This is a genomic window from Bradyrhizobium sp. USDA 4504, from assembly GCF_054063995.1.
In genome coordinates this window covers 6,143,749-6,201,292 of the sequence record NZ_JBSSGV010000001.1, presented here as the reverse complement: position 1 = coordinate 6,201,292, position 57,544 = coordinate 6,143,749, and the positions used below count along the sequence as shown (strand labels likewise).

The 57,544-nt window shown below is 65.1% G+C and carries 49 protein-coding genes, 2 pseudogenes and 1 riboswitch (2 of these 52 running past the window's edge); of the genes and pseudogenes, 32 read left to right on the top strand and 19 right to left on the bottom strand.

Annotated features, from left to right (window positions below; genetic code table 11):
- From ACVMB1_RS29265 to ACVMB1_RS29240, 6 genes are all read left to right on the top strand, one after another.
- Positions 1 to 710: the end of an ABC transporter ATP-binding protein/permease gene (locus ACVMB1_RS29265; RefSeq protein ID WP_076827363.1), read on the top strand. 1,147 nt of this gene lie to the left of the window's left edge; 710 of the gene's 1,857 nt are visible here — the last part of the coding sequence; its start codon lies beyond the left edge, outside the window; the stop codon is at positions 708 to 710.
- Positions 711 to 862: 152 nt separating this feature from the next.
- Complete coding sequence (locus ACVMB1_RS29260; RefSeq protein WP_244558788.1) at positions 863 to 1,255, top strand: hypothetical protein; 393 nt, start codon at positions 863 to 865, stop codon at positions 1,253 to 1,255.
- Positions 1,256 to 1,408: 153 nt separating this feature from the next.
- Positions 1,409 to 2,899 carry an amidohydrolase family protein gene (locus ACVMB1_RS29255; protein ID WP_076827367.1) on the top strand — a complete coding sequence of 497 codons (1,491 nt, stop codon included), beginning with the start codon at positions 1,409 to 1,411 and terminating at the stop codon, positions 2,897 to 2,899.
- A 1-nt stretch (position 2,900) separates the two neighbouring features.
- Positions 2,901 to 3,830, top strand: a complete 930-nt coding sequence (locus tag ACVMB1_RS29250; RefSeq protein ID WP_141340056.1) for a CobW family GTP-binding protein — start codon at positions 2,901 to 2,903, stop codon at positions 3,828 to 3,830.
- A gap of 227 nt (positions 3,831 to 4,057) precedes the next feature.
- A riboswitch (cobalamin riboswitch) is annotated at positions 4,058 to 4,253 on the top strand.
- 108 nt (positions 4,254 to 4,361) lie between these two features.
- On the top strand, positions 4,362 to 6,635 hold the full coding sequence (locus tag ACVMB1_RS29245) for a TonB-dependent receptor (protein WP_076827370.1): 2,274 nt from the start codon (positions 4,362 to 4,364) through the stop codon (positions 6,633 to 6,635).
- 2 nt (positions 6,636 to 6,637) lie between these two features.
- Positions 6,638 to 8,137: a cytochrome b family protein gene (locus ACVMB1_RS29240; protein WP_076827372.1), complete on the top strand. Its 1,500-nt coding sequence runs from the start codon at positions 6,638 to 6,640 to the stop codon at positions 8,135 to 8,137.
- Positions 8,138 to 8,144: 7 nt separating this feature from the next.
- On the opposite strand, the gene ACVMB1_RS29235 is transcribed toward ACVMB1_RS29240, so the two are convergent.
- Positions 8,145 to 8,618, bottom strand: coding sequence for a tetratricopeptide repeat protein (locus ACVMB1_RS29235; protein WP_076827489.1), 474 nt, complete (start codon positions 8,616 to 8,618; stop codon positions 8,145 to 8,147).
- Between the two features lie 76 nt (positions 8,619 to 8,694).
- Complete coding sequence (gspD, locus tag ACVMB1_RS29230) at positions 8,695 to 11,082, bottom strand: type II secretion system secretin GspD (RefSeq protein WP_194295345.1); 2,388 nt, start codon at positions 11,080 to 11,082, stop codon at positions 8,695 to 8,697.
- A gap of 336 nt (positions 11,083 to 11,418) precedes the next feature.
- On the opposite strand from gspD, the gene ACVMB1_RS29225 reads away from it, so the two are divergent.
- From ACVMB1_RS29225 to ACVMB1_RS29175, 11 genes and pseudogenes are all read left to right on the top strand, one after another.
- Positions 11,419 to 13,095 (top strand): GspE/PulE family protein, encoded by a 1,677-nt coding sequence (locus ACVMB1_RS29225; RefSeq protein ID WP_076827374.1) that lies wholly within the window; start codon positions 11,419 to 11,421, stop codon positions 13,093 to 13,095.
- 4 nt (positions 13,096 to 13,099) lie between these two features.
- The gene (locus ACVMB1_RS29220) at positions 13,100 to 14,311 is read left to right on the top strand and encodes a type II secretion system F family protein (protein WP_076827376.1); all 1,212 of its coding nucleotides are present in this window, start codon (positions 13,100 to 13,102) and stop codon (positions 14,309 to 14,311) included.
- 17 nt (positions 14,312 to 14,328) lie between these two features.
- Positions 14,329 to 14,847 carry a type II secretion system major pseudopilin GspG gene (gspG, locus tag ACVMB1_RS29215; RefSeq protein ID WP_141340059.1) on the top strand — a complete coding sequence of 173 codons (519 nt, stop codon included), beginning with the start codon at positions 14,329 to 14,331 and terminating at the stop codon, positions 14,845 to 14,847.
- A gap of 15 nt (positions 14,848 to 14,862) precedes the next feature.
- Positions 14,863 to 15,327 carry a type II secretion system protein gene (locus ACVMB1_RS29210; RefSeq protein WP_076827491.1) on the top strand — a complete coding sequence of 155 codons (465 nt, stop codon included), beginning with the start codon at positions 14,863 to 14,865 and terminating at the stop codon, positions 15,325 to 15,327.
- Positions 15,293 to 15,712, top strand: coding sequence for a prepilin-type N-terminal cleavage/methylation domain-containing protein (locus ACVMB1_RS29205; RefSeq protein WP_244558790.1), 420 nt, complete (start codon positions 15,293 to 15,295; stop codon positions 15,710 to 15,712). Before ACVMB1_RS29210 ends, ACVMB1_RS29205 begins: the two co-directional genes overlap by 35 nt.
- Positions 15,709 to 16,416 carry a PulJ/GspJ family protein gene (locus tag ACVMB1_RS29200; RefSeq protein ID WP_076827380.1) on the top strand — a complete coding sequence of 236 codons (708 nt, stop codon included), beginning with the start codon at positions 15,709 to 15,711 and terminating at the stop codon, positions 16,414 to 16,416. Before ACVMB1_RS29205 ends, ACVMB1_RS29200 begins: the two co-directional genes overlap by 4 nt.
- A 325-nt stretch (positions 16,417 to 16,741) precedes the next feature.
- Positions 16,742 to 16,936: pseudogene (locus tag ACVMB1_RS29195) on the top strand (hypothetical protein); the annotation flags it as partial.
- Positions 16,937 to 16,975: 39 nt separating this feature from the next.
- A complete protein-coding gene (locus tag ACVMB1_RS29190) occupies positions 16,976 to 17,332 on the top strand; it encodes a hypothetical protein (RefSeq protein ID WP_456849401.1) in 357 nt (118 codons plus the stop codon).
- Positions 17,332 to 18,405, top strand: a complete 1,074-nt coding sequence (locus ACVMB1_RS29185) for a PilN domain-containing protein (protein WP_076827384.1) — start codon at positions 17,332 to 17,334, stop codon at positions 18,403 to 18,405. Before ACVMB1_RS29190 ends, ACVMB1_RS29185 begins: the two co-directional genes overlap by 1 nt.
- Positions 18,402 to 18,965: a type II secretion system protein GspM gene (gene gspM / locus ACVMB1_RS29180; RefSeq protein WP_076827386.1), complete on the top strand. Its 564-nt coding sequence runs from the start codon at positions 18,402 to 18,404 to the stop codon at positions 18,963 to 18,965. The genes ACVMB1_RS29185 and gspM overlap by 4 nt, the downstream gene beginning before the upstream one ends.
- Positions 18,965 to 19,609, top strand: a complete 645-nt coding sequence (locus ACVMB1_RS29175; RefSeq protein ID WP_456834694.1) for a hypothetical protein — start codon at positions 18,965 to 18,967, stop codon at positions 19,607 to 19,609. The genes gspM and ACVMB1_RS29175 overlap by 1 nt, the downstream gene beginning before the upstream one ends.
- Positions 19,610 to 19,628: 19 nt before the next feature.
- On the opposite strand, the gene ACVMB1_RS29170 is transcribed toward ACVMB1_RS29175, so the two are convergent.
- Positions 19,629 to 20,066: a prepilin peptidase gene (locus ACVMB1_RS29170; RefSeq protein ID WP_063790104.1), complete on the bottom strand. Its 438-nt coding sequence runs from the start codon at positions 20,064 to 20,066 to the stop codon at positions 19,629 to 19,631.
- Positions 20,067 to 20,364: 298 nt separating this feature from the next.
- Between ACVMB1_RS29170 and ACVMB1_RS29165 the strand changes: the two genes are divergently transcribed.
- From ACVMB1_RS29165 to ACVMB1_RS29150, 4 genes are all read left to right on the top strand, one after another.
- On the top strand, positions 20,365 to 21,150 hold the full coding sequence (locus ACVMB1_RS29165) for an EfeM/EfeO family lipoprotein (RefSeq protein ID WP_057017731.1): 786 nt from the start codon (positions 20,365 to 20,367) through the stop codon (positions 21,148 to 21,150).
- Positions 21,147 to 22,523: a cytochrome c peroxidase gene (locus ACVMB1_RS29160; RefSeq protein WP_076827391.1), complete on the top strand. Its 1,377-nt coding sequence runs from the start codon at positions 21,147 to 21,149 to the stop codon at positions 22,521 to 22,523. Before ACVMB1_RS29165 ends, ACVMB1_RS29160 begins: the two co-directional genes overlap by 4 nt.
- Before the next feature lie 244 nt (positions 22,524 to 22,767).
- On the top strand, positions 22,768 to 24,819 hold the full coding sequence (locus tag ACVMB1_RS29155; RefSeq protein WP_076827494.1) for an alkaline phosphatase family protein: 2,052 nt from the start codon (positions 22,768 to 22,770) through the stop codon (positions 24,817 to 24,819).
- Between the two features lie 118 nt (positions 24,820 to 24,937).
- Positions 24,938 to 25,624 (top strand): hypothetical protein, encoded by a 687-nt coding sequence (locus tag ACVMB1_RS29150; RefSeq protein WP_244558793.1) that lies wholly within the window; start codon positions 24,938 to 24,940, stop codon positions 25,622 to 25,624.
- A gap of 12 nt (positions 25,625 to 25,636) precedes the next feature.
- Here the strand turns inward: ACVMB1_RS29150 and ACVMB1_RS29145 are convergent, their stop codons facing one another.
- Positions 25,637 to 27,049 carry a cytochrome c peroxidase gene (locus tag ACVMB1_RS29145; RefSeq protein WP_244558794.1) on the bottom strand — a complete coding sequence of 471 codons (1,413 nt, stop codon included), beginning with the start codon at positions 27,047 to 27,049 and terminating at the stop codon, positions 25,637 to 25,639.
- A 325-nt stretch (positions 27,050 to 27,374) separates the two neighbouring features.
- Here ACVMB1_RS29145 and ACVMB1_RS29140 point away from each other — a divergent pair, with 325 nt between their 5' ends.
- Positions 27,375 to 29,144 carry an alkaline phosphatase family protein gene (locus ACVMB1_RS29140; protein WP_076827393.1) on the top strand — a complete coding sequence of 590 codons (1,770 nt, stop codon included), beginning with the start codon at positions 27,375 to 27,377 and terminating at the stop codon, positions 29,142 to 29,144.
- A 107-nt stretch (positions 29,145 to 29,251) separates the two neighbouring features.
- On the opposite strand, the gene ACVMB1_RS29135 is transcribed toward ACVMB1_RS29140, so the two are convergent.
- A complete protein-coding gene (locus ACVMB1_RS29135) occupies positions 29,252 to 33,760 on the bottom strand; it encodes a DUF5801 repeats-in-toxin domain-containing protein (protein ID WP_456849399.1) in 4,509 nt (1,502 codons plus the stop codon).
- 446 nt (positions 33,761 to 34,206) lie between these two features.
- Between ACVMB1_RS29135 and ACVMB1_RS29130 the strand changes: the two genes are divergently transcribed.
- The gene (locus ACVMB1_RS29130; RefSeq protein ID WP_194295347.1) at positions 34,207 to 34,845 is read left to right on the top strand and encodes a FecR family protein; all 639 of its coding nucleotides are present in this window, start codon (positions 34,207 to 34,209) and stop codon (positions 34,843 to 34,845) included.
- Positions 34,846 to 34,882: 37 nt separating this feature from the next.
- Complete coding sequence (locus tag ACVMB1_RS29125; protein WP_076827396.1) at positions 34,883 to 35,746, top strand: tetratricopeptide repeat protein; 864 nt, start codon at positions 34,883 to 34,885, stop codon at positions 35,744 to 35,746.
- Between the two features lie 72 nt (positions 35,747 to 35,818).
- Here ACVMB1_RS29125 and ACVMB1_RS29120 read toward each other — a convergent pair whose 3' ends face one another.
- The 4 genes from ACVMB1_RS29120 to ACVMB1_RS29105 are packed head-to-tail and all read right to left on the bottom strand — an operon-like array spanning position 35,819 to position 39,424.
- Entirely contained in the window at positions 35,819 to 36,685 is an 867-nt protein-coding gene (locus tag ACVMB1_RS29120; protein WP_076827398.1) for an efflux RND transporter periplasmic adaptor subunit, read from the bottom strand.
- Entirely contained in the window at positions 36,682 to 36,888 is a 207-nt protein-coding gene (locus ACVMB1_RS29115; protein ID WP_076827400.1) for a DUF1656 domain-containing protein, read from the bottom strand. Before ACVMB1_RS29115 ends, ACVMB1_RS29120 begins: the two co-directional genes overlap by 4 nt.
- Positions 36,885 to 38,936 carry an FUSC family protein gene (locus tag ACVMB1_RS29110; protein WP_076827402.1) on the bottom strand — a complete coding sequence of 684 codons (2,052 nt, stop codon included), beginning with the start codon at positions 38,934 to 38,936 and terminating at the stop codon, positions 36,885 to 36,887. Before ACVMB1_RS29110 ends, ACVMB1_RS29115 begins: the two co-directional genes overlap by 4 nt.
- A 2-nt stretch (positions 38,937 to 38,938) precedes the next feature.
- Complete coding sequence (locus tag ACVMB1_RS29105; protein ID WP_057017738.1) at positions 38,939 to 39,424, bottom strand: MarR family winged helix-turn-helix transcriptional regulator; 486 nt, start codon at positions 39,422 to 39,424, stop codon at positions 38,939 to 38,941.
- 212 nt (positions 39,425 to 39,636) lie between these two features.
- Between ACVMB1_RS29105 and ACVMB1_RS29100 the strand changes: the two genes are divergently transcribed.
- From ACVMB1_RS29100 to ACVMB1_RS29085, 4 genes are read left to right on the top strand one after another with little or no spacing between them, the layout of a single operon-like run.
- On the top strand, positions 39,637 to 39,831 hold the full coding sequence (locus ACVMB1_RS29100; protein ID WP_076827404.1) for a hypothetical protein: 195 nt from the start codon (positions 39,637 to 39,639) through the stop codon (positions 39,829 to 39,831).
- A gap of 16 nt (positions 39,832 to 39,847) precedes the next feature.
- Positions 39,848 to 40,075, top strand: coding sequence for a DUF6894 family protein (locus tag ACVMB1_RS29095; RefSeq protein WP_057017740.1), 228 nt, complete (start codon positions 39,848 to 39,850; stop codon positions 40,073 to 40,075).
- Positions 40,072 to 40,308, top strand: coding sequence for a hypothetical protein (locus ACVMB1_RS29090; RefSeq protein ID WP_141340061.1), 237 nt, complete (start codon positions 40,072 to 40,074; stop codon positions 40,306 to 40,308). Before ACVMB1_RS29095 ends, ACVMB1_RS29090 begins: the two co-directional genes overlap by 4 nt.
- Before the next feature lie 29 nt (positions 40,309 to 40,337).
- A complete protein-coding gene (locus ACVMB1_RS29085) occupies positions 40,338 to 40,550 on the top strand; it encodes a hypothetical protein (RefSeq protein WP_028333636.1) in 213 nt (70 codons plus the stop codon).
- 58 nt (positions 40,551 to 40,608) lie between these two features.
- Here ACVMB1_RS29085 and ACVMB1_RS29080 read toward each other — a convergent pair whose 3' ends face one another.
- Positions 40,609 to 41,166, bottom strand: a complete 558-nt coding sequence (locus ACVMB1_RS29080) for an HNH endonuclease (protein WP_016845270.1) — start codon at positions 41,164 to 41,166, stop codon at positions 40,609 to 40,611.
- A 191-nt stretch (positions 41,167 to 41,357) separates the two neighbouring features.
- Here ACVMB1_RS29080 and ACVMB1_RS29075 point away from each other — a divergent pair, with 191 nt between their 5' ends.
- Positions 41,358 to 43,112 carry a chloride channel protein gene (locus tag ACVMB1_RS29075; protein ID WP_076827406.1) on the top strand — a complete coding sequence of 585 codons (1,755 nt, stop codon included), beginning with the start codon at positions 41,358 to 41,360 and terminating at the stop codon, positions 43,110 to 43,112.
- A gap of 157 nt (positions 43,113 to 43,269) precedes the next feature.
- Here ACVMB1_RS29075 and ACVMB1_RS29070 read toward each other — a convergent pair whose 3' ends face one another.
- The 6 genes and pseudogenes from ACVMB1_RS29070 to ACVMB1_RS29045 form a co-directional block, all read right to left on the bottom strand.
- A complete protein-coding gene (locus tag ACVMB1_RS29070; protein ID WP_076827407.1) occupies positions 43,270 to 44,241 on the bottom strand; it encodes a peptidyl-alpha-hydroxyglycine alpha-amidating lyase family protein in 972 nt (323 codons plus the stop codon).
- 109 nt (positions 44,242 to 44,350) lie between these two features.
- Entirely contained in the window at positions 44,351 to 46,138 is a 1,788-nt protein-coding gene (locus tag ACVMB1_RS29065) for a flavin-containing monooxygenase (protein ID WP_076827408.1), read from the bottom strand.
- 111 nt (positions 46,139 to 46,249) lie between these two features.
- Complete coding sequence (locus ACVMB1_RS29060) at positions 46,250 to 47,335, bottom strand: DUF2855 family protein (RefSeq protein ID WP_076827409.1); 1,086 nt, start codon at positions 47,333 to 47,335, stop codon at positions 46,250 to 46,252.
- 104 nt (positions 47,336 to 47,439) lie between these two features.
- Positions 47,440 to 48,958: pseudogene (locus ACVMB1_RS29055) on the bottom strand (acyl-CoA synthetase).
- A 15-nt stretch (positions 48,959 to 48,973) separates the two neighbouring features.
- Positions 48,974 to 50,164, bottom strand: a complete 1,191-nt coding sequence (locus tag ACVMB1_RS29050) for an ABC transporter substrate-binding protein (protein WP_076827411.1) — start codon at positions 50,162 to 50,164, stop codon at positions 48,974 to 48,976.
- 29 nt (positions 50,165 to 50,193) lie between these two features.
- The gene (locus ACVMB1_RS29045) at positions 50,194 to 51,165 is read right to left on the bottom strand and encodes an NAD(P)H-dependent flavin oxidoreductase (protein WP_076827499.1); all 972 of its coding nucleotides are present in this window, start codon (positions 51,163 to 51,165) and stop codon (positions 50,194 to 50,196) included.
- A 179-nt stretch (positions 51,166 to 51,344) separates the two neighbouring features.
- Here ACVMB1_RS29045 and ACVMB1_RS29040 point away from each other — a divergent pair, with 179 nt between their 5' ends.
- Entirely contained in the window at positions 51,345 to 52,232 is an 888-nt protein-coding gene (locus ACVMB1_RS29040; RefSeq protein WP_141340062.1) for a LysR family transcriptional regulator, read from the top strand.
- Positions 52,233 to 52,343: 111 nt separating this feature from the next.
- Here ACVMB1_RS29040 and ACVMB1_RS29035 read toward each other — a convergent pair whose 3' ends face one another.
- A complete protein-coding gene (locus ACVMB1_RS29035) occupies positions 52,344 to 53,906 on the bottom strand; it encodes a glycoside hydrolase family 17 protein (protein ID WP_076827415.1) in 1,563 nt (520 codons plus the stop codon).
- A gap of 166 nt (positions 53,907 to 54,072) precedes the next feature.
- Positions 54,073 to 54,726 carry a DNA-3-methyladenine glycosylase family protein gene (locus ACVMB1_RS29030; protein ID WP_076827500.1) on the bottom strand — a complete coding sequence of 218 codons (654 nt, stop codon included), beginning with the start codon at positions 54,724 to 54,726 and terminating at the stop codon, positions 54,073 to 54,075.
- A 133-nt stretch (positions 54,727 to 54,859) separates the two neighbouring features.
- Between ACVMB1_RS29030 and gluQRS the strand changes: the two genes are divergently transcribed.
- Positions 54,860 to 55,729 (top strand): tRNA glutamyl-Q(34) synthetase GluQRS, encoded by an 870-nt coding sequence (gene gluQRS, locus ACVMB1_RS29025; RefSeq protein WP_076827417.1) that lies wholly within the window; start codon positions 54,860 to 54,862, stop codon positions 55,727 to 55,729.
- A gap of 115 nt (positions 55,730 to 55,844) precedes the next feature.
- Positions 55,845 to 57,176 (top strand): ATP-binding protein, encoded by a 1,332-nt coding sequence (locus tag ACVMB1_RS29020; RefSeq protein ID WP_076827504.1) that lies wholly within the window; start codon positions 55,845 to 55,847, stop codon positions 57,174 to 57,176.
- Here ACVMB1_RS29020 and ACVMB1_RS29015 read toward each other — a convergent pair.
- Positions 57,103 to 57,544 carry the 3' portion of a YihY/virulence factor BrkB family protein gene (locus ACVMB1_RS29015; protein ID WP_371852129.1) on the bottom strand. 419 nt of this gene lie beyond the right edge of the window, so the window shows 442 of its 861 coding nt (coding positions 420-861); the start codon falls outside the window, past its right edge; it ends in the stop codon at positions 57,103 to 57,105. The two genes, ACVMB1_RS29020 and ACVMB1_RS29015, sit on opposite strands and share 74 nt — an antisense overlap.

Genomic DNA, 57,544 nt, shown 5'->3' with positions numbered 1-57,544 from the left:
GCTTCGCCTATCCGACCCGGCCCAACGCGCTTGCGGTCGATGAAGTGTCGCTCTCGGTCCGGTCAGGTGAGAAGGTCGCGATCGTCGGCCCGTCCGGCGCCGGCAAGAGCACGCTGTTCCATCTGCTGCTGCGCTTCTACGATCCGAAATCGGGCACCATCTCGCTCGACGGCGTGCCGATCCGGCAGGCCGATCCGGCCGAGGTGCGCGCGCGCATCGCGCTGGTGCCGCAGGATTCCGTGGTGTTCGCCGCAAGCGCCCGCGAGAACATCCGGTTCGGCCGGCCCGATGCCAGCGACGCCGAGGTCGAGCGTGCCGCCGATCTCGCCCATGCCACCGAGTTCCTGCGCCGCCTGCCCGAAGGCTTCGACGCCCAGCTCGGCGAGCGCGGCGTGACGCTGTCCGGCGGCCAGCGCCAGCGCATCGCGATCGCGCGCGCGATCCTGCGCGATGCGCCGCTGCTGCTGCTCGACGAGGCGACCTCGGCGCTCGACGCCGAGAGCGAGACGCTGGTGCAGACCGCGCTGGAGGAGTTGATGCGCCACCGCACCACGCTGGTGATCGCGCATCGGCTGGCGACCGTCTTGTCCTGCGACCGCATCCTGGTGATGGACCAGGGCAGGATCGTCGAGCAGGGCACCCACGCCGAACTGGTCGCCGCGGGCGGCCTCTACGCCCGGCTGGCGCGGCTGCAGTTCGAGGGGATCTGAGCGAATTGGGCCTCGGCGCGCTCCGCCTATGCGATTCCTATGCGATCGGGCGCGCGCTCCCCTCGAAAACCTATTCCCGCGCAAGGATAGTCGCGCCGCGTCCGACCTCCCTCGACAGCCGAAGGACGTCAGGCGCGCGGGGTGTTCGACTGATGCGCGAGAATGCGACCGAACCGGAGAGCAAGCTGCTCCGTGCCTGGCAGCTTGCCGTGCTGCGCTTCGCCGTGACGCTCGACGACGACGATCGGATGCACGCGCTCGGTGTGGCCGGCGAGGTCGACCGGGTGGGCGGCGCGGCCGATGACGCCTTCCACTTCTTCCGCAGGACGACCGCGGAGCTGTGCGCGGCGATCTCCGGTCAGGGCACGGATCAGGATGCTGTCATCCGGCGCTTTCTGGCGCAGATCGACAATGTCAGGCTCAAGCGTGCGGTCGAAGCGGCGATAGCCAGGGACCGCACGCCGCCGAAACTCGTGGCGAGCCGCGTGAAGCCCGGCCCCGATCTCTGGCGCGGGCTGCCGTCGCGGCGTGCAACCGGAACGTAGGAAGGGCCTCACTCTGCAATCGCCATCACGGCGCGGCGGATATTCCGTCACAGCATGTCGCCACAACCCTGGCCGGCTTGCTGCGATCAGTGCGATGCGCTTCTCTGTGCTCGACTGGAAACCGGTCGGTTTTGGAATGCGGGGAGTGGCGAGATGGGTGGCTTGGTGATCAGCGGCGGCCGGGTGGTGGATCCGGCCAGCGGGATGGACGCGATCGGCGATGTGGCCGTGGTCGACGGCAAGATCGCCGCGGTCGGCACCGGCCTCGGCGGTTCCGAACGGCAGATCGACGCGACCGGGTTCGTGGTGGCGCCGGGCTTCATCGACCTGCACGCGCATGGCCAGACCATTCCGGCCGACCGCATGCAGGCGTTCGACGGGGTAACGACCTCGCTCGACCTCGAGGCCGGCGTGCTGCCGGTCGCATCCTGGTACAAGCGCCAGGCCGAGAAGGGCAGGGTGCTGAACTACGGCGCCGCCGCCAACTGGGCCTTCGCGCGCATCGGTGCGATGACCGGCTCGAATTCGGAGAGCTCGCTGGAATCGTTTGGTGCCGCGATGCGCGATCGCCGCTGGATCGAAAACGTCGCGACCGAAGGCGAAGTCGGCGGCATCCTGGAGCGCCTCGCCAACGGACTGAATGAGGGCGGCATCGGCATCGGCATTCTCAACGCCTATGCGCCGGGCGCCGGCGTGCAGGAATTGACCGCGGTGTGCCAGCTCGCGGCGGATCATGCGGTGCCGACCTTCACCCACGTCGCCTACATGTCGCGGATCGATCCCGAGAGCGCGGCGGAAGCCTATATCCGCCTGATCGGCTATGCCGGCGCCACCGGCGCGCATATGCACATCTGCCACTTCAACTCGTCGAGCAAGACGGATATCGAGCGCTGTGTCGCGCTGATCGCGAAAGCGCAGGCGCAGGGCCTGCCGATCACGGTGGAGGCCTATCCCTACGGCACCGGCTCGACCGTGCTGGCGGCGACCTTCTTCAGCGATCCGAAATTCGAGGAGCGCAACGGCCTCGGCTACGATTCGGTGCAGCGCGTGACCGACGGTCACCGCTTCGGCAGCCGCGAGGAGCTGCTGGCGGCACAGGCCGAAGAGCCCTCGACCTTGGTGCTGTGGCATGTGCTCGACATCGAGAACAACGCGCATCATCGCGATCTGCTCGATATGGCGGTGCTGTATCCGGGCGGCGCGATCGCCTCCGACGCGATGCCGTGGACGCTGTCGGACGGCCGCCCCTACAGCGGCGACGCCTGGCCGCTGCCCGACGATGCCACCTCGCATCCGCGCTCGGCCGGCTGCTTCACCCGCTTCATCCGTGAATGGGTGCGCGAGCGCAAGAAAGTGTCGCTGCTCGAGGGCATCCGCAAATGCGCGCTGATCCCGGCCGAGATCCTGTCGGCGAGCACGCCGGCGATGCGGGCCAAGGGCCGGCTGCAGGTCGGCGCCGACGCCGATGTTGTGGTGTTCGACTACGAGACGCTGAGCGATCGCGCGACCTTCTCGGCGATGAATCGTCCGGCGGAGGGCGTGCGGCATCTCGTGGTCAGCGGCCAGCCGCTGATCAGCGATGGTGTGCTCGATGTCGCGGCGCGTCCCGGCCGGCCGGTGCGCCGGCCTATCACGGGGGGCTGAGGTGCCGGTCCCGATCCTGCTGGTCGCGGGCTTCCTCGGGGCGGGCAAGACCACGGTCGTCAACCATCTGCTGGCGCATGCGCAAGGGCGGCGCATCGCCGCCGTGGTCAACGATTTCGGTGCGATCAATATCGACGCCGAGCTGATCGCCGGCGCCAGCGACGGCGTGGTCAGCCTGAGCAATGGCTGCATCTGCTGCACGCTGGAGGGCGACCTGCTGCGCACGCTCGCCACGTTGCTGCGGCGTGATCCGCGTCCCGAATTCATCGTGATCGAGACCAGCGGGATCGCCGATCCCGCCGACATCGTGCGCAACCTGATGGATCCCGTGATCTGGAAGGAGGCGCCGCTGGAGACCGTGCTGTGCGTGGTCGACGCGACGCAGCCTGCGGCGATGCTGAACGATGCGCTGCTGCGCTCGCAGCTCCGGGCGGCGGATGTGGTGGCGCTGAGCAAGGTCGATCTGACTGACGCCGCTGCGTGCGCCGCGATCCGCGACGCCGTGCGCGCGGTGCGTCCGGCGGCCGTGGTGGTCGATGCCTTGCATGGCGAGGTGCCGGCCGCGCTGCTGTTCCCAGCGGACCTCGATCATGTGTCGGCGCCGCGCGAGACCGCGCCGCGACGGCCGTCGTCCGATCGCTTCGACACGCTGAGCTGGACCTCGGAGCGGCCCGTCGTGCTGCCGCGCTTGCAGCAGGCGATCGGCAGACTGGCGCCGAAGCTGGCGCGGGCGAAGGGATTGTTCGAGACGGTGGAGCAGCCCGGGCGGCTGACCGTGCTTCAACTCGCCGGCGGCCGCGCGACCTTGGCTGCGGGCGGCGTCCCGTCGCCCGGCGTGCCGCGCACGCGCATCGTGTTCATCGCCGAGATGGGTGCGCTGTCGCGCGCGGAGATTGATGAGGTGATGCAGGGATGCGTCGAGGCTCAGTGACGCGAACCTACGTTTCCCGTCATCCTGAGGAGCCGCGAAGCGGCGTCTCGAAGGATGAATCGGCCGCCAGCCGGGCCGTGCATCCTTCGAGACGCGCGTGCCGCGCTCCTCAGGATGACGGGTTGCTTTTCGGCGTCAGCCCTCGACGTCGCTGTGTCATCGCCGCAGCATCACCCGCAAAGCAGGTCTGCGACAATCGCATCGAATTGACAGCTCTGCAGCCAGCACCTATCGTTTTTGCCGACGGTTCCCTTCGGGGATCAAAAGGGAATGCGGTGCGAGGGTAACCCCAATGCCGCAGCTGTCCCCGCAACTGTAAACGGCGAGCCTTTCGTCAATTTGCCACTGGGCCATCAGGCCCGGGAAGGCGTCGACAGGCGATGACCCGTGAGCCAGGAGACCTGCCGTCAGTCGTGGTCACACGCGAGCACATCGGGCGGGGGCGTCCTGGTGGGATCGGAGCACTGCCTTTTTTGGCAATGCGCCAGTCCACGTTCGCGGTGACGTGCCACGTTACCGCGAGTCCTTTTCATGTCTCCGTCCTCTCCCGTTGCGCGCAAATGGCGCCTCGGTCTTCTCTGCTCCCTGTCATCATTGTTGTTGCCGGCCGAAGGCTCGGCACAAACGCCGCCACCAACCAGGCTCGATCCGATTGAGGTCGCGCCTTCCGCTGCGCCAAAGCCGAAGCCTGCGGCGCGCAGCCGTGACATGACCGCTGCGGCGCGGCCACGGCCGAGGCCTGCAACAGCCGGCAACGCCCCGCGCGTCGCGGCGTCGGGCGTACCGGGATCGGCATCGCCGACGCTCAATGCCACCACGCAGGGCGGCACCGGCAGTCGTCTCAACCTGACGCCGCTGCAGACGCCGGCCAGCGTCGAGATCATCACGGCGCAGACCATCGCTGAACGCGGCCAGCATAATGTGCTCGATGCCGTCACCCAGGACGCGGCCGGGTTCGTCGCAACGCCGGCGCCAGGCAATGGCGGCCTGTCGTTCAGCACCCGCGGCTTTGCCGGCAGCAACTCGGTGATGACGCTGTATGACGGCACGCGCTTCTATATCGGCTCCGGCACGCTGACGTTCCCCTATGACACCTGGTCGACGCAGCGCATCGAAGTGCTGCGCGGCCCGGCCTCGGTGCTGTACGGCGAAGGCGCGATCGGCGGCGTCATCAACGTGATTCCGAAGAAGCCGCAGAGCACGCCCTATAACGAGGCCGAGGTTTCGCTCGACAGCAACATGACGCGGCGGCTCTCGGTGGACAGCACCGGTCCGATCAATCCCAATGTGTCGTACCGCATCAACGCCACCGGCAACATGTCGGACAGCTGGGTCGATCGCGACAAGACCTCGAACGCGGTGGTCTCCGCTGCCGTGCGGGTGCAGGCGTCGGACAATCTCGCCTTCACGCTCTCGGAAGATTACGGCGATCGCAGCCCGTCGCGCTATTTCGGCACGCCGCTGATCAACGGCGCGATCCAGGACGCGCTGCGCTTCAAGAACTACAATGCAGCGGACAGCGCGATCCGCTATCAGGACAGCTGGACCCGGTTCAAGACCGAGTGGGACGTCGCCGACGGCATCAAGGTCAACAACACGCTGTATTACCTGACCAGCGAGCGGCACTGGCGCGACATCGAGAACTACACCTGGAATCCGAAGACCCAGCTGATCGATCGCACGAGCTATATCGAGATATTCCACGACCAGAAGCAGCTCGGCAACCGGATGGATACGACCTTCAGCGGCCACGTGTTCGGCCTTGCGAACCAGGTCGTCGCCGGGTTCGACGTCAACCGGATCGACTTCACCCATACCAACAACTCGCCCTATGGCGGCGCGTCGTCGGTCAATCCTTATGTGTTCGATCCCGGATCGTTCTTCGCCACGACGACGGCGACCACGCCGGGCTTCAACGCGATCGTCAATCAATACGCGCTGTTCGCCGAGGATCGGCTCTCGCTGACCGATCAGTTGTCGCTGGTGACCGGGGTCAGGTATGATCGCCCCGAAGTGGACCGCACCGACTACAAGACGCCGGCAAACAGTTTTGAGACGACGCTATCGGGCACTAGCTGGCGCGCGGGCCTCGTTTACGAGCCGATCAAGAACCTCGCGTTCTATGGCCAGTACGCGGTCGGCGTCGATCCGGTCAGCAATCTGATCTCACTGTCGACCACGCAGAAGACATTCCAGCTTGCGACCGGCAAGCAGACCGAGATCGGGGTCAAGCAATCGTTCTGGGGCGGCCGCGGCGAGTGGACGCTGGCTGCCTACGAGATCGTCAAGACCGGGCTCACGATTCCCGATCCCGGCAATCCCACCGGCGGCCTGGCATTGCAGATCGGCCAGCAATCATCCCGCGGGGTCGAAGGATCGATCGGGCTCGCACTGAGCGACGGCTGGCGCGTCGACGCCAATCTTGCGCTGTTGCGCGCCAGATACGACAACAACAGCCAGGTGGTCGGCGGCAAGATCGTCAGCTTCAACGGCAATGTCCCGGTCAACGTGCCGCAGCAGGTCTCGAACGTCTGGCTGACCTGGGACTTCGCGCCCAACTGGTCGGCCTATGGCGGCGTGCAGATCGTCGGTGCGATGTACTCCGATCTTGCCAACACCCAGCTGCGTCCGGGCTACAACGTGGTCAATGGCGGCGTCAGGTGGAAGCCGGACGACCGCACCACGGTCGCGTTCCGCCTCTACAATCTGTTCGACAAGGCTTACGCGGTGACCTCGAACGGTACCGGGCAGTGGCTGCTCGGCATGCCGCGCACCGCCGAATTGTCCGTCAACGTGAAGTTCTGACCATGCGCAACGCTCTGATCCGGCGCGGGCGGCGGTGGCTCTATATCGTCCATCGCTGGATCGGCATTGCGACGTGTCTCCTGTTCGCGATGTGGTTCATCTCCGGCCTCGTCATGATGTACGTGGCCTTTCCGCGCCTTACCGACAGCGAGCGCCTCGCCGCGCTTCCTGTCATTCCCTGGAGCAAGGTGCGGGTCACGCCTGATCGCGCGATGGCGATCGCAGGTGTCGAGCGTTATCCGCGTGACCTGCGGCTTTCGATGATGGACGACACGCCCGTCTATCGGGTGACCGGCTGGAAGGGAGGGACGATCACCATTTCGGCGACCGACGGCAGCGTGATTGACCGGATCACGCCGGACCAGGCGCTGGCCATTGCCGCTCATCATCCGCATGCCTTGCAGCCTCGCTTGATCGAAACGATTACGCGCGACCAATGGTCAGTCACGTCGCGCTTCGATCCGTTGCGGCCGCTCTATCTGATCGGCCTCGGTGACGCCGATGGCACCGAGCTCTATGTTTCCTCGCGCACCGGCGAGATCGCGCTCGACACCACACGTTGCGAGCGGATCTGGAATTGGCTCGGCTCGATCCCGCACTGGATCTATCCGACCGTGTTGCGCAAGGACGGTTCGCTGTGGCGCGACGTGGTGTTGTGGATCTCCGGCATCTGCCTCGTCGTCGCGGTCACCGGCTTCTGGATCGGCGTCCTCCGCCTGCGGCTGATGCGCCGCTACGCTGATGGCGCCATCTCGCCCTATCGCGGCTGGATGGCCTGGCATCACATCGCCGGCCTGATCGGCGGCATCTGCGTCTTGACCTGGATGTTTAGCGGCTGGCTGTCGCTCAATCCCGGCGGCGCGTTCTCCGGCCGCGGCGTCACCCGCGAGATCGCGATCGGCTATAGCGGCCATGACACGGCCGACATCGTCGCTGGCTTCCAGTCGTCGCCATCGATGCCTGCGGTGGAGGCCCGCTTCGTCTGGATCGGCGGACACCGGTTAATGTTGCTCGACGACGGCAACGGCGGCCGCAGCATCGCCGATCCTGTGACCGGTGCGCGGATGACCCTCTCGCGCGACGAGGTCATCGCTGCCGCCCGACACGCAATGCCCGGCGCTGCGATGACATCAGCGCGGCAGCTCGATGAACCCGACGCCTATTGGTACACGCTGCACCAGGCGCGCGAGCTTCCGGTATTGCGGATCGGGTTCGACGATCCCGCCCGCACCTGGCTGCACATCTCCCCCGTCACCGGCGAGATCCTCGAGCGCAGCGACGACAGCCGCCGGTCCTACCGCTGGCTGTTCAACGCGCTGCACAGCCTCGATGTCCCGCTGCTGCTGCGCATCTGGCCGGCGCACGACGTCGTGGTGTGGCTGCTATCGGCGGCTGGTGCGATTATCTCGATCAGCGGGATCGTGATCGGCTGGCGCCGGTTGCGGCGGCGGAAGGTACGAGGCAGGCGCGTGTCGGCGAGCCTCGTGCGCACACCTCCGTAAGGCGCGATTACTTGACGGTCAGGTGCACGTCCGGCGCCGGCCGATCGGGGGCCCATTCCAGTGCGAACCGCTGTCCGGCAATGATCTCATAGGTCGAAAGCTTGGATGCGACCGCATCGCGGAACCGGAGATAGACATCGCGCTGCCGCCCGTTCGAGCGGGCCGCAGCCAGATTGAGCCATTTGTAGGCCAGCACGAAATCCGTCGGAACGCCGTGACCCTTGTCGTACATCAGGCCGAGTTGGGCCTGCGCGAACGGGTCGCCCTGCACGGCGCCGCGATAGTAGCAGTCGGCGGCGGCTGCGTAGGCCTGCGGCACGCCGAAGCCGTGCTCGTACAAGAAGCCGAGCATGCCGAGGGCGCGCGGATTGCCGCGCTCGGCGGCCGGCGCGAGCTCCCGGGCCGCCCGGACATAGTCGCCGCGATGGAAGGCAGTCGATCCGCGCGCGACGCTGTCGGCGCTCGCGACAGAGGCGGTCATCGCCCAAAGTGCGATCGCAAGCGAAGCCGAGAGGCCCGTCCGTTGTGCGAGAACGCGGCGCATCCTGCTGCCCGGCTCAGTGATAGCTGGTGGTGATCGGCGCATTGGTCGATGTCGTGGCGATGCTGCCGCGCAATTTCGATCGAAGCTCCTCGGCCACAGTCTGGGCGTCGGAGCCGTTGCGGATGATCTGCGGGCGGATGAAGATGATCAGCTCGGTACGCTGGGTGCCGTTGCTCTGATGTCCGAAGGCGTCACCGAGGCCCGGAATCTGGTCGAGCACCGGAAGCGCGTTGCGGGCGCCGCTCTGCTGTTCGCTGATCAGGCCGGCCAGCAGCACGGTCTGACCGTTGGCCACCGAGATCTGGCTCTTGACCCGTCGCTCCGAAACGGTCGGCGTCAGGTTGACCGTGCTGCCGCTGCTTTGGGGAACGTTGCTGATCTCCTGCTCGACATCGAGCCGCACGGTGCCGTTCACGCTGACGCGTGGCGAGACCTTCAGGATGATGCCGGTGTTGCGATAGTCGATGGTGTTGACCACCGTGTTGCTCGTGGTCAGCACCGTCGCGCTGCCGGTCGAGACCGGGACGACGTCGCCGACCTGCAGGGTCGCGACCTGGTTGTTGATCACCACCAGCGAGGGATTGGACAGCACCTTGACGCTGGTGACGGCGTGCAGCGCATCCAGGATCAGGCTCGGCTGCGTTGCATTTCCGATCAGGAAGTTGAAGCCCGGGAAGCTCTGGTTGATGAAGGCATTGGTGAGCGACCCCGCGACCGAGACCGCGCCGGTGGTCGCGTCGGTGGTGGTCGCGGGAGCGGAAGTGGCCTGGGTGCCGAGGATCGAGCCGGTGTTCGGCTTCAGGCCGAGGTTCTGGCTGGTGAGATAGGTCTGCACGCCATAGGACAAGGTGTTGTTGAGCGTGACCTCGGCGATCGTCGCGTCGATCGCGACCTGGAGCTGCGGCTCGTCGATCTGCAGCAGGGTCGACTCGATAATGCGGTAGTTGGCCTGGTCGGCATAGATCAGGAGATTGTTGTTCACGACATCGGGCGTGATGCGGACGTCCTGCATGACGGGCTGCCCGTTGCCGCCGCCGGCACCGCGTCCGGCATCCAGCGCGGCATTGTTGCCCTGGCCCGGATTGTTGGGATTGTTCGCTTGCCCGCCGGCGCCGAATCCCTGGCCAAGGCCCTGGCCTGTTGCGCCTGTCCCCGACGTGCCGCGGGATGCGAAGCCGCTCATGCCTGAATTTGCGCCGTTGTTGTTGTTGAGCGACAGACGGTCGGCGACGCTCGAGGTCGACGAGGTGCCGGAGCCGGGCGCGAGCTGGCTGTCGGCACTGTCGAGCAGGTTGCCGGACGATCCGCCAAGGAACATGTCGGTCAGGACCCGCGCGATTTGGCGCGCATCGCCGTATTTGACGCGGTAGACATGGACCGAGGTCCGCGCCGTGTCGTTGCGGTCGAGGCGCTTGATCCAGGTCGCGGCCGTGTGCAGCATGTCGGGCTTCTTGGTCACCACCAAAATCGCGTTCAGGCGCGCGATCGGCATGAACTTGATGACATTCTGGCTGAGGCCGTTCTCGCCGGAATCGACGATCTTCTCCAGCTCGGCAATGACAGGCGCGGGCGAGCCGCTCGAGATCGGGAAGATGCCGACGGATTGGCCGCGCATCCAGTCGACGTCGAAACTGAGCACGGTATCGACCGCGGTGCGGCGCTCGGCGCCGGTGCCCTGGATCAGCAGCAGGTTGCGTGTCGTGTCGGCGCGGATCGCGCCCGCCCTGGTGGCGAAGCTGTCGGTCAGCTTCATGAGGGTCTGCGCCGACACATATTGCAGGGGGACCACCGAGATGCCGAATCCGGGTTCGGGATTGGCCGCCGCGGCATCGACGCGGCCGCCGCCGACGGCGTCGCCGAGCGGCGTCAGGCGATAGCCTGCCGTATCCTTGAGCAGCACAACGCCGCTCAGGCGGAGTGCGTTTTCAAGCACGAACACCATGTCGGACTTCGGCACCGGGCGGACCGAGACCAGGCTGACCGTGCCCTGCACCCGCGGGTCGATGGTGTAGCCGACATGCAGGATGTCGCCGAGCACCACCTTGGCGACGGTCGCCACCGGCGTGCTCTCGAAATTCAGATCGAAGCCATTGCCGTTCGACGCCGGCTGAGGCCGCGCGTCCGCGACCGCCGTCACTTCGCTTCCGTCATACATCGCTGCGCGGACGCTGCCGCTCTGGCTGCCGCCCGTCGCCGCCAGTGCGTTCGCCGGTTGCGGCTGGCGCTGCGCCAGGTCCAGCGAGCGCACCTTGTCGGTGACGTCGAGTTGGGATGCGTCCACGCTCTCGCCGACCGTCGCAGAATTGCAGGACGCCAACAGCCCCAATGACGTCAAGGCAAAAATGGCTGCGAGGCCGCCACGGATCGTCGGGCAGCGGCCCACTGTGCCTACGCGTTGCATGAAGGCCCTTCGCTTTGACTAACTGAAATTTCGATTGCTTGCGACGATCGGTCCTGCCCCGGAGCGACTCTTAGCGATCGAACATGACAGAAATAAATTGGTTACATGATTGTCGTTCGCGACCTGCCCATCGCATCGCACCTAAACTGTGCAGCCGGCGCGCTGCTTGTGTCCGCGATGCCACCCTCAAAGTTTCTTGAGCGCGACGAATGATGTGACTTCGCACAGCTGTCACACTTCGGATCGATAACCGCACAATTGCCGGGAGCCGAACGCGACGGCACGCAGCGGCACTTGGCACGAACTGATCCGGGATAGTGTGGCGGGATATCGAGAATGGCCAACGACCTGTCCGTTCGGTTCGTGGATTATCTGCGTCAGAACAATCACCTGGCGCCGAGCGATGGAACGGCCGAGCGGACCGGGCAGGGCGCCGACGCAAGGCAATCGAAGCTGTGGGAGGTCACCAGCCTCTCGCCGACCGACTTCGCCGACGAAGCCGCGCGCTTCTTTGCGCTTGGCCGGTTGACGCTCCAGGAGATGACGTCGGCCGAGCCGCTGGTCGGGGCGTTCTCGCCGCGCTTCCTGCGCGAGACCATGGTCTATCCGTGCCGGGCGGTCGACGGGACCACGGTGCTCGCCGTCGTCGACCCGACCGATCAGGCGACGCTGCGCGCGGCACAGATCGTGCTTGGCGCTGATATCAATGTGAAAGTGGCATCGTCGGAAGACGTCGCCATCGCGCTGAACAACTCTTCCAGCACTGAAGAGGCCGAGGCCGCCGATAGCGCGGCGGCGCTGCCCCGCGAAGACGACATCGAGAGCCTGCGCGATCTCGCCAGCGGCGCGCCGGTGGTGCGCGCGGTCAACGATCTGATCGAAAAGGCGGTCGAGCTTCGCGCCAGCGACATCCATATCGAGCCGTTCTCCGGCGGGCTGATGGTGCGCTTACGGATCGATGGTCTGCTCCGGCCGGTCGCCGCGCTGTCGGGCGTGCTGCCCCAGGCGGTGGTCTCCCGCATCAAGATCATCGCCAACCTCAATATCGCCGAGCGCCGCCTGCCGCAGGACGGCGCGGCGCGGCTGCGGGCCGGTCGCACCGACATCGATATCCGCGTCGCGATCATGCCGACGCAGCACGGCGAATCCTGTGTCATCCGCATCCTGCCCAAGGATCGCGGCTTGCTGGTGGTCGAAAAGCTCGGATTCTCCGAGCCTGACGAAGCCAAGCTGCGGCGGCTCTTGAAGCTGCCGCACGGCATGGTCGTGATCACGGGGCCGACCGGCAGCGGCAAGACCACGACGCTGGCGACGATCCTGTCGATCCTCAATGAGCCGAGCCGCAAGATCCTGACCATCGAGGATCCGGTCGAATACGAGCTTCCCGGCGTCAACCAGTCCCAGATCAAGCCCGCGATCGGCCTGACCTTCGCCACCGCCCTGCGGTCCTTCGTTCGCCAGGACCCTGACGTGATCATGGTCGGTGAAGTCAGAGATTCCGAGACCGCGCATGTCGCGGTGCATGCGGCGCTGACCGGGCATCTGGTGCTGACGACGCTGCACACCGAGACCGCGGCTGCCGCGGTGCCGCGTCTGCTCGACCTCGGGGTCGAAGGCTATCTGTTGCGTTCGGTGCTGCGCGGCGTGATCGCGCAGCGTCTGGTCCGGCAACTCTGCGAGCGCTGCAAGACGGCGCGGCCGCTTGCAACAGCCGATTTCGCCGAGGACCCCCGGCTCGCCGCGCTCGGCTTCAAGGCCGACGAGATCATTCACGAGCCATGCGGCTGCGAGCGCTGCGGCGGGACCGGCTATCGCGGCCGCCTCGGCGTGTTCGAACTGCTCGAACTGTCCAATGAACTGCGCGAACTGATCGGGGAGCGAACCGACGGGCTGAAGATCGATATGATGGCGATCCGCTCGGGCATGACCACGATGCTCGACGATGGGGTCGCCAAATGCCGCGCCGGATTGACCTCGCCCGCCGAGATCCTCCGCGTCGCAACGGTGCGGTGACGCCGTGCCGAATTATCGCTATCGCGCTCTGACCCAGGCCGGCGAGATCGTGAACGGCACGATCTCCGCCCCGACGGCGGCCGAGGTGGCGCGGCGGATCGAATATCTCAAGCTGCTGCCGATCGAAACCACCGAGGACAAGCGCGCATCCGGCGGCACCGGTGGCCGCAGCCTGTTCGGCCGGCCGAGCGCGGCCGAGGTCACTACGTTCACGCGTGATCTCGCACTGCTGCTCAAGGCCGGTGCGCGTCTCGACGATGCCTTGGAGCTGCTGTCGGGCGACGCGGACGTGGGCCGGATGCGTCCGGTGGTGGCGAAAATTCGCGCCGCCCTGCTCACCGGCGAGAGCTTTGCCGACGCGGTCGCCGATCATCCAACCCTGTTCCAGCCGGTGTACATCGCCCTGGTCCGGGTGGGAGAAATCTCCGGCACGCTCGATTCTGTGCTGGAGATGCTGGGTACCGAGCGCGCGCGTTCCGAGCAGATGCGGCGCAAGCTGACCGACGCCATGCAATATCCGGCCTTCGTGCTGGTCGCGGCGTCCGGTGTGATGCTGTTCTTCCTGCTGTTCGTGTTGCCGCAATTCTCGACCGTGCTCGGCGATTTCGGCGGCAAGTCGGACACGGCGCTCGCCAGCTTCATTGCGGTATCGGATTTCCTGCGCGCCAATGCCACCGCGGCAAGCCTGATCAGCGCGGCGACCATTGCGCTCGCATGGTGGCTGCTGCGGCAGGCGCGCGTGCGCGCCGCGTTGGTCAATGGAATTTCGCGGGTGCCGGGCATCAGCAGCGCTTTCCAGTTCTATCGGGCCAGCCTGTTCTGCCGCAATCTCGGCGTCCTGCTCGGCAGCGGCGTCAACCTCACCGCCGCGTTGCGCATCCTGGTCGACATCATGTCAGTGACCGGAAACGAGGCGAACTGGACCGCCGCCGCCGACCGCGTCCGCCATGGCGGCAAATTGTCGGAAGCACTCGCCGTGGCGGACAGTCTGCCGCCGATGGCGGTCCGCATGCTGCGGCTCGGTGAAGAGACCGGGCAGCTGCCGGTGCTGGCCGGGCGGGTCGCGGAATTCTACGAAGCAAAATTGCAGCGCAGCCTGGACCGGGTCGTCGGCATCGTCGGTCCGCTGGCGATCATCACGATCAGCACCGTCGTCGGCGGACTGATCGTGTCGGTCATGACGGCGCTGCTCTCGGTCACGCAGCTAGTCGGTTAGAGCAGGGGTCATCGGCCATGATATCGCGCAACACCATCATAGAGGCATTCGCCACGCGAGTGGAACGCGCTCGCGCGCCGTCGCAAAGCCAGAGGCGTTCGGGGCAGGAGGGCTTCACGCTGGTCGAGATGCTGGTGGTGATCGCGATCATCGGCCTGATCATGGGGCTGATCGGCCCGCGCGTGCTCAACTATCTCAGCGAATCCAAGGTCAAGACCGCGCGCATTCAGTTGCAGAGCTTCTCCAGCGCGCTCGACCTGTTCTATCTCGACGCCGGGCGCTTCCCGTCCACGGCTGAGGGGCTTGCCGCGCTGGTGCGGCGCACGCCGGGGGTCGCGGCCTGGAACGGCCCGTATCTGAAGGGCGGCAACGTGCCAAACGATCCCTGGAACCACCCCTATCTCTATCGCTCGCCCGGCGAGCACGGACCCTATGACATCGTCTCCTACGGCTCCGATGGTCAGGAGGGCGGCAGCGGCACCTCGGCCGATATCTCGCTCGAGAAGACCACCGCCGCCAACAACAACGACCAATAAGGATGCATGGCAAGCATGAATGACGCGACGCAGCGCGGTTTCACCCTGCTCGAGATGGTGTGCGTGCTTGCCATCATCGCGCTGCTGGCGGCCGTGCTGCTTCCGTTCATTCCGCACCAGACCTCGCGATCGCGCCTGCAGGCCTATGCGTTGCAGACCGCGACGCTGCTGAAGGCGGATCGGAATGCCGCCATCGAGCGCAGCACCAGCGTTGCGACGCTGGTCGATGCGCCGAGCCGGGTGATCCACTCCGGTGCGTCGCGCATGATGGTGCGGATCCCCGAAGACGTGCGGCTCGATGCCGTTCTGCCGCAGGGCTGTCAGCGCCGCGCCGCGCTGTCGACGATCCGCTTCTTCGCCAATGGCGGTTCCTGCGGCGGCTCCATCGCGCTGACGCGGCTCGATGCTGGATATGAGGTCCGCGTCAACTGGCTTACCGGAAGGGTTGAAATCGTTGCTCGCGACGTCGCCGCCAACTAACCGCGCTGATGCGGGGTTCACCATCATCGAGGTGCTGGTGGCGCTGGCGCTGGTGGCTGTCTCGATCGTTGCGATCGGCGCCGTCATGGGCGTCAAGACGCGCGGCGTGCGGGCGCTGGAGCAGCACGTGGCGCTGATGCAGGCGGTGCGCACCTTGATGACGGTCGGCATCCCGCCCCGCGCGGAATTGCAGTCGGGCACCTCGACGGGGCAGGCGGAAGGCTACCGCTGGACGATTGATGTCAGTCCGCTCGGCGGTGACTGGAAGGTGCCCAAGGGCAATGTGCCCTGGGCTCCGGAGCTGGTACGGATTCGCGTCAAATCTCCGGGCGGTGCGCTGTCCGACATTCGCACCGTGCGCCTGATGCCGAGGTCGTCGGAATGACCCGGGCATGGGCAGACCAGCGAACGGGCGAGCGCGGCTTCACGCTGATCGAGACCATCGTCGCGCTGGCGCTGATGGGGCTGTTGCTGTCGGCGCTCGCCAGCATCACGGCGCAGTGGCTGCCGAGCTGGAACAGGGGCCTCGACCGGATCCAGCGCAGCGAATTGATCGGGATCGCGCTGGAGCGGATCGGCGCCGATCTTGCGGCCGCGGAGTTCGTTGCCGCCAACCGCGACAGCCACAAGCCGCTGTTCGACGGATCGGAGTTGTCCGTGATGTTTGTGCGCACGTCGGTGGGGCCGAATGCCGGGGCGGGGCTCGACGTGGTGCGCCTTGGCGAGACGAGCGATCGCGGCGAGTTCGTCACGGTTCGCACGCAGACGCGGTTCACGCCGCTGGCTGAAGGGGTGTCGCTGTCGGAACAGGTCCATCTCGCCAGCCCGGTGGTGCTGCTGCGCGCGCCCTATCGGCTGTCGTTCGCCTATGCCGGTGCTGACCGGGCCTGGAAGAGCGCGTGGAAGGACTCGGACAGACTGCCGGCGATGATCCGGCTGACCGTGCGCGACGCGGCGAGCCAGCGCGTCCTGTCGGTTTCGACCATCGCGCCGGTCCATGTCCAGATTCCGAGCGACTGCACCAAGCCGGACGGCAATTGCGGCGACAAGCAGAGTTCCGGCAGTGCCACCGATCAGGGGAAGACGTGATGGGCGCGTCCGGCAAGATCGGCCGATCGCCGGCCAATCGCGGTTTCGTCATCGTTGCGGTGCTCTGGATCCTGCTGGCGCTGTCGTCGCTGGCGATCATCTTCTCGGCCTATCTGGCCGCGTCGGCGCGCGCGCTGGCGGCCAGCGATCTGTCGTTGCAGACCGAGGCGCTGGTGTCGGCCGGGGTTGAGCTCACCGCCTATCAGCTGACGCTGACGGACGAGAAGACGAGGCCGCAGCAGGGGACGTTTCATTTCGGTCTCGACGATGCCAGCGTCGATGTCACCTTCACGTCGGAGGCCGGCCGCCTTGATCTGAATTATGCATCGAAGGAGATGCTGATCGGCCTGTTCGTCGTGCTCGGCGCCGCGGCAAGGACGCCGCCGCCGAATATGCCGACCGGATCGTCGGCTGGCGAACCCGGCCCGCGCCGGGCAGCGAGAATGTGGAGGCGGCACGCTACAACGCGCTTGGCTATTCGCCGCGGCAGGGGCTGTTCACCCATGTCAACGAGCTGGCGCTGGTCGCCGGCATCCCCGAAGCGTTTGTCGATCGCGTGTTGCCGTTCGTGACGGTGTTCAACGGCGGTCCGGATGTTGATCCGACCATCGCCGCGCCGGAAGTCGCTCTCGCCGTCGATAAGACGTCGGGGAAGGACCAGGACGGCTTCGCGGCGCGCCCGGCTTCGCCGAACGGCATAGCTGCCGGAACGCAGGCCCCAAGCCAGCAAAGTGCGGCATCGACGGCGCAGAGCCCGTGCTATCGGATCGCAATCTCGATCCGCTTCCGCAACGGTCACCGCACCACATCCGAGGCGGTGATCGCACTCGGCGACAAGGTCGAGCCCTATCGGGTGTTGTCCTGGCAAAACGACGTCGAGCCGCGAAACCCGGTTCTGCTGCGCAAGAGAGGATGATGGCAATGCTTGCCGAGGCACGGCAATGGTTCGAGCAATGGATCACCGCGGTCGCGACCACCGTCGACGGCGTCGCCGGCAGGTTCATGCGCCGGCGCAGCATCGAGCTCGACGAGAATGGCGACGGCACGTTCACCGCCCGCCTCGCGGTCTCGAAGGGTGGCTCGCCTTCGATGCCGGTTTCGTTCCGGCTCGATCACGATGCGCCGCAGCCTCCGCTGCCGGCGGAGTGGAAGACCGCGTTCGACGGCAGCCGCATCGAGGTACGTTTGCGATCGGATCAAATCGTCAGCCGCGTGCTCGATTTCCCGAGCCAGGCAAGCGACTTCCTCGACGGCATGATCCGCGCGCAGGTCGACCGGCTGACACCATGGAGCGCCGCCGATGCTGTCTTTGGCTGGAGTTCGCCGCAGCCGATCGCCAATGACCGCATTGAAGTCGCGTTCGGCGCGACCGCGGCGACGAAGGTCGATCCGTTGATCCGGATGGCGAGGATGCTCGGCGCCGCCTCCATCGCGGTGTTCGCGCCGGCGGTTGGCGGCGACGGCGCCGCGCAGCAGGTGACGCTGCTCGACAAGTCGCTGCGCGGCCTTGCCGGGCCTTCGGTTCCGCGCCTGTTGCGCGTCGGCCTGGTCTCGACAGCGGCCGCGGCCGCGGGCTCGCTGCTGCTGAACATCTATCTCGGCGGGCGGCTGCAATCCGAGCAGGACGATCTGCAACACCGGATCGTGCAGCGCCGCGCCGCGCTGCGTCTCGATGCCAATGGCGACTCGTCCGGGCTCGGCCTGCTGGCCAAGCGCAAGCAGACGACGCCGTCGAGCGTCATGGTCCTGGAAGCGGTCTCGCGCGTGCTGCCCGACACGACCTATGTGACGGAGCTTCGCATCGAGGGCAACAAGGTGCAGGTGGTCGGACTGACCCAGGATGCGCCATCCCTGATCCGGTTGCTGGAGCAGTCGCCGCAATTCACCCGCGCGACGTTCTTCGCGCCGACGACGCGTGCGGCAAATGAATCGGCCGAGCGGTTCCACGTCGAGGCCAACATCACTGCTTATTTTGGGTCCGGCTCATGAGCGCAGCATCCCGATCGCTGACCGCTGTCAGCACCTCGCCAATGGTCGCGACCGCGAGCTATCTCGGCCTGTTCGTGCTGCTGCTCTTTGTCGTCATCTCGTCACTCTCCGACATCATCGGCCTGCGCAGCGATGTCGCGGCAGCGGCCGGAATGCTCGAGCAACTGGAGGGGAGATCCAGGGCGAATACCGCGCCCGGTCAGCCGCCGATGCCGACCGGCTCGGCCTATCTCGAGGGGGCGACCGTCACGGTGGCCGGCGCCACCTTGCTGCAACGGGTGTCGGGTGCGGTGATCAAGGCCGGCGGCAACGTGCTGTCGACGCAGCTCGACGTTCCGAACGCGCCGGCCAAGGCCGGCTTCATCAGCATGGTCGCGAGCAGCGAGATCGAGCAGGCGCAATTGCAGCAGGTGCTCTACGATCTGGAAGCCGGCATGCCGTTTTTGTTCATCGACCAACTGGTCGTGCAACCCGTCGCCGACGAGGCCGCCAAGGGCGCCGATCCCGGCAAGCTGCGCGTGCTGCTCGGCGTCTCCGGACAATGGCGAGGAGCCAAATGATGCGACGCTTCGCTGCGACCATCGTGCTGTTGGCGATGTCGGCCTATTCGGCGCCGGCTGCGGTGCCTGCCTCGTCCGGCGATGCATTGGACGCCGGGATGCTCGACGATACACGCCTCGGTGGACCGGTGCTGAGTTCACCGCCGCCGTCCGAACCGGTGACATCGGTCCGGGTGGCCCCGTCGCCGGCACCGACGCCCCGGCCGCTCAGCGCCAATCCGTTATGGGGCATCCCGCTCAAGACGCTGTCCAACACGCGCGACCGGCCGGTGTTCTCGCCGTCGCGGCGGCCTCCGCCTGCCGTCGTTGCGGAACCGGAGGTCAGCAAGCCGGCGCCGCCGCCGCCGCGCAAGGTCGCGATCGAGCCACCGCCGCTGTCGCTGGTCGGCACCATCGCGGGAGATGACGAAAGCTTCGGGATCTTTCTCGATCAGTCGACCAAGACGGCGCTGCGGCTGAAGATCGGCGACGACTTCCAGGGATGGAAGCTGCGGTCCATCAACGGCCGCGAAGTCACGATGCAGAAGGACGATCAGGGGGCCGTGCTCACATTGCCCCAGCCCGGTGGCGACGAGAGCGGCGATGTCCGCCTGGTTCCGGTCAGCACGGAAAGGAAGCCCTTGGCCGCGCGGCGCCAGATGTGATGCGCGTCGGACCGAGATGCTAGTTCAACGCGAGCCAGCTCTGAAGGGCCGGCGTCACGAGAAGCCCGAGCGCCAGAAACGGGCCGAACGGGATCGAGGTCTGGCGCTTCATCTCGTGACCTGCGAGTTGCAGGCCGCCGGCAACACCGAGCGCCGCGAGTGCCGCGATCAGCAGCAAGGTCGGAACGCCTGTCGCGCCGACCCAGATCGCCGCGGCGGCAAGAAACTTGACGTCGCCAAGTCCCAATCCGTCGACATGCCGCAAGGCGAAGTAAAGACGCTGCAGTAGAAGGAACACGATGCCGACCAGGACCGCAATCGCCATGGCGGTGAAGGCGGCCATCGTGCCTTCGGTGACGACGACGTTGGCGAGACCGAGCGCCGCGATCGCAAGGTTCAGCCAATTCGGGATGATGCCGTGGCGAAGATCGATCAGCGCGACCGCGCAGCAAAGCATGCAAAGCGCACCGTAAGATCCGATAAAATAAAGGGCTTCGCGATCAATCTGCATGGCGACGGACAAGTGTGACAGATGCGGACGTTGTGTTGCAACAACTCACGCGCGTTGAACAGTCCAATTTCAATCCGTCTGCAGCAGCGCGAACGAGTTTGCAAAATTGTGATCGTCATCGACGATCGCGAAGCAGAAAAGATGCGACAAAAAGTCTGCGCTGTCACAAATCCGCATAGGATACCGACAATAGTTCGCCCCGCTACATGCCGCGAGCCCTTCGTGGCAGACGAGTGGGTTGACTATGCACAAGATGCAAGTGGCGGCGTGCCTTGCTTTGCTGGCAGCGTTCGCAGGCGTGCGCGCCGCGAATGCCGGCGCTCTCGAGGAGGGCGCCGAGCGCTACCGGCCATATTTGATCGAGGGCGTCGCCAGTGCGCTGACAGGCGCGCGTGCACTGCGCGAGCGCGCCGCAGCGGCGGATTTGCCCGGAGCGAAGAAGGCCTGGCTGTCGGCGCGCGCCGGCTGGGAGCGCTCGGAGGTGTTCACCGCGGGCTTCGTGCCTGAGCTCGATGCGCAGATCGACGCCTGGCCCAACGCGGACAGCGGGTTCCACGCCATCGAGGCGAAACTGTTCGGAGCTGCCAGCACCGACGTTGCAACGGATGCGACCGGCCTTGTCGAGCATCTGAACGATCTCCACGGCAAGCTCAAGGATATCAAGCTGACGCCGCAGGGCCTTCTGGATGGCACGGTGCGGCTTGCCTACGAAGTCGGAGAGAGCAAGGCAGATGGCGGCGAGTCGCGCATTAGCGGCACCTCGCTGGACGACATGCGCAACAACATCGCCGGCATCGACTTCGCCTACCACACGATCTTCTCGGCCGCGCTCAACACGGTCGACGGCAAGCTCGACGAGATGGTGACCAACCGGATCGAACAGCTCGAAGCGATCGTCGCTACGCCCGACCTGCCGCATGTCAACATTGCCGATCTGCGCCAGACCAGCGAGGAACTGGTGGTTGCGTTGCAGAGCGCCTCGGCAAAGCTCGGGCTGCAGCGGCCGACCCTAGAGGCCCAGGCGCGATGACATCGCTTCACCTGCGTCTGGCCACGCTGCTCTCCGGTGTCATCGCCCTGGCACTGCTCGGGCGTGCGGTGGCGTTTCCGGTCGACGGTGACAAGACCGTGCTGCCTGTCGCGACCGAACTGAACGAGGATGCGCTCGACAAGCCGCGCGAGGTGTTCCAGTCCGAGCGGACCGGAGCCAAGTCGTATCTGGTGAATCTCGGCGATCTCGCATTCAATTCGCCCGGGCTGCTCGGTGAGGTGGCGCGGCAGGCCGGCGTGAGCTGCGGCACCTGCCACGTCAATGGCGCGAACAACGCCAAATTCTTCATGCCGAAGATGTCGAGCCGGCCCGGCACGTTCGACACCACCGGTCCGCTGTTCAATCCGAAGGCCAACAATCTGGCGTTCGATCCCGTGCGGATCCCGAGCCTGCGCGGCGCCCGTTATCTAGCGCCCTACGGCGCAGACGGCCGATTCGCCTCGCTGCGCGACTTCGTCCACAACGTCATCACCAACGAGTTCGCAGGTCCCGAGCCGTCGCCGGCGACGCTCGATGCGATCGTGGCGTATATTCACGACATCGACTTCCTGCCCAATCCGAGCCTTGGTCCTGCCGGACGGCTGGCCGGCAAGATCAGCGACGCGGAGCGCCGCGGCGAGGTGCTGTTCGCAAAGCCGTTCCCGCACGATCCCGCGCTGAGCTGCGCGGGATGCCACGTTCCGTCGTCCGGCTTTGTCGATCACCAGCAGCACGATGTCGGTTCGGGCGGACTGTTCAAGACGCCGACGCTGCGCAATGCCGATTTCAACGCGCCGTACTTTCACGACGGCCGCTTCGACAATTACGACCAGGTCGTCGATTATTTCGACCGGACCTTTCAGCTCGAGCTCTCGGCGCAGGACAAGGGCGACCTCGTCGCCTATCTCACGGCAGTCGGCGATGGCGTTCAGCCCTATGAGCGCGACGGTGCCGGTGCAACGTTGAAAGAGATCAACGATTTCTCGATGGTGCTCGCGACTGCGATTCCGGCAGGTGACAAGGACATCGTCGCGCTGGCGGTCGATACGATCGGCCGCGAACTGCGCGAGTTGACCGAGCAGTATCCCGACCGCAAGAACACCAGCGTCTCGGGCGGGGAGCAGCAGCGCGTACTTGCGCGCAACGGCCTCAAGGAGCTCGTGCTCACGCTGCGGCGAATCGAGATGGCGGTTGCGGCAGGGCGCAACGCGGATGCCGCAACCGAGTTCAGGAATTATCGCAATCTGATGGCTGCTGCAGTGCCGGCGCTGTTGGCCAGCGCCGAACCGTGGTCGCTATTCAATCAGGGCGTGCATGACCAACATTATGCTGCACTTCGCCAGGTGATGCGCTCCAGGCACCTTTCGCATTGATTGCGTTGTATTGAAGTGATTTTGCGATCTGCGCTGCGGGCGCGGATGCTCGATCAATTTTCGATCATTGGTTGCATGATTGAATCGTGGAGATGCACCGCGCGGCGGCAGATGTCTCCTTAGAAAATATTTGAACGTTTCGAAATTTCTTGCGCGCTTTCACGTAAGCGAAAATTATGCGTCATATTGTCGCACTAAGCAGTGTGTGTTGCTAACCGCAAACACCCTGAGGTCGACAATGAGTTTGAATTACAAAAAGCACTGGCGAACCAGCACCGCGCTCTGCATCGCGTCAACGGTGCTCGTCGCAACGGCCGCATATGCTGCTCACTATCCGGGCGGCCGCAGTGATTGGGACAAGCGTCCGCATCACAATCACCAGGCGCACGAAGAGGGCGATCGTGCGAATCATGGGAACCATGGCCATCATGGTGACGGCGATCACGGCGTGAAGACCGCGTCGCCGATCAAGCACGTCATCATCCTGATCGGTGAGAACCGCGGCCTCGATCACACCTTCGGCATCTACAAGCCGAAGGGCAAGGGACAGACCATCTCCAACCTGTTGTCGAAGGGCATCGTCAACGAGGATGGAACGCCGGGACCGAACTTTGCGCAGGCGCAGCAGTCCTCGGTCGCGGGCCAGCCCTTGTACTATATCGGCGCACCGACCATCGCGAAGTCGCCCTACAACGCGACCAACCCGATGCCGCAGCCGAACACGGCCGGCACGCCGACCGCGCAGAGCGACACCGCGCCCCCGTTCAAGACGATCGCCGAAGCCAGCGTCGAGAAGGACATGGACCCGGCCGATCTCGATATCCTCACCACCGGCTTCAGCGGCCTGCCGACCGGTGTGCTGGATACCCGCATTCCCGGCGCCGGCGGTCTGAACGGACCGTTCCAGTTGCAGGGTGAGCAGATCAGCGACGACGACTATACCGGCGACTCGACGCATCGCTTCTATCAGGATTGGCAGCAGGAAGACTGCAGCGCCGCCAACGCCACCAAGAAGAACAATTCGGGCTGCCTGAACGATCTGTTCCCGTTCGTGATGGCGACCTATTCGGCGTCCAACAAGAGCATGGCCAACTCGATGGGCTTCTACAATGCCCAGCAGGGTCAGGCTCCGGTCCTGAAGATGCTGGCCGACCGCTTCACCCTGAGCGACAACTTCCACCAGTCGTTCCACGGCGGCACCGGCGCGAACCACTTCATGCTCGGTACCGGCGACGCGGCCTTCTGGAGCGACGGCAAGGGCAATCCGGTGACGCCGCCGGCCAACCTGATCGCCAATCCGAATCCGGTCGCGGGTTCGGTCAACCGCTACACTGTCGACGGCAATTGGAGCAATTGCTCTGATGTCTTCCAGCCCGGCGTCAAGCCGATCGTCACCTACCTCAACAATCTGCCGTACGCGGCGGAGCCGAACTGCAAGCCCAACCACTACTACATGCTCAACAACGTCAACCCGGGCTATCTGCCGAACGGCGCGCTGTCGGGCGGTAACAACGTGCCGCCGTCGTCGGTTCGCACGATCGGCGATGCGCTCATGGAGAAGAACGTCTCCTGGGCGTTCTATGGTGGCGCGTTCAACGACGCCGTGGCGCTTTCCAACGCCGCGGTTGCCGCCAATCCGTCGAACCCCAACCTCAGCGCCGCTGCGGTCGCCGATCCGGCGCACGCGCTCGGTGTTGCCTACTGCCAGATCTGCAATCCGTTCCAGTATGCGACCTCGATCATGGCCAACCCGGCCGTGCGTCAGGCTCACATGAAGGACACTGCCGATCTGATCACGGCGATCCGGAACAACACGCTGCCTGCGGTGTCGTTCGGCAAGCCGGACGGCCTGCTCGACGGTCATCCGCAGAGCTCGAAGGTTGATCTGTTCGAGGCCTATGTCCTAAACGTGCTCAACTCGCTGGACAACAATCCGGAGCTGAAGGCTGAAACCGCGGTCTTCATCACCTGGGACGAGGCCGGCGGCTATTGGGATTCCGGCTACCAGCAGTCCATCGACTTCTTCGGCGACGGACCGCGCATTCCGACCCTGATCCTTTCGCCCTATTCGACGGGCGGCAAGGTCAACCACAACTACGCCGACCACGTTTCGCTGCTGAAGTTCATCGAGCGCAACTGGGCTCTCCAGCCGCTCACGAACCGCAGCCGCGACAACCTGCCGAACCCGACCTACTCGAAGAACAACGAGTATGTTCCGACCAACAGCCCGGCATTGTCCGACATGTTCGACGCGTTCGACTTCAGCAAGCCGGTCACGTTGTCCTACACCGAGTGATCAAGCTCTCGCCCACGGCGAGGTCTTGACTGCATCCAAGGGCGGCGCCGATCGAACCAATGGTTCGGTCGGCGCCGTCATGTTGTGTCCCTGCCACCTGATCGACCGGAGACATGCGATGAAACGCAATAGGAAGACGTGCGCGATCAGCAGCAGCGTCGCGGCTAGCCTGCTTGCCGTCGCCATCCTGGCCGGCGCGGCGATCCCGGCCATGGCGCAGCAGTTTTCCGCCGACCTCGTCGCGAACAAGGACGACACGGCAACCGCCATGGGAGCCTTGCGGGTCTCGGGCGGAAAAGCACGGATCGAGACAAGCGCGCTGCCCGACGGGTTCTTCCTGATCGATACGGGCAAGCCCGCGGCCTATTTCGTCCGTCCGGCGGCACGGGCTTACATGGACGCGCGGCAATCGAGCCCGCTCACCCGGATGTTCATTCCGGTCGATCCGGATGATCCCTGCCGGCAATGGCTGGCGATGGCGCAGCTGTCCGCGCCGATTGACCTCGCGACGTGGCACTGCCAGCGCGATGGAGCGGAAAGGATCGCGGGGCACGATACCGATGTCTTTCGAATCGCCGCGCCGTCCGGTTTGAGCTTTGTCGGCTGGATCGACCGCGCGCGCAGATTTCCGGTACGGATCAAGACCGCGGATGGGACGGTGATCGCTGCCGATCACATCCGCGACGAGCCGCAGCCGGCGCAGACGTTTGAAATCCCCGCAGGCTTGCGCAAGTTCGACCCGCAAGCGCTGATCCGTCGGATCCAGCAGAGTGACGTATGGGTTGAGCCGCCGGCTTCGGAGTGAGCACGCTGTCCGTTATTGCGACTGCTGGCTTGTCACCGGCAGGATCCGGCCGAGCGCGGTGTAGTGCGACTGATGCACGTTGCTGTTGAACAGCGACCAGGGTTCGGCCTTTTTCAGAGCGACGGGTACGTCGAAGTGCACCAGCTGCGCAAAGTTGCGATATTCGGCCATCGCATCGTTGATACGGCCGGCGCCGACGTCGAGATCGATGCGGCGCAGGGTGAGAACGAGGTCCTTCAGGATCGCGCGCGCCGCCAGCCGCTCGTCCTTGCCACCGATCGAGGTGTTCCTGATGTCCGGGATGCGCTCGGTCAGTTCGCGCAGTTCGGCCCCGACCCCGGTCACGGCCAGTGACACCACCGCGGTGTCGGCAGCCGGGATCGCGACCTCGAGGACGCTCGAGAGCTCGAGCACCTCTTTCATCCGGAGCATGACGCCGTCCTTGTCGAACGGGCGTTCGCCGTCGCCGACCGCATTCAGATAGGCCACGAGGTCCTGGGTGTCCTGGCTCGATAGTTCGAGGTCGAACACACGATCGAAATGATCGACCACCTGTTCATAGGTGTCGTAGCGGCCATCGTGGAAATACGGGGCGTTGAAGTTGGCGTTCAGCAAAGTCGGGGTCTTCACCAGTCCACCGGATCCGACGTCGTGGCGCATCTGGTCGTTGAAGGTACCACCCGGAACATGACAACCGGCGCAGCTCAGCTCGGCCTGCTTCGGGAACGGCTTGAAGAACAGCGCCTCGCCGCGGCGCTCGGCCAGGCTCGCCTGCGCGGCAAGCCTGCCGCCGGGTGCAATCTTCGGATTGGGGAGAAAATCGATATCGTTGATATAGGCGACGAGGCCGTCGAGAACCTCGTCGCGCGGCTTCGGACCGGAAAATTCATTGACGATGACATTATAGACGAAGTCGCGCAGCGAGGTGATGCGCCCGTCATGTCCGTAGGGGGCGAGGAAGCGGGCGCCGCGCAGGCTCGGAATCCTGACCGGATCGAGGATGCTGTTGAACGTATTCGCGTTGAAGGCAAGGCTGGTCGTATCGAAGGTGCCGGGGCGGGAGGATGCGCCCGGAACGAACAGTTTCGGGTTCGATGCGCCGTTGACGTGACAGGTGCCGCAGCTCATCTCGGCCTGACGCGCCTTGCCCCCCAGGATGGAAGGCGAGTTGAACGCAAGCTCGCCGAGATTGACCAAATAGGACTTTCGCCCGCCGACGGCTTCGGAATGAAAGAGTTCGCGCGGCCGCGCGAGCGCTTCCTCGGAAAATTCGGTGCCGGTCGGCAGCACGGTCTGGTCGCCGCCGAGCGGGAACGCCGTCGCGCGCAACGGGAGCAGGGCAACGACGAGCGCCAGCCACGCGCCCCGTGCCGGTCTGACGCCGCGATCGGCGGCTGTCGCACGATGTTTTCCGGAGCCGGACACGAGAATATCCCAAGCCATTGCGCGAAAACGCCCCTGTCACAAATGCATATGCGCTGCCGTGCGTCGGAAGATGTCACGGAGGTGACAGTTTCCAGTCGGCAGGATCAATGACCATCTGACTGGATAGACGAATTTTGATTGCGGTTTGATGACGCTCGATCAGCGAAGCGCAACGCAGTCTGCGTTTGACAGGATGAAAGTCTGTTGGTGCGCGAGCATCCTTCCGCGCGTTTGCGCGCGCGTCGAAAAACAGTCATCCCAGCGAAATGTGTTTTGCATAGCGTGTAGCTCCATTTCTATTTCTTTCTAAAATCAGGAGAGCACTATGCGGCTTTGGGGAGCCATTCCGGCGCTCGCGGTTGTTGCTGGCGCCGTTGCCATCTCGCCGGTAGCAAACGCAGAGAATTTGGTCGAAAAGATCGTTGATGAGTTCAAGCACGAGATCAGGGACGAGCTGCGCGATCTGCGGGATCGGGGCCATGAAGGCGTGCACCAGTACAAGCACATCGTCGTCATCTATCAGGAGAACCACAGCTTCGATAACCTCTACGGTCACTGGGGCGACGTCGGCCGCGACCGGATCAACGGCACATCCTATGCCGATCAGGCGCACACCCTGCAGGTTCGGCAGGACAACCAGACCGTCTATGCCTGTCTGCTGCAGAACGACGTCAACCTGACCTCTCCGTCGCCGCAACCGACCAGCTGCACCGACAATACGGGCACGGTCGCGATCCTGAGCGCCTTCAAGAACAAGCCGTTCGAGATCAATGAATTCATTCCGACCTCGGCCACGACCTGCCCGAAGCCGCTCGGCGCTTTCGCGGCTCACGGTTTCCTCAACGGCACCGGCGCGCCCGGCGGCTGCACCGCGGACATCGTGCACCGCTTCTACAGCGAGCAGTACCAGCTCAACGGCGGCCGGCAAAACCGCTACATGACCGGCAGTGATGCGGCGGGTCTGGTGATGGGCTATTACGACACCAAGAAGCTGCCCATCTACACCTATCTCCACGGCAACGGCGCGCCGAACTACATCATTGCCGACAGCTTCTTCCAGGGCGCCTTCGGCGGTTCGTTCCTCAACCACCAGTTCCTGGTCGCCGCCGCGGCGCCGCAGTTCGTCGGTGCCCTGAATGACGGCAGCGCCAACGATTTCCACTCGATCGTCGATGCCAACGGCATGCCGACCAGCACGCCGCTCTACACGCCGCTCTCGACCGTGAAGGATGCGCAGCTGACGGCGAAGTGCAATCAGGCCGGCCTGCCGGCGGGCCTCGCCTGCGGCGACTACGCGGTCAACACGACGCAGCCGTTCTATCAGCCCTATTCCCCGGGAACCGCCGACATCAAGCGCCTGCCGCCGCTGCACACGCCGAACATCGGCGATCGGTTGTCGGCAAAGCGCGTGGATTGGGCCTGGTATTCGGGCGGCTGGTCGAACGCCAACGGCGACGTCGGCGCTTCGGGCTGGACCAACGGCAACGGTACGACCTGCACCGACCCGAACCATGTTTCCACGGCGGTGTTCCCGAACTGCCCGGACGTGGATTTCCAGTACCACCATCAGGCGTTCAACTACTTCGCCAACTACGCGCCCGGAACGCAGGCCCGCAAAGATCGCCTGAAGGACGAGGCGGAGTTCATCCAGGCGGCGAAGACCGGCCGGCTGAAGCAGGTCAGCTTCATCAAGCCGATCGGCGAGGAAAACGAGCATCCGGGCTACACCAGCGAGTCCGAAGGCAGCCAGCATCTCGTCGATCTCGTCAAGGCGATCGTCGAGGGGCCGGATGGCAGGGACACGCTGATCGTCATCACCTATGACGAGTTCGGCGGGCAGTGGGATCACGTTCCCCCGCCGCCGTTCAACCGCCATGGTGCCGAAGCCAAGGCTGCGGACCAGTGGGGCCCGGGCACCCGCATTCCGGCGCTCCTGATCGCCAAGCGCTTCAACAAGTCAGGCGTCGCGCACGAGGACTTCGACACCACGTCGATCCTCAAGATGCTTGAAAAGCGCTTCGACCTCGACCCGCTGGTGACGCGCCCGGTGCGCAGCCTCTCGGCGGCGCTGAAGGCCGGCGAGGGCTGGCACTGACACGAGAAACGCTGCCGGCCGCCCGCGTCAACGTCCGACGCGGGCCGGAGTGCCGGCCACGCGCCCAAGGGATCGCTAGACGAAGGGATCGCTACAAGAAGCGATCGCTACATGATCAGATCGTGTAGCGGATGGGTCACGACGGCGTCCGGCGTATGGTCCGGGAAGAAATCTGTTTGGTGCTCCAGGACAGCCGGCCCCATTGCCGGCGTTCCACCAGTTGCAACTCCTTGCGCCAGCTGAAATCCGGCGGAATCGTCGTGGCGGCCGAACCATGCGAGGCTTTGATCAAACTGTGGAGGGGACGAAGCTCCCTGCTGTTCAAGGCTCGAAGGCTCCGCGAAATGAAAGGACTGCTCGGTCGTTCCCGACGTTCCGCCGTCTACAAAGGGCAGGATTGCCTGAGACAACGCCGCGTCCTCGTGGCTACTCGTTGACATCGGACTAACATCGGGTGCGGGAGCGCTGGCGCCGACCGGCGGCGCGGGGCTGTCCTGGCTGGCGGCGAATATGAAGGTGTCCATCCCCGCCGTGTGGCACTGAATATCGACCTGAAGGCTGCTCGTCGCCGAATCGCCGTCCGCATCGACCGCCGTCACATCGAACAGCAGATCCGCATTGATGCTCGTCTTTTCGGTATAGCTGATGTTGTTGATCGCGAAGGTGGGACACCCGGCTTCCACCCGATCGTAGTCGACCTGGACTTGATCGAACGACCTGTCAACGTAAAGCGTATACGTCGTCGTCGTGGCATCAAAGGTGTAGGTGTCGATCAGCGAAGCATCCGATGTCTCCTGCACCACGAAGCCGGCACTGCCGCAGAGCGGCCTGGGAACATCGATGCAGAAGTCGTGAACGTCGGCGCTGCCATCAAGAACCTTGAGGATCACACCGGCGGTGCCGTAGCCCTGCCATTCCGTGAGATTGAAGCCGACCTGCGACTGCTTCTCGGTGAACGCGAGATTCAACTGCTCGGCCGGGTCCATCTGCAGTCCACTGTCGCCGACCGCAATACCGCAGTCCGATGCCTTGACATCGAGCGGCTGGCCGGCGCAGTCCGACCCGGTAATAACCAGTTGTCCGTCCGGAGCCGTCAATGACGGCGTGCCGCAGATCGGGGCATCAAAATCGGAGCCATGGACGGTGACGTCCTTCGACGGCCCGGCGTGCTCGAGATCAAAGCAGAATGTTCCATCCGGATTGATCAGCAACTTGAAATAAGGATCGTCCAACCTACCCCCGCAATCGGTAAGATACGCGTCGAGCTCGACGCCGCCGCCCACCTCATGGGTCGTATAGTAGAAGTTGTAATCATCGCCATGTCCGGTGACGTGCACCGCGGTGATGCCGTTGCCCAGGCATGATGTGGCCAGATCATATCCCGAGCAGCCGACCGGACCGTTGTGGACGGCAACGAACATCGCGGCATCGCCATCCGCGCCGAAATTGATATCGTAGGTACCTGTCGCAGTCTGATGATCCTGAGCGGCGACGAAGGTCTCCGGGAAGCCGCAAATGGTCGGGTGATCGTCCGTGATCGTCAGTTGCTTGCCGAGGTCGATGCACGCGCTCTGGAAGTCGCCGTCCTTGTCCGTGATGGTGGCAACCAGGCTTACGACGCCGGCGGTCAGCGACACGGCTTCGCCGCTGTCAGGGCCGGCGCAGGCCGGATGCGTCACCGCGCGATATTCGGTGAAGGTGACGCATCCCGTGGCCGGATCAACCGCGATGGTGAATGCCAGCGCGCCACTTGCTGTGCCAACATGGCCTTCGATGGTGTTGCCGTTCAGAACCAGCACGTCGGAGCAGCCGGTATGCGAATCGATCAGACCGGATGGGGTGCAGTCACCTCCGTTGATCGACAGTGCATAGTGAGTCGTCGCGCCGTCGGCGCCCTGGAGCGAGCTGAACGCCGTCGAGAATTCGGCGGAAATTTTCGTCAGCGCCGCGTCCGGTGCCGAGCCCGCGACATGGTCGTCCAGTGCCGTTGCCGTCAGGTGCGTCTCGCTCAGCGTCAGCGACGGAGCGGTGCAATTGGCCCGGATGCAGGGGCCATCGTCGCTGATGGTCAGCCTGCTGCCGAGGTCGAGGCCGGCGCTCTGGAAGTCGCCGTCCTTGTCCGTGATCGTGGCAATCAGGCCCACGATGCCCGCGGCCAGCGATACGGCTTCGCCGCTGTCCGGGCTGGTGCCGAGCGGCTGCTCCACCGGCCGGTAGTCGGTGAAGGTCACGCGTCCCGTGGCCGGATCGAGCGTGATGGTGAAGGCCAGCGTGCCGTTGGTCGCGCCGACGCGGCCTTCGATCGTGTTGCCGTTCAGAACCAGCAGGTCAGCGAGGCCGGTATGCGAGTCGATCAGCCCCGATGCCGTGCCGTTGCCGCCGGTGATCGTCAGCGCGTAGCGGATGGTCGCGCCATCGGCGCCTTGCACCGAAGTGAACGCGGTCGAGAAATCGGCGGAAGTCGTCGTCAGCGCCGCGTCCGGTGCCGAGCCGGCGATGTGGTCGTCCAGCGCCGTTGCCGTCAGATGCGTCTCACTCAGCGTCAGCGATGGGGCTGTGCCCGCCGCCTCGATGCGCGGGCCATCGTCCGTGATTGTCAGCTGCTTGCCGAGATCGATGCTTAGATCCTGGTACTGGCCGTCGCTCTCCGTGACCGTCGCGATCAGGTTGACGAGGCCGGTCCCCAGTGCGATCCCTTCGCCGCTGTCAGGGCTGGTGCCCGACGATTGTTCGACCGCGCGGTGCTCGACGAAGGTCACGCGACCCGTGGCCGGGTCAACCGTGATGGTGAACGCGAGCGCCCCGCTTGCCGTGCCGACATGGCCTTCGATGGTGTTGCCGTTCAGAACCAGCAGGTCAGCGAGGCCGGTATGCGAATCGATCAGCCCTGACGCCGTACCGTTGCCGCCGGTGATCGTCAGTGCGTAGCTGACCGTCAGACCCGGTTCGGTGACGAATGCCGCCGAGAACTCGCCCGATGTCGTCGTCAGCGCGGCGTCCGGTGCCGAGCCGGCGATATTGTCGTCCAGCGTCGTCGCTGTCAGATGGGTCTCGCTCAACGTCAGCGATGGCGCGGTCCCAACCTCGATCAGCGGGCCGTGGATGGTGAGTGTCACCGTCTGCGGGGTTCCGCCGATCGTGGTCACCGTGAAGCTGTCGGTCAGCGTGTTGCCGACATGGAGGGCTTGCACGGAGCTGTTGGCGTTGTCGAGCGTATAGGTCCACACGCCGGCCGTTGTGAGCGTGAATGAGCCGTAGCCACCTGCGCTTGTCGTCGGCGCGTTCACGGCGGTGAAGGTATTGGCGGGATCGTCGACATCGGTGTCGGTGAGCGTGCCGTTTGCGATGAGCAGGCCGGGCGAGGCATGACTGACGCCGACCGCACCCACCACCGCGCCGGCCTTGGTGCCGGAAATGATGGAGGCGTCATCGGCGCCCAGGATGCTGATGTCGAAGCTCTCGCTGGCCGAAAGCGCGCCGTCCGAGACCGTGATCACGAAGCTCTGGGTCGTGTTGGCCTTCAGCGCGTTGATTGCGGTATTGTTCGGAACGAAGGTGTAGCTTCCGGTCGCGCTGTTGAGATAGAGCGTGCCAAAAGTACCGACGCTCGACACGTCGTATGTCGCCTGTCCCAGCACCGTATCGCCTGTGGCGCCTCCGCTGATGCCGAATTTCAGTGCGCCGCCCTTGATGCTGCTCGCGGAAAAGGTCCCGCTCGCCGCATTGAAGTCGTCAAATATCACCGTATCGATTTCAGTCGGCCCCGCTCCGAGGTTCAACTTCGGCGGAACCGGCGGCAGCTTGAAGAGATCATTTTTCGCGAAGGTCGCTACCGGCAGCGGCCCGAGCGTATCTTGCACCGGCGACAGCGGGGACTGCTGAATAAAATTGATCGGCAGCAGCAGTTGTCCGCCTTCGAGAGCAGGCATGCCGGATCCTTTCGATGCCGGTCCTTTCTCGAAATAGGCAAGGGTCTCCTGTTGGGCCTCCCGTAATTCCTCCATGTGCGAAGGGGAATTCGTGGCATGGTTCACGCCGACGGAGGAGCCTCTTCTGCTCAGGATGATCGTCTCTTCGGGATCCTCGACGACGATGTGACGGGGGATCGCCTCCTTGGTGACGAGTTCGAACACGCCGTGGTGGAGGTCCTTGTATTTGATGTTGTCGTCGTCCAGGAGCGTGACGTTCGGCTCCGCGGCCCGGGCGTCCTCCAGCAGCGAGAAGGTCAGGGCGGCCAGCGACAGCATGCCGAGGCCGCTGGCGCGGATGGTGCCAACCGGTGTGTCCGCCGTCAGGACGCCAGACCCTGCGAGCCGGCTGCCGATGAGGCGGAAGAGGCTTCTGGTTTTCGCGAACAGACCCGGCCGCAAGCCCCCGGTGGGGTCCTGCGCGATGTCCAACTCCAGCCGGGTGCCGGCCGGCAAATTGAGCACCCTGCCATCGACCAGGCGGATTTCGATCCGCCCGCCGGCTCCGACCTCGATGACGTCACCCTGGCGAACGGAATCGCCAGCTACGATTTGAATCGGTATGCCCCGGGCACCCGCGATCGTGCCGCAGCCGATCGCCGTCCGAACAGTGCCAACTAAGCGGGGCGGCTGGCCGAAAACGGCCATGCACGCGTCCCCGAACTCTACGCCGGACGCAACTGACATTGGCTTTTTGCCTGTTAGGCAGTTCGAGCGGAAAGTGGCGCCGCAGTCTTTTTATTTTGGCTTGGTTCGGCCACGCGGCGAAAAACCCCGCGCCGTCAGCCATAGGCTTGTCCGCTGAAACGTCCTGATTGAAACCAAATTCGGCAGTAAAAATGGAATTCCAATACTGCGGGGGAGCCTTACGAAAAGGTCAGATCAGCTGTCCTTTATCGCGCGTGCAGCCCCGCAAAATTAATAGTATGATTACCATGCAAATTGTCCACTTATTAATTTTTAGTCGAACTGCGTCAGGCATTTAGGCCTGTCTGCGACAACTCGTTTGGCACTCAAGGTCCTGCGGTCTCGGCCCGGTGGTCCCGGTCACCCATCGAGCCCCGGCACGACAAGACCTTTTCGAGGAGGGGATCGTGCGCATCCATTTGATTGTTCAATTGCTTGCAAGCTTCGTCCTGGCGCTCGCAACGCTCACGCCCGGCCAGGTGCAGGCGCAAACCGAACCGGACAATATCCAATTGAAATTCATCGGAAGGGTCGTAGCCGCCACCGGTTCGGTCACGATCGAGCATCCGAATGCAGTCGTCGTTCAGGCAGGGCTGCCCGGCAAACTGCCTCAGGCGCAGGTCGGCGACCCCGTGTATCTGGGCGACGTGGTGCAAACTGGAGCCGACGGACGCGTTGGGATCAATTTCTCCGACGGCACTTCGTTCAATCTGTCGAGCAACGCCAAGATGGCGATGACCGAGTTCGTGTACGACCCGAACGGCAAGTCGAACTCGACCTTGCTCAAACTGACCAATGGGACGTTCACCTTCGTTGCCGGCAACATTGCGAAGACCGGAGACATGAAGATCGACACCCCTGTCGCAACGATGGGCATTCGAGGCACCACGCCACGCATCGAGATATCGGACGATGGAACGGTGAGGTTCGCCACGCTCGTTGAAGAGGGCAAGAGCAAGGTCAGGAAGGTCGGGACTCGAACGCCGCAGCAACCTGAGCAAAACACCCTTCACAAGTTCAATCCCAACATCTGTCGAGGGTGCTAGGCCAGGCGCAGCCCGTTTCGTGCAAGCAAGGCCCGATATGAAACTTCGTGCAAGCGCCGGCGCAATTGTCAGCCTGATATCGCTTCTCGTTGCGACGCTCCCCGTGCTGCCGGCGGTCGCGCAGAACGCGAAGAAGGACAGCTATCTCCGCACTATCGGATTGTGCAGCGGCCTCGATCGCACACCGGCCGACGCGCGCATTGCTGCCTGCACGGCGCTGATCGATGCGGGGCAGGACATGACCCAGGCTGGCCTCGCGATCGCCTATAACAACCGTGGCAACGCCTACGCCGCCAAGGGAGACTATGACGGCGCCATCCGGGATTTCGATCGATCGATCGAGCTCAATCCGACCTACACCAAGCCGTTCAACAACCGCGGCGTGGCCTATCTCAGGAAGCGCGAATATGATCGCGCGACCGACGCCTTCGATCAGGCGATCAAACTCAACCCGAACTACGGCGAGGCCTTCGCCAACCGCGCCGGCGCCTATTTGAAGAAGAACGATTATGCGCGCGCGGCGCAGGACTACGACGAGGCCATTCGCCTCGAGCCGAAGCTCGACGGGGTGTGGAACGGACGCTGCTGGAGCCGGGCCATCCTCGGCGAATTGCAGGCGGCGCTGGAAGATTGCAACAAGGCCCTTCAATTGGCGTCAACCAACGCCGCGACGTATGACTCGCGTGCCCTTATCTATCTGAAGACCGGCGAGCTGGGCGCGGCGATCGCCGACTACAGCTCCGCACTTCGCATCGATCCCAAGCTCGCAAGCGCTCTTTATGGCCGCGGCCTGGCGAAGTTGAAGCAGGGTGACAAGGCCGGCGGCAATACCGACATGGCGGCGGCCAAGGCGATCCAGGGCAGCATCGGCGACGATTTCACACGCTACGGCGTGCGATAGGCGAGTGGTCGACGAGCCGCAGTAAGGTGCACCGGCTCGATGCTGTCGCCGCGGATGCGCCCGGCCAGCCGGCTAGTCCATGATCTCGACCGTCGCCGAACGGCCGGCGACCAGCGCGATGCGATCCGGCAGGTGGTCCAGCGCGATGCGCACGGGGATGCGTTGTGCGAGCCGAACCCAGCTGAAGGTCGGGTTGACGTTTGCGAGCAGGCTCGCGCCTGCCGCGCGGTCGCGATCCTCGATGCCGGCCGCAATGCTCTCGACATGTCCGGTGAGCCGCACCGGCTCGCCCATCAGCCGGATCTGCGCCTTGTCGCCGACGCGAATGCGCGCGAGCTTGGTCTCCTCGAAATAGCCCTCCACATGCAGCGTGTCGGTGTCGACCAGCGCCATCACGCCCTTGCCTGCGGTGACGTAAGCGCCCGGCCGCAGGTCCATATTGGTGATGGTGCCGTTCACCGAAGCGTGCACCTCGCTGCGATCCAGATTGAGCTGCGCGACGGCGCGGTCGGCGACCGCCTGGTCATAGGCCGCCTTGGCCTGCAGCTGCGTCGCCAGAACCTGCTCCTGCTTCTGCTGCGACACCGCATCGGTGGTCAGCGAGCTGTAGCGTTTGAGGTCGGCGTCGGCCTGATCCAGCGTCGCGCGATGGCCGGCGACCGCAGCATCGGCCTGCTTCAGCGCCAGGGCAAAGCGGGCGCGATCGATCCGGAACAGGATGTCGCCGCGACGCACCGGCTGATTGTCCCTGACCAGCACGTCGGTGACGAAGCCGGAGACGTCGGGAGCCACCTGGATCACGTCGGCGCGGACCCTGCCGTCGCGAGTCCATGGCGATTCCATATAGTAGACCCAGAGCGCGCGAGCGACAGCGAGTGCGGCGACGACGGCGACCGCGGTCAGCGCAACCCGGCCGAGCCAGGCGAAATTCGCTTTCATGGCAGAAACTCCGAAAGATAAACCACGACGCCGAGCAGGCATACGTACAGGGCGAAATTGAACAACGCGCGATGCCAGACCAGCCGGTAGAACCCGAAGCGCTGCAAGATCCGGCTCGCCACTGCGCTCAGCGCATAGGCAACGATGAGCCACAGCAGCAGCGCCGGAACGAGCACGCCGTAAATGTCGAGCTCATATCTCATGCGGCAAAGCTCTCCTCGGGCTGCGATCGATACGCGGGTGCATCCGGAAACAGGCCGCGGCGGATGCCGACGAGGCCGAGCAACGCATCGTCCCGCGCGCGCTCATTGGGGTCCTTGACGACCGCGGTCAGCGCCGCATCGATGCATGACAACAGTTCGGCCGGCATTGCCTGGTCCGCACGGGCGCGAAACGCCGCCGCGAGGTCGTCCAGCATGTCGTCGATGGCACGCACGGTCACTGCGGCGAGGCCGTAGCGGGCCCGCCGGAGGTCGATGATGTTGAGCCCGATGCGGAGCTGGACCAGGCTGTCGGCATCACGGCGATCGCTCTCGGAGATGAAGGCGATGCGCTGGACCAATAGTCCGAGCCGATGCAGCATCAGGCCGGCAAACTGCGCGCGATCGCCGTGGCCGCGCCGCTCGGCCGCGACCGCGAGCGCCTGCCAACTCGACGTCATCAGCCGCTTGGCGATCCATTCGGCGCCGACGCCGCGTGCGATCCGCGTTACGATCTCCGCGATCACAACACCGAGGAAGAAGGCGACCGACGTGTTGGCGAAACTGGCGAAATCCGCGCTGTAGGTCGATTGCAGCGCGAGCAGCGTCGCGGTGTTGGCGGCGAGCGCCATGCCGATCGGCGCGGTCTTGGGTCGTGCGATCAAAAAGCCGTACAGGAGGAAGGTCGGCGCCAGTGCCGCGATCAGGACCTCGACATGGGAGATGCCGGGCACCAGCGCGAACTGATAGATTGCGACGATGACGATCGCGACCAGTGAAAACAGGCCGAAGGCCCGGATGCTGCGCGCAGGCTCGTCCTGTGCGGCGAAGAAGGAGCAGGCGACCGCCGCCATCATCGGCGCCGAGGCGCCATCGGCCCAGCCGGTCGCAATCCACAGGCCGCAGCAGATCAGGATGGCGACCGCCGCGCCCGCGGCCGACCACAGCGCCATGCCGTGGTCGCGATGACGGACCGGTGCGGCCCCCGACTCCGGGTGGAACGCCAGCTGGACGCTGGAGATATCCCGGCCCGCGGTGATCGCATCGCCCAGCGCGCGGCAGTCGGCCGAAATGTCGGCAAGCTCGCGCAGCCGGAGCAGCAGGCTGATCGTGATGATGCGTTCCCGCGGCGCGATGCCGTCGAGCGCAGATTGCCGCTCGGCGATTGCGGTGCGGATCTGCTCGCCGGATTGCCGCTGGCGGTCCTCGTCCACGATCCATGCGGCGAGATCGCCGATCAGGCGTTGCAGCTCCGGTTGCCGTTGCAGCGCCGCTTCGCCAAGTGCGGTAAGCCGGTCTTCGATCGACGTGATGATCGGCAACAGCATCAGCATGCGCAGCCGGACCTCGCCGAGGCCACGCACGGTGCCGGCGTCGGCCAGCCGATCATAGGCGACATGGGTCGCCAGCGTATCGATCTCGACAATGTCGGTCGCAAGACGGAGGCGTTGGGCCCGGCGCGTCTCGCCGGTCCCGCGGTCAAGCAGCACGTCGCGGGACAGACGGCGCGCATCCGACAGCCAACTCCTGATGCGGCCGCCGACCGCCGGCGCGACGCTGCGGGGAAACACCACCGTCGACACCAGGCTCGCACAGATGATGCCGAGCGAGATCTCCTCGACTCGTGCCAGCGCTACATCGAAGATGCTGCCCGGTTCGGCCACCGACGGAAAGCCGATCAGCGCGACGGTATATCCGCCCAGCATGAAGACATAGCTGCGCGGCGTGCCGTCGAGCAGCGATAAATAGAGACAGAGCCCGACCCAGAGCGCGATCGCGAGGCACAGTAGCTCCGGTGCATTGACCAGGTTCGGCACCAGGGCGACCGTGACGCTCGCGCCGACCAGCGTACCGATCACGCGGAAGAACGCCTTCGAGCTGGTCGCGCCGGCCAGCGGCTGCGAGGTGATGTAGACCGTCGCCATCGCCCAATAGGGACGCGGCAGATCGATCGCCAGGGCGATGACAAGCGCCAGCATCGACGCCGCGAACGTCTTCAACGCGAAGATGAGATCCGCGTGGCGGACCAGGAACGGCTCTTCCGCGCGCATGACTATTTCGCCTCTGGAGCAGTCCTGGCTGGCGCAGTCCTGGCGTCCTGCAGGCGGCTCGCCCGCTGCTCGATGAGCTGCAGCGTCTCGAAGGTTACCGCAAGTTCCGCGCTGCCGATATCCTTCAGCAGGCTGGCCCGTACGCGACGCAGCACCCGATTGATCTCCTCTACCTTGGCTCCGCCGGCCGCGGTGAGATGCAGCGTCTTGGCGCGCCGGTCGGTCGGGTCCTCGCGACGCTCGACCAGGCCTTCAGACTGCAGCAGATCGATCAGCCGCACCAGTGAAGGCCCCTCGATTCCCAGTTCATCCGCGAGCACGCCTTGCCGGACGTTTTCCCCCTGGCGGGACAACACCAGTAGCGGAATCGCCGTCGCGTAGGACAGTCCGTGGTCGGACAAGGCCTGATCCGACTCGCGGCGCCAGATCCGGGCCAGTCTGGTCACCAGGCGGCCGATCTCGGCGTGGATATGGGACTGTGAAGGCATGTAAACTAGATAGGATGCGAACTATTAGGATGCAACGATATAGTACGAACATCGCGGATGATCACGCGAATGCGATCCTGCGTGAGGGAGTGTCAGTACTGCTGCGGGATCGACCTCGATGCGCTGGTTATGCTCGGTTGCGGGCGGACCTTGAGCGCGGCGGGTTAGGAACACATCGGGATACAGATGCTTCTGTTCTTGAGGAGATTGTCATGAACAGAAAGCCGGTAACGCAGGATTCCGGACGCTCGAGCGACTGGGGTTCCCACGCGCAAACCGACAAGCCGTGGAAGGGAAACCCGGAGAAGGAGCAGCGCTCCGGAGATGCGAGGCGCTCAGGAGACGCGAAGGCCTCCGGAGACGAGAAGCCGGACCTGGAAAAGTGGCATGAATCGAACACGCATTGATGCGCGGAGATAGCCAATGTCCGCCTTTCATTTCGCGATCGTGAATGATGAGCGCGTGATCGATGCAACCGGTCAGCCGGTTGCCGACCGCGATGAAGCCATTGCGGTGGCCAAGCGGCTCGCCATCGACCTTGCGGAGACCCGACAGGAATATCTGGGCCGCGGCTACTACATCTCGGTGATCGGCAGCGACGCCCGCGAAATTCACCGCGAAAGCATCGACAGTGCCGCGAAGAGCGGATGAACGATGCCGCCCCGGCGGGCGGCAAGAGAGCAAGGCTTCGAGAACAAGGCTTTGAGAACAGGGCCTGGAGAGACCAAATGGATATGGGCCTTGAGATCATCTACGGCATCGGAGCGCTCGTGCTGCTGACCGCTTTGATCTTCGGCGTGCTTCAACACCATTTTCGCAGCAGGCGCACGGTGCAGGCCGGCGAGGAGGTCGTCCGCGACAGATACAAGCGGAATGAGACCTGACGCAGCGCCGCTGGCGCAAGGAGGAGACGATGGGATTGGCTCAATATGCGGTGATTGCAGCCGGCGAGGAATGGGGCGTCCTGCACGACGGCAATCTCAACGGCGGATACGCCACCAAGGAAGCTGCATTCGAATCCGCGGCGGCCGCCGCGGCTCTGGCGATCAGGATGGGGCACGAGGTCCACGTCAGCGTTCCCGGGCGCGAGGAGGGTGAAGCGGCCCTCACCAAGCGACCCGCCTGATCCAAATCACAGCAGTACGGCTTGCATTCGATGGGACGACGATGCGCGCCAGCGCGCTCTACGGATCGAGCTCAGTATCCCAGTAGAGATAATCGAGCCAGCTCTCGTGCAGATAGTTCGGCGGAAACAGCCGGCCGTTGCGATGCAGCTGATGCACGGTCGGGGCGTAGGGCGTCTGCTTCGGAAACATCTTGGCCTGCTGCGGCGTCAGATTGCCCTTACGCAAATTGCAGGGCGAGCAGGCGGCGACGACGTTTTCCCAGGTGGTCTGGCCACCCTTGCTGCGCGGAATGATGTGATCGAAGGTGAGATCGTCGCCCGACAGGCAATACTGGCAGCTGAATCGGTCGCGCAGGAAAACGTTGAACCGGGTGAAGGCGGGGTGGGTGGTCGGCTTGACGAAGGACTTGAGGGATACGACGCTCGGCAGCTGGATTTCGAAGGAAGGACTTCGTACCGCCCGGTCGTAATATTCGACGATGTTGACACGATCGAGGAACACCGCCTTGATCGCGTCCTGCCAGGACCAGAGCGACAGCGGGTAATAACTCAGCGGCCGGAAGTCCGCATTCAAGACCAGCACCGGCCAACCGCCTTGCGAGACATGTGCGTTCAAATAACGCTCCTGACTCCCATTAGCTGCGAAGCAGCATGCACTCACATACTACAGGCAGCGTGACGGGATTGTGAAGAGCAATGAGCGGCTTATCCGCCGCGCCCTGCCATGTTCCTGCCCCGATTGCCTCCCACCCGCGAGGCCCGTAAAGGGAGCCGCAAGGCCCTGTCGGCCAGTGACGGACCTTGCCGATGACCACGACCTCAAGCTATCTCGAGGCGCCGCGCCGGTTGCGCGCGTTCGTGCGCGCGCACGAGACGAGCCTTGTGGTGCTGGCGGTGCTGATCGGCGCCATTGGCGGCCTCGTGGTGGCGGTCATGAGCAGCCTCGTCACGGTGCTGCATTCGGTGCTGTTCAATCTGCCGCCCGGCGACCGGTTGTCGAGCCAGCCCAGCATCGATCCCGTGCGCGCGCTCGTGGTTCCCACGATCGGCGGCCTGCTGCTGGGATTTGCGTTCCTTCTGTTGCTCCGGGTCCGGCCGGCCCGCGAAATCGACCCGATCGAGGCCAACGCGCTTTATGGCGGGCGGATGTCGTTCCGCGGCAGCATGATCGTGGCGCTGCAGACGATCTGGTCAAGCGGCGTCGGCGGCTCGGTCGGGCTCGAGGCCGGCTACACCCAGCTCTCCAGCGGCCTCGCCGCCTCGCTCGGGCGCGGCTTTCACCTCCGCCGCAACGACCAGCGAATCATGGTGGGCTGCGGTGCGGCGGCGGCGATCGCCGGCGCCTTCAGCGCGCCGCTTGCGGGTGCGTTCTACGCTTTCGAGCTTGTGATCGGCGGCTATACGCCGGCCAGCCTGACCCCGGTCGGCGTGGCGGCGGTGACCGGCTACTTCGTTGCCCATGCCTTCGAACCGCTGCCGCTCGGCGTCGGCGTCGGAACCGTCGGCGATGTGCTCGGACGGGATCTTGCGATTGCAGCGCTGCTCGGCATGGTCGCGGCCCTGACCGGCATTGCGATCATGCGCGGGGTGACGCTGTGCGAGGCGCTGCTGACCAAGAGCCGGCTGTGGCCGCCGCTGCGGCCGGCGCTCGGCGGGCTTGCGGTCGGCGCGATGGCGCTATTGACGCCGCAGGTGATGTCGTCGGGCCATGGCGCGCTGCGCTTCGCCGGCATCGTGGCGATGCCGCTTGCCTTCATCGCCGGCGTGTTCGCGCTGAAGGCGGTGGCCTCGATCATCTCGCTCGGCTCGGGCTTTCGTGGCGGATTGTTCTTCGCCACGCTGTTCATGGGCGCGCTCGGCGGCCGGCTGTTCGCCGCCGGCGTCGACATCGTGTGGCCGGGGCTGAACCTCGACCCCAACGCCTATGCGGTGATCGGCATGAGCGCGCTGTCGGCCTCGGTGATCGGCGGTCCACTGACGATGTCGTTCATCGCGCTGGAATCCACCGGCAACCTCTGGCTTACCACCGCGGTGCTGGTCGCGGTCATCATCTCGACCACGATCACGCGCGAGCTATTCGGCTATTCGTTCGCGACCTGGCGATTGCATCTGCGCGGCGAGACCATCCGCAGCGCCGCCGATATCGGCTGGATCCGCGATCTCACGGTCGGCAAGATGATGCGGCAGGACATGACGACGGTGAACGCCGCGATGCCGATCGAGGCGTTCCGCGAGGAATTCCCCCCGGGCTCGAAGACCCAGGTCGTCGCGGTCGACGGCGAGGGGCATTACGCCGGGCTTGCGCTGGTCGCCGAAGCGCATGCGCCCGATATCGAGGCCGACAAGGGGCTTGCCGCGATTCTGCGCTATGCCGATGTGGTGCTGCATCCCGGCATGAACGTGCAGGAGGCGATCGCGGTGTTCGACGCGGCCGAAGCGGAATCGCTCGCCGTGGTCGAAGGTGACCGCCGGCCGATCGGCCTGCTCACCGAAGCGCACGCCATGCGGCGCTACGCGGAAGAATCCGAGCAGCGCCGCCGCGAGGTGATCGGCGAGATTTGATTGCGCGGGAACGCTTTTCGACCCGTCATCCTGAGGAGCCGCGAAGCGGCGTCTCGAAGGATGCACGGCCACCAGCCGGGGGCCGTCGACCCTTCGAGACGCGCGCGATGCGCGCTCCTCAGCGTGACGGTGATGGAGTGACGGTGGGAGACTGAATCTAAACCTTCTCCAGCTTCTGCAGGCACCGCGTCACGCGCACCGCGGCCGGCATCTCGGTGTCCGGAAAGCTGGTCTTCCAGTCGGTGACGCCGACTTCGCCGACATAGATGTCGCCGCGGGAATCCAGCGCGATGCCGTGCGGCGCCAGGAATTTGCCGGTCTCGACGCCGGGGCCTTGCTCGCCGCCGAGGCGCGCGATGCGCTTGCCGGTGTGATCCACGATCGACAGTCTCGGGCCGAGATTGGGCACCTTGCGATTCACCGCCATGCCGGGGCCGAGCTCGCCGATCACGAAGTTCGGCTGCTTGCCACCGCCGCAGCAGCACAGCGCGCAGGGCCGGTGCAGGTTGTTCCACTGCGTCTCGTATCTGCCGTTGCCGTCGAACACCTGGACGCGGTGGTTCTCGCGGTCGGCGACATAGACCCAGCCATCGGCGTCGGTCGCGATGTTGTGCACGATGTTGAACTGGCCGGGGTCGGTGCCGGGCTCGCCCCAGGTTTTGATCAGCTTGCCATCCGGCGTGTATTTGTGGACGCAGGCATTGCCGTAGCCATCGGAGACATAGATCTCGCCCTTCGGCGACAGCGCGGTATGGGTGCAGCGGTGGAACGGCTCGCCGCTCATGAACGGCGCCGGCTTGTTCGGGATGCCGATCGTCAGCAGCACCTTGCCGTCGGTCGAGCATTTGCGCACGGTGTGGTCGCCGTCATCGGTGCAATAGAGATTGTCGTCGGCGTCGATATGCAGGCCGTGGGCACGCGAGAACTCGCCTTCGCCCCAGCTCTTGATGAAATTCCCATCGCGGTCGAGCACCACCATCGGATGGTCGCCGCGGTTGAAAACGTAGACGCGGTCCTTGCTGTCGACCGCGACGGAGGCAACATCGGTCAGGCTCCAGCCGTCGGGGAGTTTTGCGAAGTTCTCCACCACGCGATAGCGGTGTTCGCCGGTGCCGAGGGTGGTTGGCATGTTGTCTCTCCTCTGAGCCGTCATTCCGGGGCGATGCGCAGCATCGAACCCGGAAGCTCGTCATTCCGGGTCTGGTCCTTCGGACCAGCCCGGAATGACGATGGTGGGGTTAGGAAAAATCCGCCCGTGGCCCGACGTCGCGCGGCAACAGGCCTTCCTCGATCGCCTTGATCTGCAATGCGAGATAGCGCGAGTTGATGCGGCATTGCGCGAGGCTGCCGGCGATGAACCACAGGCCGGGCTGCGGCGTGCGGGTGTACATGTTGCGCAGTTCCTGGCCGTCGCCAAAGCCCCAGATCGGGCCGACGCGCGCGGCCATCGCCTCGCCGAACAGTTTCTTGACCAGCTCTTCCTGCGGCCGGTAGCCGGTCGCGAGCACGATCAGGTCGGCGGCAACGATCTCGCCGTTCTTCAGCCGCGCGCCCTCGCTCACGAAGGTGTCGATGTCGGCGAATTGCCGCAGCGCGACCGCACCGCTCGCGACCAGATCGGAGCAGCCGACGTTGAAGTAGTAGCCGCCGCCGCGGGTCAGGTATTTGAACTGCCAGCCGGTGCCGCCATCGCCGAAATCGAGCTTGAAGCCCTTGCGCGCGAGGCCGTCGAGCAGCGGCTTGTCGAGCTCTTTCGACTGCTCGGTCATCAGCACATGGCTGCGCTTGGCGAGCACAAGCGGCATCGAGGTCGCGATCAAATCGTTGTCCTCGAGCGTACCTTCATTGTAGGCGGCATAGGCCAGCTGCGCCGACGGCTCGATATTGGTGATCAGCGTCGAGGAGCGCTGTACCAGCGTGACCTCGGCGCCCGAGGAATGCAGGTCCTGCGCGATGTCGTGGCCGCTGTTGCCGGTGCCGATCACCAGCGCGCGCTTGCCGGTCCAGTTCTCGCCGTCCTCGTAGCGGCTGGAATGCATCACCTTGCCGCCAAAATCTTTCAAACCGGGGATGTCGGGCAGATTGGGAATGCCGCTGACGCCGGTCGCCATCACGACATGGCGCGGCTGCATTGTCCGTGTCGTGCCGTCGGCGCGGCGCAGCTCGACGGTCCAACGCCCCGTTGCGTCGTCATAGCTGCCGCCGACAAATTCCGTGCCGGTCCAGAAGTTCAGCTCCATGGCGTCGACGTAGGCTTCGAACCAGTTGGCGAGCTTGTCCTTCGGGATGTAGGTCGGCCAGTTCGGCGGGAATGGCATGTAGGGCAGGTGATTGACCTGTACCTGGTTGTGCAGGGTCAGCGCGTGATAGCGCTTGCGCCAATTGTCGCCGACGCGTGCTTCGCGGTCGACGATCAGCGCGTCGATCTTGAGCTGCTGCAGCCGCGCGGCGATCGCAAGCCCGGCCTGTCCGCCGCCGACCACCAGCACATCAGGGTTGCGGTCGGCATATTCGGCGGATGCCTTGCGCAGGTCGAGCCAGTTGGGGCCGCGGAAGTCGCGCGAATAGGACTGCCCGCGCGGCCTGGTGTGGCCCTGCTGCTCCTCAAAACCCTTCAGCTCCTCGAGCGCCGTCAGCAAGGTCCAGGCCTTCAGGCGATCGTCGTCGGCGGCATCGGGGATCAGCCGCACGATGCCATGGCCGCGGCCGACCGCCGTCTCGAATTTGAAGATCGCCTCGATCGCATGGGTGCCGGCGCGCGTCACGCGGCGCGGCGCCGCGCGCTCGGCATCGATGCGGAAGTCATGCGGCGCGCTGCGACGCGCATGCGCCGGCAGCTCCTCGATGATTGCGAAGGCCCGGTTGACGGTCTGGATGTTCCAGCTCAGCGCCAGCACGTCGCGCCAGTAGCTGTCGGGATGGAACAGTGGCTTCAGCAGCACATCGTCCGGGCTCGCCAGCGCATCTTCGAACTGCACAAGCCAATTGTCGGCGGCGACCGAAATATCGTCCGTCTTGTCGAGCATTGAGCGTTTCTCGCCATCGGCCGCCTTGCTGATATTTTCTTGGCGGCGTTCCCTTTCCGCGAAGCCTATACCCATTCGAAGGCGTGCAGAAAGGGCGCGACGAGATAGCGCCTATTCGGCCAGCGACAGGATCAGGCCTTGATCCGGTGGAACGCGGCCTTGCAGGGTATCGAGATAGGCCTCGCGCACCGCGGCCGGGCCGCGCCGCTCGACGACGTCGAGCCAAATGGGCAGATGCGGCACGAGCTCCGCCCAGGCGACGCCAAAACGCTGGTCGATGCCGCCCGGACCCCATTCCTTGGCGCGCTTGCGGATCTGGTCCGGGGCGAAGAACCACACCGGGTTGGCGCCGGGCAGCGTCGGCTCCTCCGGCTCGCTCGCGCGATGCGTGAGCCCGACCCGGCCGGAATAGACCATCTGCGTGCCGAAGTGCCGGTGCAGACTTTCGCGCAGCGCGCTGTTGCCGGCCATGTCGACATAGGCTGTCGGCTCGGCCGCCGGGATCGCGGCAACCTGGTCATAGGTGACGACCTCGTCATAGCAACCGAGCGAGCTGACGAAATCGACATTGCCCTTGGAGGTCAGCCCGATCACGGAGATACCCTGCTTGTGCACGAGATGGGCGAGGCCGAACGCGGTCTTGCTCGAGGCCGACGACAGGATGACGCGGCGTGCGCCGTAGAACGCATTCTCGGCCAGGAAGTCGTCGACTAGGAAGGACAGCATGAACAGCGGCAGCAGCAGCGCGCGGAAATCGCCCTGCCGGCCGGCATAGGTCGGATCGCCGGAGACGCGGGCGTAAGCGTTGTAGACCGGCGAGACCTCCTGCCGGTGCGCGGCGCCGTCGCGCAGGCCGCGCTTGCTGACGTCGGTAGCCTCGATCACCAGATGGGTCGCCATCGGGAAATAGCCGAACAGCGTTTCGCCGGCTGCGATCATCGGATGTTTCGATACCAGCACCTCGCCGAAGCCCCACACCGGGATGATGCCGTAGCCTTCGGGCGCCCGGAACAGCTGCCAGTATTTCAGCTGCTCGCCGATCACGGCGTAGGTGATGTTGTTGGCGGTGAAGGCGAAGCGGGTCACCTTCACCAGCAGCGCATCGGCCGGCAGCGCCGCGGCATCGGGCAACTGCGTCTCGATCACCTTGCACTGCTGCAGATCGTTGCGGATGACGATGAAGTCGGTCGAGTTCATGGCGGTGATGCGGGCTCAGGATGTGCCGGCATCGTTGCGTCGATTGCCGGCCGTTTGCAACAGCAACTAAGTTTCAAACGCCGTTCGCTTCGCCGTCAGATCGTTCAGCCGAGCTGTCCTTCGCGGTAGAGGTCGCGCAGCTTGCGCTTGAAGATCTTGCCGGTGGCTTCCCGCGGCAGCGCGTCCATGAAGCGGATATCCTTCGGCACCTTGAAATTGGCGAGCTTGTCGCGCAGGAAATCCTGGATCGCCGCAACCGAAAGCGTGATGCCTGCTTCCGGCTCGACGCAGGCGAACAGCCGCTCGCCGTATTCGTCGTCGGGAACGCCGAACACCGCGCAGTCGCGGACGCCTGCCATGCCGATAAGGGCATTCTCGATCTCGGCGGGATAGATGTTGACGCCGCCCGAGATCACCATGTCGCGCTTGCGGTCGCACAGGAACAGATAGCCGTCCGCGTCGAGATAGCCGACATCGCCGACGCTGATCAGTCCGTCGTGATCGGCCTCGGCGCGCGCCTTGGCGTTGCCGTGATAGTCGAAGTCCGAGATCAACGTCTGACGCATGAAGATCTCGCCGGGCTCGCCGACGTCGCATTGCGTCCCGTCGGGCCGGAAGATCTTGACGATGCCGCCTTCGATCGCGCGGCCGACGGTGCCGGGCTTGGCCAGCGCTTCGGCTGACGAATGCCAGACCGGGATGCCGGTCTCGGTCGAGCCGAGATATTCGTTGATGACCGGTCCCCACCACTCGATCATCGCGCGCTTGACGTCGACAGGGCAGGGCGCCGCGCCGTGGACGATGAAGCGCAGCGACGACAGGTCGTGGCGGCGCCGCGTCTCCTCGGGCAGGCGCAGCAGCCGCACGAACATGGTCGGCACCATATGCATGTGGGTGACATGGTGGCGCTCGATCAGTTGCAGCAGATCTTCCGGATCGAAGCGCGGCTCAAGCACGATCTTGCAGCCGTTGCGGAACGCGAGCATTCCGTAGGAGTGCGGCGCCGAATGATACATCGGACCGTTCATCAGGATCACCTGATCCTCGTTCGGCTTGACGCCATAGGTGATGGCGCCGACGCGGCGCGGCCGCCGCCTGCTGCTCGAGCCGCATCGGCTTGCGCTTGACGCCCTTCGGCAGTCCGGTAGTGCCCGACGTGTAGAACATCGGCGCCGCGCCGATCGGCGCGTCGGTCAGCGGTTGATGCGTCTCGCGCCAGACGTCCCAGTCGGTCATGCCGTCGGGCACGCGGGTGAGCGCCGGCGCCACGCCATAGGCCGCGGCAATCTCCGGCGGCGTCGTCACCACGAGCAGCTTGATTGCCGGCGGTAGCCCGTCGCGGATCTGCGGCAGCAGATCGGCGTGGCAGACCAGCGTGTCGGCGCCGCTGTCGGACAGGATGTAGGCGACCTCGTCGGCCTTCAGATGCCAGTTGATCGGCACCACCGGGCTGCCGAGCGCGGCCGAAGCCGCGACCACCTCGAACAGCGCGAAATCGTTGCGCAGCATCATGCCGACCGGCTTGCCGCCCTGCACGCCGAGCGCCCGGAAGCCGCTGGCCGCCCGCGCGATGCGGGCGTGAATGTCGCCGTAGCTGATCTGTCTTTCGCCGCTGATGATCATGTCGCGCCTCGTCTTCTAGCGATCGTCCAGGATCTCGCCGAAGCTGATCCAGCTCTTGCCGTTGAACCGGCGCAGCCGCAACTGCTGGAACGGCAGGTAGTCGTCCGGCCCGGTCGATACCGTCATGCCCGGCAACAATAGCGGCAGCGGAACGTCGCGCAATGACGCCGCCTGGCGCATGATGTTTTCGCGGCTGAAATCGTTCTTGCAGGCCTTCAGCACGGCCATCAGCAGTGTCGCATAATGATAGCCCGCCGAGTAGTTCGAGTTGCTGAGGTCCGCATTGGGCAGGTACTGCTTCATGAAGGCAAGATAGTCCTTCACGGCGGGATCATCGGCCCATTGCGCATCCATCGTGTCCTTCTGGTTGCTGGACGAGATCAGGCCGACCGCGTTCTCGAGCCCGGCGGGCTCCAGGAACGAGATCGACGACGCGGAGGTCGGCACGAAGAACAGGTCCGGCTTCCAGCCGATCTCGGCCACGCCCTTGATCATCTGCGGCGTGAACTTGCCGAGCACGACACCGAACAGCACATCGGCACCGGACGCCTTCAGGGTCGCGAGCTGCGAGCTGATGGTGGGCGCTGAGGTCTCGTAGCTCGCTTCCGCGACGATCATGCTCGCGGCCTTGCCGCCGAGCGCACGCTTGAAGCCGGCGACATAGTCGCGGCCGAAATCGTTGTTCTGCGCAAGGATCGCGATCTTTGCGTCGGGCTTGGCCTGCAGCACATATTTGGCATAGACCACGCCCTCAGATTCGTAGGACGCCATGCCTGGCATGGTCCACGGATAGGTCTTCGGGTCGGCCCATTTGGTCGCGCCGCTCAGCACGAACAATTGCGGGATCTTCTTGCTGTTGAGATAGCGGTGCACGGCGTTGTTGGTGGCGGTTCCGAGCGAGCCGAACATCATCAGCACCTCCTCCTGCTCCACCAGCTTGCGGGTCTGCTCGACGGTCTTCGGCGGCGAATAGGCGTCGTCCAACGTGATGAATTTCACCTGCCGGCCGTTGATGCCGCCCTCCGCGTTAACCTTCGCGAAAAACGCTTCCTGGGCGCGGCCGATGGTGCCGAAGCCGGAGACCGGTCCGCTATAGGGCAGCGTCTGGCCGATTCGGATCGCTTCGTTGCCGTTGTCGGCGGCGGCCGTGCCGGCGATCGCGCAGACCGCAAGCGCGGCTGCAAGCGCGTGTTGCGCTCGTTTCATGGTTCACTCCCGGACTTTGTGAAACAGCGTCAGGCGCTGGTGCGCAGAAAGTCGCTGCGCGCCGCGGCGAACTCGGACTTGAGCCGCGCCACCAGTTCGGCGACCGGCGGGGCGTCGGTGATCTGGCCGATGCCCTGGCCCGAGCCCCAGATGTCGCGCCAAGCCTTGGCCTTCATGTTGCCGCCGGAGCCGAAGTTCATGCTGGATTTGTCGGCGACCGGCAGGTTGCCCGGATCGAGGCCTGCCGCCGCGATCGACGGTCCGAGATAGTTGCCGTGCACGCCGGTGAACAGGTTCGAATAGATGATGTCGTGCGCGGCGTATTCGGTCAGCGCCTGCTTGTACCTGATATCCGCGTTGGCTTCCGCGGTCGCGATGAAGCGGGTGCCGATATAGGCGAGGTCGGCGCCGAGCGCGAGCGCGGATGCGATGCTCCAGCCGTCGGAGATCGCGCCCGACAGCAGGATCGTGCCCTTGAACCATTGCTTGACCTCGCGCACCAGCGCGAACGGCGACAGCGTGCCGGCGTGGCCGCCCGCGCCGGCGCAGACCAGGATCAGGCCGTCGACGCCCTGCTCGGCGGCCTTGCGCGCGTGCTTTACATTGATGACGTCGTGGAACACCACGCCGCCATAGGAGTGCGCGGCCTCGACGATCTCGGACGGCGGGCGCAGCGAGGTGATGATCACGGGTACCTTGTGCTTCACGCAGGTTTCCATGTCGCGCATCAGCCGGTCGTTGGAGGCGTGGCAGATCTGGTTGACGGCGTAGGGTGCGACCTTCTTTTCCGGATGCAGCGCCTGGTACTCGCCGAGCTCGTTCTCGATCTGGGTCAGCCATTCGTCGAGCTTTTCGGCCGGGCGGGCGTTCAGCGCCGGGAACGAGCCGACGATGCCGGCCTTGCACTGCGCGATCACGAGCTCGGGCCCCGAGACGATGAACAGCGGGGAGCCGACGACCGGCAGTTCAAGCCTGTTGGCGAGCGAAACGGGCAGCGTCATTTTCGGATCCTCCATGCGCGTCGCCCGGCCGGCAGCCGGGGCGGATCGCGATTTATTGTGATGGCTGGAGCGGTGGCGCTCTTGGCGCGGCAATATAAGGCTGGACGGCTCGGTCATGACGTTCAATATTGAACATCGGATCGACCAGAAATGAACGATGTCGCAAGAAGGGGAGCGGCATGGACTGGGAGCTTTGCAAGACATTCGTCGCGGTGGCGGAGACACGCAGCCTTGCCGGGGCGGCACGGCGGCTGCGCATCAGCCATCCCACCGTCGGCCGCAACGTCGCGGCGCTCGAGCAGCAACTCGGCACCCGCCTGTTCGCGCGTTCCAATGACGGCCTGTCGCTGACGTCGCATGGCCGCAAATTCCGCGAGCACGCCGAAGCGATGGCCGCGGCGGCCTTGCGCGCGGAGGCGGCCGCGTCCGCCACCGGTGGGCAGGCGCGCGGTGTCGTGAAGCTGTCGATCGGCGCGACGCTGGCCGCGCACTGGCTGATGCCGCGCCTCGGCCCGTTCCTGCGCGATCACCCCAACATCCAGCTCGAGATCATCACCCATCCGTTCCCGGCCAGCGTGCGCCGCCGCGAGGCCGACGTGGTGCTACGGCCGGTCGATGCGGGCGAGGAGAACCTGATCGGGCGCAAGATCGGGCGGCTCGGCACCGGCTTCTACGCTTCCCGCGACTATGCGGCAGGCCGCAAGCTGCCGGAGCGGCGGGACGAGTGGCGGGGCCACCATGTGATCGGCTTTGCCGACCAGGCCTCGAACGCGCATCTGGCGCGCTGGAGCGACGTCATCACCCGACAGGGCACGCTGGTGATGCGCTGTTCATCGCAGGGCGACATGCTCGCGGCGGCGCGGGCCGGGCTCGGGATTTGCGCGCTGTCCTGCCTGGTCGGGGCCGACTACCCCGATCTGGTGCGGGTCGCGCCGCAAAAGCTCTCGAGCCTTTCCGATCTCTGGCTGCTCGCCCATCCCGATCTGGTCGAGCTTCCCGCGGTGCGCGCCGTCATCGGCTTCGTCACCGACTGCGCGCGCGAGGATCGCGTCAGGCTGCGCGGCTAGAGCGTTTTCGAGCGAAGTGGATACCGGTTCGCGTGAAGAAAACGCGTCAAAACAAGAATCTAGAGCGCCGTTCCGATTCCATCGGAACGGGAAACGCTCTAGGTCGCGTTGTCAAGCACGCGCCCGCAACAGCGTCACCGCGAGCAGGACAAAGGCCGCGCAGGTCCACAGCGACTGCCAGTTCTCCGCCCCTTCGTTGAATCCTGTGTAGATCGCCGTTGCAATGAAAATGCCGGCAAAGATCGACTCCGCCAGTGGGCGGATTCCCTTCGTGGGAGGATTGAGCAGCGTCACGGCCGCAAAGGGCACCGCCGCCATGGTGAGAGGCGCGAAAGGGAAATCAATGAAGCGCGGGTCGAACACGAGACCGATTGCGGTCGCCGTGCCGATCACGACGGTGATCATCAAGGCCAGTCCGTGCAGGGTTGCCAGCACCGATTCAGTGTGGTGACCCTTCGGACCCAACACTTCGAAAAAGCTGGGCGGTGCGCGGCCCGACATCAGGGCGTCGGCGCTCAACACCGGCGAAGCCGTGGCCGCCACCAGCAGCGAGCCCCACACAAGCCAGCCTCCCGTTCCGTAGCTTTCATAGACCAATCTCTGCTCGGCGACGCCAAACAGGATGCCAGCCGTGGTCGCCGATAGCGCGACTGCAAGCCACGACGCGAATGCGGGCTTTCTCGGCTTGCGGCGTAAGGTCAGCCATGCCGCGCCGAAGACGAGGATCGCCAGGCCCATTCCGCTGACCATTTGCAGCTTCCAGAGCGGAAAATTGCTGACCGGTTGGCCCGGCGGATATTTCGGCATGCGCTGCTCGGAATCGAACAGGCCCCAGGAGCCGCCGACCGTGCCCTCGATCTCCCGCTTCCAGCCTTCATCATAGGCCTCGAACAGGTTGACGCGGAAATGCTGGCGCCGGGCAAGGTCGAGGACCTCCGAAACCACTCGCGCCTGATTGATGCGGGACGGCAGCGCGGACTCGCGCATGCGCCCCTCGCTGGGCCAGCCGATTTCTCCGATAAAGATTTCCTTGCCTGGAAAAGCCGCGGCGATCTGCCGGCGCATCTCGTCGGCGTGAGCGGCGGCATCTTCCGCCCGGATTGGAACATTTTCCCAATAGGGCAGGATGTGAACCGTGACGAAGTCGACGGCGTCGGAAAGCTCGCGATTGCTCAGCCAGAATTCCCAGACGTCGGCATAGGTGACGGGCACGGAGACCTGCGCCTTGATCGAGCGGATCGTGGCGGCAAGGTCGGAAGCCGACATTTCCTTGCGTAGCAAGACTTCGTTGCCGACCACGAGCGCGATGATGGTTTCCGGATATTCCTGGGCGAGGCGGATCGCGGTGGCGACCTGCGTTGCATTCTTCTTGCGGTCTCGATCGAGGAAGATGCCCTGGATGACCTTCAGCCCCGCCTTGGCCGCGAGTGCGGGAATCTGATCGAGACCAAGATCGGTCGCATAGGTGCGGATGCAGTCGGATATCTTCGCGAGTTGCGCGAGGTCTTCCGCGATCTGTTCCGGCGAGACCTGCGTCGCCGGCGAAAGCGATGTCTGATTGTTACGGAACGGCGCGTACGAGATGCATTGCACCTTGTCGTTCGGATCGATCGGCGCGCGCGGCAGGTCGACCGGGATGCCGAGCCACCACCACGCCGCGGCGATCGCGCCCAGGGATAACGAGAGAAGCGTCAGCGGGATACGGAAAGAAATCAGGTCCGTCTCCTTGCAATAAGGACGTGCTGCGCGTGCAAAATGGGCGAGGCCGGCAAATTGAAAAACTATATCTCTGCTGATTCTATATCACGCGATCACGCAGTTGGTGTGTTTTTCTCCACGACTACTTTGCACCGGCGATCACGCCCTCGCGATTTCTGAGCACGCGATAATATGCCCACCACAGATGCGCTGCGGCGCCGCGCAGCGGACGCCACGGCTCCGCAAGCGGCGCCATCTGCTTCGGCGTCGGCCGCTCCTTCAAGCCGAGCCCGACCTTGACCGCTTCCTGCACGGCGAGGTCGCCCGCGGGCCAGGCATCGCCATGGCCGAGGCAGAACAGCAGATAGACATCGGCGGTCCACGGGCCGATCCCGGGCAGCGCCGTCAGCGTGTTGTGCGCCGCATCGGCCTCCTCATTGGCAAGGACGTCGAGGTTCAGCCGCTCCTCGGCGAGCTCGCGCGCGATGTGCTTCAGCGTCTTGATCTTGGCCGCCGACAGCCCGAGCCGGCCGAGCCGGTCGGCCCGCGCCTTGCGGATCGCGTCATGGTGGAACGGGTCGAACGCCGTGCTGACGCGCCCCCAGATCGCCGCCGCACTCGCGGTCGAGAGCTGCTGGCCGCAGATGATCGCGGCAAGCCCGGCAAATCCGGGCTCGCGCTGCCGGATCGCCGGCATGCCGGTCAGCTCCAGGATCGGGCGCAGGCGGCGGTCCTGCTCGACAAGTTTATGGATCGCGTCGTCGAGGTCGGCCTGGGTTTCGAGGTGAATCAGCATTTGCGGGGTCTGCATCGGCTTGTCAGGCGCGGGCTTGACCCGCGCATCGATCTCCTATCGTAACAGAGTCTTGTCCGGGCGCATGAACCAGAGTCGCCGGGGCAAGTCCGGCAATGACGCGTGACCGATCACCATGCCACCCGTTTTCCGCTTCGCGCCGAGTCCGAACGGCTACCTGCATCTCGGCCACGCCTATTCGGCGCTGCTCAACCACGACCTCGCGCGGCAGTCGGGCGGACGCTTGCTGCTGCGGATCGAGGACATCGACGCGACGCGCTGCCGGCCGGAATTCGAGCAGGCGATTTATGAGGATCTGGCCTGGCTCGGCATCGCCTGGGAGACCCCGGTGCGGCGGCAGTCCGAGCATTTCGGCGCCTATGGCGCGGCGCTCGACCGCCTGTCGGCCCAGCGGCTGGTCTACCCGAGCTTCGAAAGCCGGGCCGAGATCGCGCGGCTGGTCGCGGAGCGCGAGGCCGGCGGCGCGTGGCCGCGCGATCCGGACGGCGCGCCGCTTTATCCGGGGCTGGCCAAATCGCTGTCGGCCGCGGCGCGCGACCGGCTGATCGGGCAGGGTGTGCCGTTCGCGTTGCGGCTCGACATGGCCTCAGCCCGCGCGCGCGCCGGTGAGCTGCGTTGGCTGGAAGCGGGCGAGGGGCCGGCTGGCGAGAGCGGAGACGTCGTGGCCCGGCCTGAGGCCTGGGGCGACGTGATCCTGGCGCGCAAGGAGACCCCAACCAGCTACCATCTCTCGGTCGTGATCGATGACGCCCTGCAGGGCGTTACCGATGTCGTCAGGGGCGTTGACCTGTTCTGGTCGACCAGCGTGCATCGGCTGTTGCAGGAACTGCTCGGCCTGCCCGCGCCAAACTACCGGCACCACCGGCTGATCCGAGACGCGGCCGGCCAAAAGCTGTCGAAATCGACCCAGGCGACCGGACTGCGCGAATTGCGGGCGGCTGGGGCGAGCCCGGCCGATATCCGCCGCCTGGTCGGCTTGCCGTAGATTCTGGCCAATTGATCGCATGATGGCGTTTTGCGCGGGCGCGCCGTAAACGTCGCCGTGACTCCGGCACGCCTGGCATGCCATGTTGTTGACCGGGGTGGGGATCACGGAGACCATGGCGTCAAAATCGCGCGCACGGCGCAGCAAGCGGCCATCCAAAAGGACGCCGCCGAAGGCGCGCGCCGCCAAACCGCGTGCTGCCAAGACACGAACTGCCAAAACACGAACTGCCAAGGCCCGCGCCGCCAAGGTGGCGGCCAGGCCGCGCCGCAAGCGGGCCGTGCCCAAGCCGGCCCCGAAGGCCGGTCCCGGCATGGTCGATGCCGCGCTTGCCGCCTTTGCCCATGAGGTGCGGACGCCGCTCACCGGAATCCTTGCGATCAGCAATCTGCTCGCGACATCCGATCTCGGCGAGCGCGAGCGGCGCTGGGTCGACACCATCAAGGCCGGCGCCGAACATCTGGCGAGCCTTGCGACCCTGTTCGTCGACGCCGCCCGGAGCGAGGGGCCGGGGCTCGAGATCCGGCAGGATTTCTTCGACCTGCGCACGCTGGCGCGTCACGCAGCGGATTCGCTCGCCGGCCGCGCGGCGGCCAAGGGGCTGCAGGCTTCCGTCGAGGTCTCCGACCAGTTGCCTGCCTTCGCGGTCGGCGATCCCGTCCGTCTGCGCGCGGCGCTGGAAAATCTGATCGACAACGCGGTGAAGTTCACCGAGCAGGGTAGCATCGAGCTGCGTATCGTGCCGGTGGGCATGGTCAAGGCAAGGTCGGGCGACAAGATCGGCGTCGCGTTCGCGATCTCCGACAGCGGGATCGGCCTGACGCTATCGGAGGTGAAGCGCCTGTTCCGGCCGTTCTCGCAGGCCAACGTCTCGATCGCCGCGCGGTTCGGCGGCGCCGGGCTCGGCCTGTCGTCCGTCAGGCAGCTCGCGCGCGCCATGGGCGGCGACATCGTCGCGGACCGGCGCGCCGGCGGGGGCACCACCTTCACGCTCAAGGTGGAACTGGCGCCCGCCGAAGGGCCGGCCGGCACCGCCTCCGGCGAGAGCGCGGCGGCGCTGCTGTCGCAAGGGCTGCGGCTGCTCAGTGTCGAGGACAATCCGTTCGGCCGCGTCGTGCTCAACACGATCCTGACCGAGCTCGGCCACCACGCCGAATTCGTCGGTCAGGGCGAGGCCGCGCCCGACCGGCTCGCGCAGGGCGCCTTCGACGCCGTGCTGATGGACATGGTGCTGCCCGGCATCGGCGGCATCGAGGCGATCAAACGCATCCGCGCGCTGCCGCCGCCGCACGGTCGCATCATGATTGTCGGGATTTCCGGCCGGGCCGAGGACGAAGCCGCGGCGCGCGCTGCCGGCGCAGACGGCTTCCTGGTCAAGCCTGTGTCCCCGCGGGCGCTCGCGACTGCGCTGCATGAAGCGACACGCCGTGTGGCAACCGCGACTTGATGATCGCCGCGTTCAACTCGCCGCCGAACACGAAGATCGCGGCGATGAAATACAGGAACACCAGTGCGATCACCACCGAGGCCAGCCCCGCATACATCGTGACGTAGTTGTTGGCGAAGCGTGCGAGGTACATGCCGAAGCCGATGCCCGAGAGCAGCGAGGCCACCATGGTGAAGATGATGCCGGGCAGGATTTGCGTGAAGCTGCGACGGCCCGCCGGCAGCCAGGCGTGCAGGATGAAAAGCGCGACGACCAGCGCCAGGATCGTGACGCCGTAACGGGCGGTGTTGAGCAGGCTCTCGTTCGATTCGACGAAGAACGGGATATAGCGCCGCGCCGCCTCGATGATCAGCGGTCCGAGCACGATC

Coding starts and splice junctions, on each gene's coding strand:
- ACVMB1_RS29260 (WP_244558788.1), top strand. CDS start 863: ATGCGCGAGAATGCGACCGAACCGGAGAGCAAGCTGCTCCGTGCCTGG.
- ACVMB1_RS29255 (WP_076827367.1), top strand. CDS start 1,409: ATGGGTGGCTTGGTGATCAGCGGCGGCCGGGTGGTGGATCCGGCCAGC.
- ACVMB1_RS29245 (WP_076827370.1), top strand. CDS start 4,362: ATGTCTCCGTCCTCTCCCGTTGCGCGCAAATGGCGCCTCGGTCTTCTC.
- ACVMB1_RS29240 (WP_076827372.1), top strand. CDS start 6,638: ATGCGCAACGCTCTGATCCGGCGCGGGCGGCGGTGGCTCTATATCGTC.
- ACVMB1_RS29235 (WP_076827489.1), bottom strand. CDS start 8,618: ATGACCGCCTCTGTCGCGAGCGCCGACAGCGTCGCGCGCGGATCGACT.
- gspD (WP_194295345.1), bottom strand. CDS start 11,082: ATGCAACGCGTAGGCACAGTGGGCCGCTGCCCGACGATCCGTGGCGGC.
- ACVMB1_RS29225 (WP_076827374.1), top strand. CDS start 11,419: ATGGCCAACGACCTGTCCGTTCGGTTCGTGGATTATCTGCGTCAGAAC.
- gspG (WP_141340059.1), top strand. CDS start 14,329: ATGATATCGCGCAACACCATCATAGAGGCATTCGCCACGCGAGTGGAA.
- ACVMB1_RS29210 (WP_076827491.1), top strand. CDS start 14,863: ATGAATGACGCGACGCAGCGCGGTTTCACCCTGCTCGAGATGGTGTGC.
- ACVMB1_RS29200 (WP_076827380.1), top strand. CDS start 15,709: ATGACCCGGGCATGGGCAGACCAGCGAACGGGCGAGCGCGGCTTCACG.
- ACVMB1_RS29185 (WP_076827384.1), top strand. CDS start 17,332: ATGGCAATGCTTGCCGAGGCACGGCAATGGTTCGAGCAATGGATCACC.
- gspM (WP_076827386.1), top strand. CDS start 18,402: ATGAGCGCAGCATCCCGATCGCTGACCGCTGTCAGCACCTCGCCAATG.
- ACVMB1_RS29175 (WP_456834694.1), top strand. CDS start 18,965: ATGCGACGCTTCGCTGCGACCATCGTGCTGTTGGCGATGTCGGCCTAT.
- ACVMB1_RS29170 (WP_063790104.1), bottom strand. CDS start 20,066: ATGCTTTGCTGCGCGGTCGCGCTGATCGATCTTCGCCACGGCATCATC.
- ACVMB1_RS29165 (WP_057017731.1), top strand. CDS start 20,365: ATGCACAAGATGCAAGTGGCGGCGTGCCTTGCTTTGCTGGCAGCGTTC.
- ACVMB1_RS29160 (WP_076827391.1), top strand. CDS start 21,147: ATGACATCGCTTCACCTGCGTCTGGCCACGCTGCTCTCCGGTGTCATC.
- ACVMB1_RS29150 (WP_244558793.1), top strand. CDS start 24,938: ATGAAACGCAATAGGAAGACGTGCGCGATCAGCAGCAGCGTCGCGGCT.
- ACVMB1_RS29140 (WP_076827393.1), top strand. CDS start 27,375: ATGCGGCTTTGGGGAGCCATTCCGGCGCTCGCGGTTGTTGCTGGCGCC.
- ACVMB1_RS29135 (WP_456849399.1), bottom strand. CDS start 33,760: ATGGCCGTTTTCGGCCAGCCGCCCCGCTTAGTTGGCACTGTTCGGACG.
- ACVMB1_RS29125 (WP_076827396.1), top strand. CDS start 34,883: ATGAAACTTCGTGCAAGCGCCGGCGCAATTGTCAGCCTGATATCGCTT.
- ACVMB1_RS29120 (WP_076827398.1), bottom strand. CDS start 36,685: ATGAAAGCGAATTTCGCCTGGCTCGGCCGGGTTGCGCTGACCGCGGTC.
- ACVMB1_RS29115 (WP_076827400.1), bottom strand. CDS start 36,888: ATGAGATATGAGCTCGACATTTACGGCGTGCTCGTTCCGGCGCTGCTG.
- ACVMB1_RS29110 (WP_076827402.1), bottom strand. CDS start 38,936: ATGCGCGCGGAAGAGCCGTTCCTGGTCCGCCACGCGGATCTCATCTTC.
- ACVMB1_RS29105 (WP_057017738.1), bottom strand. CDS start 39,424: ATGCCTTCACAGTCCCATATCCACGCCGAGATCGGCCGCCTGGTGACC.
- ACVMB1_RS29100 (WP_076827404.1), top strand. CDS start 39,637: ATGAACAGAAAGCCGGTAACGCAGGATTCCGGACGCTCGAGCGACTGG.
- ACVMB1_RS29095 (WP_057017740.1), top strand. CDS start 39,848: ATGTCCGCCTTTCATTTCGCGATCGTGAATGATGAGCGCGTGATCGAT.
- ACVMB1_RS29090 (WP_141340061.1), top strand. CDS start 40,072: ATGAACGATGCCGCCCCGGCGGGCGGCAAGAGAGCAAGGCTTCGAGAA.
- ACVMB1_RS29085 (WP_028333636.1), top strand. CDS start 40,338: ATGGGATTGGCTCAATATGCGGTGATTGCAGCCGGCGAGGAATGGGGC.
- ACVMB1_RS29075 (WP_076827406.1), top strand. CDS start 41,358: ATGACCACGACCTCAAGCTATCTCGAGGCGCCGCGCCGGTTGCGCGCG.
- ACVMB1_RS29070 (WP_076827407.1), bottom strand. CDS start 44,241: ATGCCAACCACCCTCGGCACCGGCGAACACCGCTATCGCGTGGTGGAG.
- ACVMB1_RS29065 (WP_076827408.1), bottom strand. CDS start 46,138: ATGCTCGACAAGACGGACGATATTTCGGTCGCCGCCGACAATTGGCTT.
- ACVMB1_RS29060 (WP_076827409.1), bottom strand. CDS start 47,335: ATGAACTCGACCGACTTCATCGTCATCCGCAACGATCTGCAGCAGTGC.
- ACVMB1_RS29050 (WP_076827411.1), bottom strand. CDS start 50,164: ATGAAACGAGCGCAACACGCGCTTGCAGCCGCGCTTGCGGTCTGCGCG.
- ACVMB1_RS29045 (WP_076827499.1), bottom strand. CDS start 51,165: ATGACGCTGCCCGTTTCGCTCGCCAACAGGCTTGAACTGCCGGTCGTC.
- ACVMB1_RS29040 (WP_141340062.1), top strand. CDS start 51,345: ATGGACTGGGAGCTTTGCAAGACATTCGTCGCGGTGGCGGAGACACGC.
- ACVMB1_RS29030 (WP_076827500.1), bottom strand. CDS start 54,726: ATGCTGATTCACCTCGAAACCCAGGCCGACCTCGACGACGCGATCCAT.
- gluQRS (WP_076827417.1), top strand. CDS start 54,860: ATGCCACCCGTTTTCCGCTTCGCGCCGAGTCCGAACGGCTACCTGCAT.
- ACVMB1_RS29020 (WP_076827504.1), top strand. CDS start 55,845: ATGGCGTCAAAATCGCGCGCACGGCGCAGCAAGCGGCCATCCAAAAGG.